This is a genomic window from Streptomyces sp. NPDC001822 (assembly GCF_042892135.1).
Classification (GTDB): Bacteria; Actinomycetota; Actinomycetes; order Streptomycetales; family Streptomycetaceae; genus Streptomyces.
In genome coordinates, this window is sequence record NZ_JBIATW010000002.1 from 637751 (window position 1) to 691099 (window position 53349).

Below are 53349 nucleotides of genomic sequence, written 5' to 3' on the forward strand. Positions count from 1 at the left end.
GCGATCGCGCAGGCCAGGACGGTGCCCCACAGCTGCTGCTGCGGGAGGTCGCTGTTGCCGATGACCGAACCGAGGTTCAGCTTCAGGTCCTTGGCGAAGTCCGGTATGGCGGACTTCAGTTCGTCGAGTGCCATGTCGGTATCAGCTCACTCGCCGGAGAGGAGGGCGACCGGGTCGAGGGTGTTCTCGCCCTTGGTCCAGTTGCAGGGGCAGAGCTCGTCCGTCTGCAGGGCGTCGAGGACCCGCAGGACCTCCTTGGGGTTACGGCCCACGGAACCGGCGGTCACCATCGTGAACTGGATCTCGTTGTTCTGGTCGACGATGAACACGGCGCGCTGGGCGAAGCCGTCCTCGCCCTCGATGCCGAGGTCGCGCATGAGCTCGTGCTTCGAGTCGGCCATCATCGGGAAGGGCAGGTCGGTCAGGTCCGGGTGGTCCTTGCGCCAGGCGTGGTGCACGAACTCGGAGTCACCGGAGAAGCCGAGGACCTGGGCGTCGCGGTCGGCGAACTCGTCGTTCAGCTTGCCGAAGGCGGCGATCTCGGTGGGGCACACGAAGGTGAAGTCCTTGGGCCACGCGAAGACCACCAACCAGCCCTTATCGTCGCGGTTGCGCTTGAGCCAGTCTCCGTCGATCCTCTCAAACTCCTTGCCGGGTTCGAGGGAAACGCAGGCGGTGAGGTCGAACTCGGGGAACTGGTCGCCGACAGTGAGCACTTTTGCATCTCCGTTGTACTGAGGGTGATCGAGCCCGGTCAGCGTAGTCAGGGACCTGTCGATGGGTAAAATCGACGTTTTCGGAGAAACTGATAGGTTCCGCCGATCAATGCCCGGTCGCGCGTGCCCTCGGGGCCTGTGGTTGGCGTCACTGTCCGACGGCTGAAATGTACGCCTCTGGTCGCATGGAACGCACGGGCGCATCCGGCTCAGGTAGGACGGTAGTCGGGTCGAAGTCCTCCCGGATAACGGGTCGATTACCTCTCAGGCACGTTCCCAAGATCGACGTACGGACCGTCAGAAAAACGCCCTTTGCGGCCGTTGCCGGCCCATGCATAATCGGTCTCTCAGGCTTAATCGGAGCCGTAGATTCCACTTTGGGGCGGGGAGGTGCCATGAGTGAATGGCGCAATAGACGACCGGTCGGCGATCATGAAGCCGTAGGGGACACGTCGATCGAGCGCCTGCTTGCTCTGCCACGTAAGGGCACGTCAGGCAGGAAGACCGCGATAGGGGCGTACACGAGCCTCCTTGCAGCCTGCATAAGTGCCAGCGCGTACGCCGTCGTACATGAGGAGCCAGCCGACCAGGCAGGGGCAGCCGTCACCCAGGCCGACTCGATGGCGTACACCGCCGAAAAACACTCGGGCTACATGCCGACCTACCTCGACGGAAGCGGCGGCATCGCAGGTGTTCCGCTCACCGACGAGCAGCGCGTCGCCCTCGTCCGCGAGGCACAGCGACGCGGACTGTCCGTAAGGGACTCATACGCGCTCGCCTACGGGGATCAGGCGAGGATCATGATCCGGCCGGACGGGCATGTCGCCGTCGACACGAAGGGCGTCGTCGTCCCCAACGGGCCCGTGTACGCACAGGTCCCGCCCGCCCAGAAGGTGCCGGCGAAAATCGGGACGGGCGAGTTGGAGTCGATCTTTGCTGCGGAAGGCCCCGTCCAGGGCCCCGCTGCTCCCCTGAAGCCCGGCGCCCAGGCCCCCGACAGCAAGCCGCACAAGGGTGCAGGGAAGGCCGCCCCTAAGGACCCCAAGGGCCCCAAGGCTCCGAAGGAATCGAAAGAACCGGACTACTACGAGAACAGCGGGGAGAACCCGTACGAGGATGGCGGCTCGATCAAGGACGCCTTGCCGCCCATCGTCGGTGACGTGGTCGACCTCCTCCCGGGCTTTCGCACATGGCTCGGCCAGGTGGCTGGCGACGAAGCCGCGGTGAACACCGAGATCGTCCGGAACGGCGAAATGGTGACGATCACTGTGTCCGCGACCATCTCTTCCGGCATCACTGTCACGACCGTGATCGAGGCCCCGGCCGACCCTCACCAGCAGTCGGAGGGAATCGTCGTCACGACCGTCGTCAGTGACGCCCAGACGGGCCAGGAGATAACCCGGTCGGACTCCACCGAGGTCCACGACACCGACTCGGCAACTGGAGTCGCCATCGGTCAGGCAGTCGACGCCGTGATCGATGCCGTCCAGCACGACGCCGACCCGACGAACGACGACGCCTCGCGCCCGGATCTGCCGGCCGACGTGCCCACCCCTCCGGGCTGGCTCACACCGGTAGGCCCCTTGGCGCCGCCGTTCTCGACGGTGCCGCCCCAGGATGCCCACGGGACCCCCGCGCAGGCTCCGGAGACCCCGGCGGAGACCGAGGCACCCCCGGCTCTGCCGGAGGAGACCACGGCCCCGTCAGAGCCGCTCACGTTGCCGGAGGAAGGGCCGGATGCTCCCTTGCTCCTGCCGGCGCCCACAGGCGCATAGGCGGCGTCCCTGCCCCCGAGTTCGCAGCTTCCGACACGGGGGAGCCGGATGCATCTCGGGGGCAGGGGGTCATGAGGGACGGACGCGCGTCGGCCGGGTCATCGGGTGTGACCCTGCCGTGATCCGTGCACACGCGGCGGAAGAGGTCGTGGCCGGTCTTCGCGGTGTGCTCCATAGCGGCCTTCGTCGTCCCCTCGTCAGTGTCAGAGACGTGCGTCCACTCGCAGGGGTAAGTAGCGCAGAACGCTTCCCAGGTCACGCCACCCTCGGGCACGTGACGGATGGTGTACTTAACGAACCGCATCACGGATCTCGTCATCGGCATACGCCCCTGTTCAAGTCGGACACCCGGGCCCGCAGGCGGGTCGTATCGTCCAGTTCTTCGATGTTGTCCGGAGCGACTTCCCACTCCTTGCCACCGCCGATGGGCCGTAGGTGGTAGCGGCCGGAGTGCGAGATCTCCATGACCTCGCCCAGGCGATCGGTCGCCGAGTCGTAGCCGATCTCCCCGACCGCTGGCCCGTCAGCCATGCCTCTACCTCCCGCGTTCGCTGGGCGATGCCTCGTCAATGACGCTAGAGACGTGCGGAGTTGCGCGGCCAGTAGATTGCACGGAATTGCAGATTCTCACCCGAGGGCGGCCATAGCTTCCATGATCAGCGCGCGGGCCTTGGTCCCGTAGACGGCCATCTTCGAGAAACCCTCGAAGGCTCGGAGGTAGAGCACAACCTCGCTCGGCCGGGTGACGATGATGTTCGCCGAGAGGGTTTCCACCTGCACCTGAGTGGTGTCGAACGCGAGGAAGCCTTCCAGGGTCCACACCCGGCGGGCTGCCGTGCGGGGGATGACGCCAAGGGACACGCTCGGCAGGGCCATGACGGTAAGCAGGTAGCCGAGCTGCCCGGCCATCGTCTCGGCGTCGCCGAACGGGTAGTAGAGCACGTCCTCTTCGACGAGCAAGGCGAACCGCTTCGAGCCGTCGTGCAGCACCTTCGATCGCTCGACGCGGGCAGTCGCGGCCGGGCCCGCGTCGTTGGGCGTCTCGAACAGGTCCGCGATGGTCCCGAGAAGCGCCTCGGCGTATCCGTGCGTCTGCAACAGGCCGGGGATCACGTTCGAGCAGTACACCCGCATGTGGCGAGTCCGCTGGTACAGCGGCATGTCCGAGGTCTGGTTCCGGACCATCCCCGAGCGCTGAAGGTGGCGCCACTCGCGGTACATCGAATCCGCGGTGCGTGATGCAGAGATCAGGTCGGGGGCCTGGTCCTCGAACCCGCAGGCCCGGCACCAGTCGCGGATATCTTGGTCGGACGGGCGTGTCTTGGCGTTCTCGATGCGGGAAGCCTTCGAGGGGTTCCATCCGCACCGGATAGCCAGGTCTCGACCGGTGAGCCCGGCGTCCTGGCGGACGTGTCGCAGCCGGTCCGCTAGGACCTTGCGTGCCTCTTGGACGCTGGACGATGGTGACGACATGACTCGGCTATCCGGTGCGTGTGCGGGTCAGACCTGGAACTCTCCGTGCGGTGTGGCCCTGCCCCAGACGGCGGCGAAGGCCGACGCGCACAGGGAGGCGACCGCCGGGTCCTCGCTCATTTCCGGGTCCACCGGCTCACCCATGCCGGAGAAGTGATTGAAGCGCACAACGCGCTCGTCGATCAGCCAGAAGTCAGCCGCCGGCAGAGGGATGCCGAGTGCCTCGCGCCGGGGCAGCCACCGGCAGTCTTCGCCCGCCAGGATGTTCAAGGGCGTTAGTGCGTGCTCGTACTGGATGTACTCCGTCACCGGCACTGAGACGATGCGGGCCCGGCGCACGGAGACTCCGCGCTTCGTGACGCTCTCGACGAGATCCATCCACCCAGCCATGACCTTGCGGCCGTCGTCGAGCGACCACTGTCCCGAGCGCCACCGCTGCATGTCGTCCTCTTCCTCGCCTACCGCGTACACGTCCCGCATCTCCAAGTGGAGAGCGGAACGCGTAGCGGAGGAGAGGAGGTCGTCGAAGCTAGGAACTGGAGCCTTCGGCGTCATCAAGAGCCTTCCTCAGTAGCGCGGCCATGCGGGGAGGGAGTCGGACCACTGCTTCGGAGTCAGGCAAGGGGGTATCCTGCCGGGTCCGGTCCGTCGTTGCCTGGTCAGCCTTCCACCCCTGAAGGATGATTTCCTTCGTCGTGTCGTCCACCCAGACAGCAGGGCAGTTGCCGCCTGCGGATTCGGGGTCGACACCGATGAACCGTAGAGCCATGGAGACCTCACCTGTCTAGCGGGTTGCATGAGCTTGCAATAATTTCGCCCCCTGCGAAGGCGCACGTCAAGCACGCCAGGCAGGACAAAGGCCCCCGCCTTGCGCGTCAACGCAGGACGAGGGCCGGTCAGTTGGTCTCAGGCGGCCGGGACCAAGGCCAGGAGGATCGGACCACGCGCCGTATCCCACGCCTGCCCAGCCTCAACCGCCGTCCGCCCCTGCTCCGCTATGCGGTCCGAGATGGGGCCGATGAACTCCTCGTAGAAGGTCTCTCGCTGCGGTGCTTTCATGCCGGCGGCGAGCATCGTCGCGTTGGTCCGCGTACGGAAGACCGCTGCGGCCTCCGTGAAGTCGTCCCCTGCCCACTGGTCGACATGCTGAGCTGCCAGTGCCCACGTCATCTTGAACATGGACTCACCTTAACGTTCAACCGTGCCGCGAAGTCCTCTGGGGCGAGGGGCATTTGAAGCCACATCTTTACATCGCGTATCTCATTTGTGATCACCGAATGGAGTCATGTACCTTCGGAGTGCAATACAGAGGCCCCTTAGGGGGGCCTTAAGTCGTCGATCCGTGCAGTCCGGGCGGTCGAAGACAGGTTCAGGCCCCATGGAGCAGTGGGGCCATGCCTAACCACAAACGAGCAGTATGAGTTGTGTAGCGACCGGACCGCGACAGAACTCGACCGACTCCTCTGGAGGCTGCGCCCAACTGGGCGCGGTGCAACAGAGGAGTTCACCACCATTGGTGGCTGGTCGAGTCGTCGCATGAGGCTCACTGGCCACCTTCCTGACAGGGAGGGCAACCGGAAGTGAGCGGTAACCGTAAGAGGGTCCTGGCGCTGATCGTTGGCGGCCTGACCTCGATCGTGGTGTGTCTCGGTTGGGGCGTCGTGCTCCGACTCCTCGGCGACCCCGTGATCGACTGCGTGAAGTTCGGTGCCATGGCAGGGGGAGGCACGTTCGGGGCGGCCGTCGCCGTGACTGCGCTGTTCCCCTTCAAGGACGACCCCGCTACGGGCGGACAGGCGCCCCCGCCGAGTTTCGGTACGGGGGCGCCTGCGGCTTGAGTCAGCGGACGGGGCAGGCCCCAGACGCGCAGTCCTCATCGGTCGAGTCCTCGATACGGAACAGCTTGTATCCGTCGAACTGCGCCCGAGTGATGCGCTCGTAGGGGGCCTGCGGCCTCGTCCCGTCGACCATGATCGTGGTGCCCTTCAGGAGGGGGAGCCACTTCTCGATCACGTCGGCCGTCTCGCCCACGTCCAGGCCCTCGGGCACGTTCGCGGTGAACGACACTGCGTTGTCGGCGTACTCGGCCTGGTACATCGCCTGGAAGGCGAGGAGCTGTTCAAGGCTCAGCTCGTCGGCAGACTCCACGAGGTCGGACGGATAGCCGAGGTTCTCCACCTCCTCGACGAGCTTGTCCAGCGTCGGGAAGGTGACGACGGCCGTGTTGCCCGAGGTGTCGTAGACGCACGGCTCGACCTCGAAGCCCTCGGCCTTGAACTCCTCGACCCTCGCGGCCTGCACCGGGTCAGCCAGGGAGAATCGCACCCGGCGGAGGAACGTCCTCGCGTAGATCGGGTGGATTCCCTCGGTCACGCCCGGGAGCTTGGCCACGGTGCCAGTCGGCGCAACGGTGGTCACCTTGACCGGCTCGGGGATACGCAGCTCGAAGGCGTACTTCCGGGCGGCCTGGCGGACCGTGCGCTTCATCTTCCGCAGGAGGAGGCGGAAGGTGACATGTGCCGGCGCTTCGCTGTAGCGGACGCCCTGCTTCGCGAGGAAGCCCTGAACGCCCAGGTGGCCGACGCCGATCCGGCGCTGACTGTCCAGCCGGGCGGCCTGCTTCTCGTCGTTCACGTCGCCGTACGTGGCCCGCACGAGGAAGCGGGTCATCAGCTCGTGCGCACGGCGGAGGCCCGTCTCGTCATACGCCTTGCTCCCCTCGATCACGAAAGCGTCGAGGTTGACGTGCCCGAGGTTGCAGTTCTCCCACGCCATGAGCGCGATCTCGCCGCACGGGTTCGTGGCCTCGACCGGGTTCGGCTCGCCGACGTTGCTCGCCGAGGAGTTCCAGTAGCCGGGCTCGCCGTTCTTCAGCATCCCCTCGACCACCCTGCGGTGCACCATGTGCGCCAGCTCGTTGCCGCCGGGCCCGAAGTCGTCGTGCCGCTCACCGGACAGGTACTCGGTGAAGTCGTCGTCGATCTCGACGGAGATGTTCGTCGTCCAGTGCTTCGAAGAGTCCTCCTTGCAGGACAGGAACTCGTCGATGCACGGGTCCGCCCAATGGCATATCGCCATCCGGGCCGACCTACGGTTACCGCCGGAGACCACGCACTCGGCGATGGCGTGATCGATCTCCATCGCCTCGACCGGGGTCAGGTGCTCGGGGCAGTCCGCGCACGGGAAGGAGGACTCGCAGCAGTCGCACCCCCGGTAGTCCTCGATCACTCCCGTGTCGCCGCAGGACTGGCAGCACGCCGCCCGGCTCAGCACGCGGCCGATCTCCTGCATCATCCGACCGAAGGGGGCCGGACCCGAGGCGACGCCCCCGAACGTCTTCAGTCGGGCGCCACGGCCGCGCACACGCGACACGTCGTACACGCGGTCGGCGTGCTTCACCTCGTCGTCGGTCATGAAGGTGTCGATCAGGTCGACCAGGGCGTCAGACCATCCCTCGCGGGAGTCCTCGACCTCGAAGGCCCCGTCCCAGTCGGAGTCGTAGTCGTCCGAGAGGACCCCCGCGGCTTTCATGTCCTCGTAGTCCGGGTGGGCCGGGTCGCACACGATGTGGACAGTCAGCGCCCGGCGGGGAGACCCGTACGGGGTCAGGAAGCGGGAGCTGTAATTCGCCCCGACCCCGCCCCCTTCCATGAGGCGGAGGAAGCTGAACTCGAAGTGCCGGCTGAGCTTCTCGCCCCAGCCCGACACGTGGCAGTTGAAGAGGTACTGCCGACCCTTGACCCCGGAAGCCCACAGGTGGCGCCCTGCGGGGATGACAGCGAAGCGGTCCATGAGAGAGACCAGCTCGTCATGCTCGGCCCGTACGTCCGCGCTCCAGCCCTCGGCGGGGCCGTAGACGAGGCCGAGGTTCCCGGCCGCGACGCGGCGTACGGTCTCCGGCCAGACCTCCCGGGAGCCGTCCGGCTTCGTGCGGCTGTAGGTGCGCTCATAGACGGTCTCGCCGGTCGGGCCGAAGGGGACGGGTGCTGCGGTGCTGATGGTGCTCTCCTTGAAAGTGGGGGTGTGGCTGGTAGGGGGAGGGGTGGTCACTCGATGCCGATACCGATGTCGCTCAGCTCGCCCAGGTCGACGCGGGCGAGGGCCGACACCATGACGACCACACGGTTGATCTGCCGCGTCAGGGCGTCCACCTGCGCGTGGTATTCGCCGTCAGTCCGGCCGGACACCGCGAGAAATATGTCGTTCTCCCGGTAGTCGTCGCCGAGGATGACGGACATCCCGACGAGCCGGTCTTCCAGCTCCGCGAGGTTCAGTTGCTCGTCGAGCTTCCGGTTCTCGTTCTCGTTGTACGGACGGGAGATGACCGTTCCGTCGCCCTGCCGCTCGTAGTAGGTGCGGGTCGCGTCATCCCAGTACTCGATGTCCTCCGGGCCCATGCCGGGCGGCGGCTCGACGGGCTCCATGCCCTCGTTCTCGTTCTCGTTCACGCTGCGGTCTCCAATTCGTCGTAACTGTCGATGTAGTCAGTGCCGTTGAGATGGGCGGCGAGCTTGCCGACGCCGCGCTCAAGGCGGTAGCGGACGGCCCGGTCGGTGACTGCCTCCCGGGCCGCGATCCGCTGGTCCTCCCAGTCGAGGGCGAAGCGCATGAACAGCGCCCGCTTCTCGACCAGGGAGAGAGGGGCTGTCGCCCAGCCCTGCCGGATGTCGGCCAGGTGGGCGAACAGAGTGCCGGCGGCCTTCTTGTCGACGGTGCCCTTCGGCATGTCGGCGTCAGGCGCCTGCGGGTTGCGGATGCCGTACGCGGCCTCTCCGTCCCACACGGCGGGAAGGAGGTGCTCGACGATCCGCCGGTCGTATCCGCTCACACACGCCCCTCACCGGCCGCCTCGCAGGCGGCTTCGTAGGAGGTGTGGCGGATGCGGTACTTCGCCTCCGTCTTCACCCGGTCGACCAGGTCGAGGACGAGGCGGTGATAGAGCACGCCGGGACCGAGCGAGGGGTCGCCCAGGCACTCGTTCACCATGTCCGGCTTCGTCGCCAGGATGATGAGCGCCTCTTGCCGGGCGTCCTCGTACTCCATCGTCAGCGTGTCCTCGTAGCCGTTCGCGATCCTCCGGGCCGCCCGGCCCGCCAGCGTCAGGAGGATCGGGAGGTCGAGGACCCGCCAGTCAGGGGCGGTCACCTGACCACCTCCTTGACCGGCACGGCGCCGTCCTTCGTGACCATGACCATCAGGCCCGGCGCCCCGCGCGTGCCCTTCAGGTGCCGCCACCACGTCGACTCGGACTCCATGGCCGGGATCTGGATGAACGTCCTCGGGCCGTCCGTGTCCACGAACTCGTGGTGCAGGTGTGCCGCGAGAAGCAGGTCAGCGCCGTGCATTGCCGAGGTCTTGTCGAACGCCTGCCCCCGCCACCACTCGAAGTGCTTGCCGGGCCGCCACTGGTGCCCATGGGCGTGGGCGACGACCGTTCCCGAGCACTCGACGACGACCGTCAGTTCGTCCGTGTCCGGGACGTACACCTCGACGTGGGCGAACTCCTCGCCCGCGAAAGCCAAAGCCTCGCCGACCGAGATCAGGGCGTCCGTGTCGTGGCTGTCGTCGTAGCGGGTGACACCCTTCCCGCCGGGCCTCACAGCCTCGCCGTGGTTGCCGGGGACGGCGACGACAGTCAGGCGAGCGGCCAACGGGGCGAACTTGATGATCGCGTAAGCCATCAGGCGCCGGGTCAAGCGGATCTGCTCGGTGAGGGTGAGCTGAGTCCGCCACGTGTTCGCCCCGCCCTGCGAGACGAAACCCTCGACGTGATCCCCGAGCCACGCAATGTGTACGTGCTCGATGCTGAACCGCGCCCGGTACGTTTCGAGGAGATCCGCGGCCTGGTCGATGCAGTGGATCGCCCGTGCGAGGGTCCCCTCGAACCCGTCGCCGTCGATCTTTCCGAACTGCATGTCGCCCAGGGCGACGATCAGCGTGTACTCGCCGTCGAGGTCTTCCGGGACGAAGCCGGGCGCCTCGTCGAAGACGCGGATCAGCTCGTCAATGCTCGGCCGCTCGACATCCGCCGGCACCTTACGGCGGCCGAAGGAGAAGCGGGCCGAGACACCCGGCTCACCGGTGGCCATCGTCCACTCGGACGATCGGAAGCCGGTCACCTCCCACTCGGCAGGGTCGAGCTGGTGAGCGCGGAGCACGTCGGCCGCGCTCGACTCCGGGTCGAGGCCCTCGGGCCCGCGTACGGTCACCTCGGCCGCGTCGCCGGATACCTCGATCTGCCGGGTGAAGTCCCTCTCGGGGTCGGCCTGGCGGACGGGCGGGGCGGTCGGCGTCGACAGCAGATCGTTCAGCAGTTCAGATCGGTTCAAACTTTACACACCATCCCGAAGAGAGCGTCGGTACGTACGGATCGTGGAAGCGGACACGGTGTGCCCGTGCCGCCGGAGGACGAGGGCCAGGCGCTCAGCCGAGGAGCCGCCGAGGAGACGGACGACGAGGGTCTCCCGCGCGTCCGGCTCCAGTTCCTCGTACAGGCGCTTCAGCGTGGGGCCAGGCTCACCCGGCAGGGCCTCGCTCACCTGGCCTCCCGGTCGATCTGCTCGACGGCAGCCACGGCAAGGGATGCCAGCCGTACGAGGCCACCGCGGATCTCCTCCGGCGTGCGTCCACCGAAGGCGGCGAACGCCGCCCGCACGGCCAGGCCGTCAGCGCCGAGGTTGCCCTCCTGCGCACGGGCCTCGTTGATCGCGTCCCAGTCGTCAGCGCGGGTGCGGTACCTCTCGGACGCGCGCGAGGGCAGGTGGCCACCGACCAGGGCCGAGGGGAGGTCTCCCACCTGCCGGGCCGCGCTCTGCACCTCCGCCACCACGGACGCCAGCGGGTCAGCCGCCCGCGCGGGCCTCTTAACCGCCGTCTTCTTCGCCGTCGTCTCCGTCACTGGCCTTCCTCCTGAATCAGTCCGAGGAGGGCCTGAGCGCCCCCCTGCATGTACGTGTCTGTTACGTCGCCGTCCCGCAGTCGCATCCCTCGCGCCTGCCGCAGAGCCCGGCTGAGCTTCGCCGTGAACTCGGCGCCGGCATCGTCCGGATCACCCCAGACGCGTATGCGGTTGAAGCCCGCCAGCATTCGCCTGTGCCTGCCCTGGAAGATGTTGGCGCCGGGAATGGCGACCGCGAAAAGCCCGAGCTTTTGCAGGATGATCCGGTCGAGTTCCCCCTCGGTCACATCGAGCGTGTCCCCGGCCTTGTGAACGGAATCGATTCCGAACATGCGGGGCGGGTCGTCTTTGATGGAGTTGTACTTCCCGTGGAAGTGCGCCCTGTGGTCGTGGTCTTCCAGGCAGCGGAAGCGCACTGTCAGGGGCGAGCCCTTCCGGTCGAGGTAGGGGATCGCGAGCATTCCCCGGAACCGCTCATGACCAGGGAAGGGCAGGTCACCGACGACGCCAAGCCGGTGTGTAACTGCTTCCTCCCGGCCGATTCCCCTGTCGAGGAGATACCTTGCGGCGCCCGGCGTAAGCGCTGCCTGATACGCGCTCACCGCCTCCTCCAGCGTCTCTCGTTGCGAAGGCGAGAGAGGCTGCAAAGGCTCGTGCTCCGACAAAATCGACCTCCTCCTTTTCCATGATCAGATTGAATGAATCGCCGCCCTTCCCGCAGGAGTGGCATTTCCAGAGACCCTTGTCGGTGTTGAAGGACATCGACGGGGTCTTGTCCTCGTGCAGCGGGCAAGGGGCCATGCCGGTTACCCGCTGCGAGTTGAAGTCGACCTCGTAGTGTTCGAGGACCGCTTCGAGCGTCGGCTTCTCGTGCTCCTGGTCGTCGTTGTCGACCCGTACGACCCTCACGCGACACGCCTTCCGAGGAAGCTGCCGTTCTCGTCGCTGTAGCCGAGGGACTCGAAGCCCTGATCGGCCGCGCCGTCCGGGTTGAACCGGCCCAGCTCGACGAGGAGCCGCTCAACCTCGGCGGCCTCCTCGAAGGTGATCGCGCTCACTCGTCGTCCAGCCCGAAGTACGCCTCGACCGTGGTCAGGACGAACGCTTTGCGCCACCCCTTGCCCCGCCGCTTGACGATCGCGATCGACTCCACGTCGAACGGGTCGAGGTCCCGGTGACGGGCGAAGTTCAGGCGCTCGACCTCGGCCTCGTCGAGGAACGGGCCCGGCTCGAACTTGGCGTTCTTCGCTTCGATCACCAGGTACGTGCCGTCGGCCGCCCGGATCACGAGATCGCCCTCGTCCTCCGCGCCGGTCAGGCGGAGCCGCTCGGCGTCCTCGCCGATCGAGCGCAGGCCCGCCAGGAGTTCCGTCTCCCACGCCGCACCCCGGCGCTTGTTCGCCTTGTTGCGTTCACTGATCGAGGTCAATCTTTACGCCGCCTTCGTAAGAGCATCGGTCGGAGACCAGGTAGGAGAGGGGGCAGGGAAGACCCGTTCGAGCTTCGAGAAGCGGGTGACTTCCGGGTGGCAGCGCATCGACGCATACCGCCTGGCAGTGGGGTCACAGGGCCCCATGCGCTGCTTGATCACCGCGACCCGGTACTCGTGACTGTTCGGGTCCAGCGCCACGGAGAGGGACAGTTCCGGCTTCTCCGAGAGGCCGCCCTTCACCTGGTCACGGGACGGCGGGGCCCACGGGTCGGACTTCGCTTCCCAGCTCTTGTCGCTCGCGTGATGCAGGATGATCACGGTTGCGCCGGTCGCACGGGCAAGCTCCGTCAGGCCGGACATGACGGCCATCTGTTCCGTGTAGTCCGACTCGGCCCCGTCGAAGTCCATCAGGTTGTCGAAGCAGAGGACTTGCGGATACGCGTCCCACAGCTCGATGTACGCCTGAAGCTCCTCGTCCACGTTCTTCCACGTGATCGGCGAGCCGAAGGAGAACGTGATCGGAAGGCCCGACAGGGAGTCGAGGTACCCCTCGCGATGGCGTCCGCCGGCAGCCATTCCGGCTTCGACCATCTCCGTCGTGTCGCCCGTCATCATCGACGCCAGGCGAGAGGAGGCAGTGAAGGCCGACATGTCCGCCGAGAAGTACAGGGTCGGCAAGGCCATCTGCGCCACCCAGTACAGGGCGAGGCCGGACTTCTGCGTGCCACTGCGACCGGCGATCATGATGACCTCGCCGTGACGGGGACGGCATCCCATCTGGTACAGCGCCTCGAACGCCTCGATACGCGGCAGCTCCTTGCCGCTCTCGGCGTGCAGCGCGAGCGACCGTGCGGGAGTGAGCACCTACGACCTTCCTTTCTCTGTGATTCCGTAGGCCCAGTGCTGTCGGCACAGGACGCGGTATGTGGACCCGATGTCGCCCACCTGGACTTGCGCCCCGGAGCGGGCCACCCGGCCCCCTTCGATGCGGGCGTTGATCAGGCCCGGCGCCCCGCACCAGCAGAAGACATCGGCCTGTAGGCGGTTCACCTCGTCGGCCAGCTCGACCAGGCGGCCGGAGCCGGGGAAGAGGTGGGACCGGAAGTCGGTCAGGAGGCCGAAGCAGTCGACCGCCACCCCTGCCCGGTCCACGACGGCCGCGAGCTGCTCGACCTGCCGGGGCGTGAGGAACTGCGCCTCGTCCACGACGGCGAACGACGAGCCCATGAGGACGCCGACCAGATCCGATGACTCGGTGATCTGTACGGCGTCCTCGGCCACGCCGAGCCGGGACGACATGCGGCCATCCCGGCTCGGCCCAGTGAGGAGGACTCCTTCGCGGCCCGCGCTGCGGTAGTTGTAGGCCATCTGGAGAGCCAGCGTTGATTTGCCGGCGCCCATCGGCCCCGCGAAGAACCGGAGCATCAGTCGAAGGACGGAGCCGCGGCGACAGCCGCCTCGACGGCCTCCTCACGGGCCTTCACGTACTCCATGATCCGGTTGCGGGTCGCGGCGTCACTGACCGGCCGCCACACCCACGCAGGGTGCTGACCGGGGCGCTTCGGGGGGACCTGCTCCAGACGGACGATGGTGCCGTTGCCGACGACCGCCTGAAGGTCACGGGCGAGGAGGGTCTGTTCGATACGCATCCCCTTGTTGATCTCAGGGGCGAGGTTGTCCAGGCTCTCGCGGTCCTTCCAGACCGTCACGTCGCACAGCGCCGAGTCCTTCGGGCCGTTCGGGGTGGGACGCTGCGGCTCGTACGAGTTGACCTCGACCAGGAAGGCGAGGGCGTCCTTCACGTCGCCCGGCTTGAACCAGCCGCCGCCAGCGGTGGGGATGTCAACGATCTGCACGGATGTATCTCCTAGGTATCTCGGTGATGGGGGACAGAGGCAGGGCGTACGGCCCTCCTCCGCAGTCAGGGGGAGCGAGGACGCCGGAGGCGTCAGGTGCCCTGCAACGCCCGGCCACGGGCCTTGTAGGCGGTCATGACGGCCGGATCGGCGAACATCGCCTGATTGGCCGCCCAGAGCTTTTGCAGGTCCGCAATGCTGGTCTGCTTCTCGATCTCGCCGAGAATCCAGCCGGACCCGGTTTCCTTCGCCTCGGGCTTCGTGGCCGAGGCGGTGGCCCACGGGTCGTCCGCCGGGGCGGACGCCGAGGTCGGCTCGCTGGAGATGACCCGGGCGTCGAGCACTGCGGCGATGTTGCCCTTGCCGTGAGCGAGGTTCGTCGCATTGACGACGAGGTCACTCAACGAAAGGCCGGTTACATCTTTACTCTCGAACCCGAAATAATCGCAGAGGACTTCGCGAACCTGCGCGACGGTCCCACGGAACACCGCCCAGGTGTCCTCGTAGCTCTTGCCGTACTTGATGGTGACGCTGATCGATCCGTCCGGTTGGGACGTGATCGCCTCTGCCCGATCCGCTCGCACTACGCTCCCTCGCTCCTTGCTCTCTGGGTGCAAACTTAACACTAGGGCCGCAGTTAAGCAGCCATGTTCTCTGTGACGCCGCTCACCCATGGGCGCATCGCGCCCTTCACGCTGCGCATGGCCCGGATGTCCTTCGCCAGGCGGGCCGCAGCCCACCCGATCTCAAGGTCGACCCAATGAAGGGTGCACTCGCCGGAGCCCGCAGGCAGGTTGATGATGATCCCCCACTTCCGGGAGACATCCCCCGGCAGAGAGGTGTACGCCTGCGCCGCCTCTTCCGCCGGCACCTGCCGCTTCTTCCATGCGGCGAACGCTTTCTTGTCCGCCCTGTCGACGGGGAAGCGGGTGTAGTCGTAGAAGCGGCCGTGCGCGTAGACGGCGAGCTGAGCCGCCATCTTCAGGGCCCCGTACTGGACGCTGCCCGTCTTCAGGTCCCCAATGAAGCGGCCCTTGATGGGGCGCCCGTCAGGGTCCGGGCCCTCGTATTCGAGGAGCCGGTCGAAGGTCCCGCCCGTGCCCAGCTCGGGCACGACGACGAAGCGCTCCACCGCCTTGACCTCGAAGACGACCGTCGCGCCCATGTAGGCGGACATGTCCCGCAGGTCGAGAGTCGCAGTGCCTGCGGGCAAGGGCTCGCCGCGATCGACGTACTCCGACAGGGCGTGAAGGTGTGTCCCCTTCTCACGCTTCCGGTTGGCGCCGGAAAGGTTGACGGCCTGCTCGACCAGGCGGTTCAGCTCGCGCTTGTCGTCCGGGTCCTCCGGGTCGAGCTGCTGAACGGCCTGGAGGATCGAGGGCCGCATCGACGCCCCCACCAGGGTCATGCGCTTGCCCCAGTCGGTCAGGGCGCTCTTGTCCTCGATGCAGTCGATGAACGTCGTTGTCCTGGTCAGCGCTACCGGCTTGCCGCCCTGCGGCGGAATGATGAGCGGCCGGTCCCAGCCATCACGGGGAACCGTGGGCGGCTCAGGGGCTATCTCGACGATGTTCACGCGGCCTCCGAAGGGCAGTGGTGTACGAGGCTCGTAGGGTCGAACGGGTTCAGCAGAACGTCAGCCGGTCTCAGCCACATGCGGACCCGGCCGTCATCGAGCCACTCGGGCTCGTGCTCCTCCGCCGGTATGAGTTCCAGCCCTTGAAGCAGTGCCTCGTCGATCGCGGCCCGCACTTCGGACGCGGATGCATTCGGCTCCGAGACCAGCGCGCAGTGCCACGGAGGAGCCCCTTCGAGGCTCACTCTGGACGACAGTCTTCTCGGGTTCGAACGACGCACGTTCTTGCCCCCCCTTCCCCTGTAAACATTGGACTACGACCGTTTTACGTGGTCGTGAGTGGCGGTGTCAACCTTGGACCTGAACGGGGGTTCTGTGACCTGGGACACCGGGCTCAATCGACCTGCTTCAGCAGTCAAGAACAGTTAAACCCCAGGTCAGAGCCCAGAAATGGTCCCCAAGGATGAGAAAACCCCCGCCAGGTACGACGGGGGTCGGAGACGAACGGGCGTTCGAGTATTAGTCCTGGGCGCGGTTGCCTGTCGGAGTCCTCGGCGCGCGGATCAGGTCGCGATCGGTGGCCTCGCGCGGAACGTAGAAGAAGCCGTCCTCGGTGTCGGGGTCGTAGTGCACGACGACACCCTTCTCCGCGAGCATGTTCTTCCAGGAGGCCAGGCGGCTGGCGTCGCGCTCGGTCAGCTCGCGCCCGGCGCGAAGGCGCCCCTCAGCCCTGAGCATGAAGGCCGGATACATATGCCGGTGCTCCTCCTTGATCATCCACGGGATCAGGTCGTGATCACGGAGATTCCGCCGGTCAAGGCCCTTCCGGCGACGGAACGCGGACCACATGGGGATGCTTGTCTCGATGCCGTACTTGCGGAGGTACTCGGCCTGCATCCACTCGTAGGTCATCCCCTCCTCGAACCATCCGAGCACCTCGGACTCGTCCTGGATCTTCCTCGCTGGCATGTGTCCCCCTGCGGTCTCGGCGCCTCATCACTCAGGACTACGCCTGTGTCTACCTGTCGGTACATAAAGTTGACACCTGGAGGGCCAAAGTGTCAAGCTGAGTCCCGACGGCGAAGCCGTCGAAGTCCCTATACACAGGGACCCCCGAGAGGCTGGAACCTCGCGGGGGTCTTAGCCCGGCCACGAGACTGGAATCTCAGGCCGGGATGGCACAGGAGATGTGACCCTCCCATGCAGATCCATCGTAACCCTCGGCATGACCGCGACTTCGTGATCATCGCCAACCGCGCAATCCAGGACCCGCGCATCAGCCACACGGCACGCGGCATCCTCGCCCTCGTCCTCTCCCTGCCCAGCGGGGTCAAGGAGAACGTACGGACGCTGTCCGACAACTACCCGCAGGGTCGATCCGCGGTGGCCAAGGCCGTCAAGGAGCTGCGCGACCTCGGGTACTGGGTGACGAAGACGACCCGCGACGAAGAGACCAGCCACATCATCTCCACCGTGGACGTGTACGAGACGCCGGCAATCGCGTCTTCTCCGGTTCCCACCCGTCCGGTCACCGCTCCTGCGGCCACTCGGAACACGGGCACGTCCCCTTACGGGGATAAGGACTCTTCTAAGCACGGGGAAAAGAACCCCCCCTTCCCCCCGGCTGAGCCCGTCCAGGACGAGGCCGCGCCGTTCGGGGCTGAGGAGGGGGAGGGCTCCAGCGACAAAGACGACCAGGACGACAAGCAGGCCGCCGAGGCTGCCCGCATCCTGCGCCGCTTCGCCGCGATCGACACCCGCCTGAAGCTGTCCGACCGGCACGTGACCCGGCTCGTCCCTGCCGTGGCCCAGTGGCTCGACCGTGGCGCCACCATCGCCGAGATCACCGATGCCGTCACCGCTGGCCTGCCCGCGAAGGTCTACAGCGCCTCGAAGCTGATCGCTGACCGCCTCGACCGCAAGCTCCCCGAGCGCAAGCGCCAGTGGGCCCAGTACGCCGACTGCGCAGACGCCTGCGGCAACCTCCTCCCGGCTGGCCAGGACACCGGCATCTGCGCCGAGTGCGCCCTCGGGACCGCGACCGTGTTCGAGATCGACTGCACCACGGGCGAGGTCACCGACCACGCGCCCACTCCCGAGCCGGTCATCTCCTCCGCTGGCCTTGCCACCTTCCGCGCCGCCCGCGCGGCCATGGCCAAGTAACCCCCCCTCACTTCCCCGCGCACCTGTTACCCGAAAGGCACCACCATGTCTTCGTCTGCCCGCCTGCCCTGGTACGCCCACCTCGTCGGCGCACTCGTCCTCGCCGTGGCCCTCGCCATGGGTGCCCCTGGTGAGTACCAGCTCGCCCGCCTCGCCGGATGGAGCGAGACCGTGGCGGCCGGAATGCCGGTCTGCATGAGCGTCTACGCCGTGTGCGCCGTCTGGTTCACCCAGGCCCGCAAGAGGGGCGAGAAGGGCCGGGGAAGCGCCATTGCGGGTGCGATAGGTGCCCTGGCCATGACCCTGACGGGACAGGTGGTCGCTCACTGGATCGCCGCCGGATACATGACCACCTCGAAGGAGCTGGTCGCCGCCGTCTCTGCCGTCCCGGCCGTAGTCGCCGGTCACGTTGCCCACATGGTCATCCGGTCCGCGAAGCGCATCCCCGTCGAGGTGCCGGCGAAACTGGCCCCGGAGGTCGACGAGCACCAGGCCCACAACGGCGAGCCCGTTCAGCCCACCCTCGACGGCACCGAGCCGCCGGTCGACGAGGTGGCCAAGGCCCGCGCGAAGCGCCGCCCCGGTCGTCCGACCCCCAGCCTCGACGAGATCAAGCACGCCGCTCAGAGCCTCCTCTCGAAGGGTGAGGAGATCACCGGCCCGAACCTCGCGAAGGTGATGGGCCGCGACCGGCGGACCGGCGCGCGCTACCTCGCCCGCCTTCAGGACGCCTGACAACTGCGAACCGCGCCGCGCCCATGAGGGACAATCTCAACAGGGGGACACTCCCTCATGGGCGAGAGGAGGCGCGGAGAGATGGACGTAACGATCACCGTGCGCGTATGTGACATCTGCAAGGACAAGGACAAGCCCGCGACCCGCTACACCCTCACAGGGGAGAGCGGCGAGGCTGCGACCCGCGATCTCTGCGCCGAGGACGCGGCGCCCGTAGAGAAGGTGTTCGGCCCGCTGAAGCCCGCCGAGAAGAAGGCGGCGCCCCGGTACCTGAATGCCGAGGAGGAGACCCCCAAGGCCCCCCGGAAGGCTCCGGCCAAGAAGGCGGCGAAGAAGGCGACGACTCCCCGCAGGACAAGCCGGACGAAGGTCATGACCATGGAGGAGATCGAGGCCCAGAAGAGGGCCAAGGCCGCCGGGTCCTGAGAGGCAAGAAGGCGCCCCCCTGCCAGCCCGTGAGGGCCAGTAGGGGGGCGCTGCGCTTACTCCTCGCCGTCCGGCGCCGAGCCCTCGACGAGGCCCAGAGCAGTCACTATCTGAACGATCAGCGCGACCTCGGGGCGGTCGGCGTAAGTGACTGCAAGGACGCTGACGAGGACGCCAAGGGCGGCCAGGAGGGCACCCACGCGCGAGCGGTAGCGGACGGGGAGGGTCGAGACGATCAGGGCCAGAGGCCCCGTGATCCGGGTCTTCATCGGCGGCCTGCCTGCTTTTGAAGGGCGGTGAAGCCCTTCGGTCCAATCCGCGGGTCGTGCAGACCAGCGCGGTACTTCGGGTTGCGGTCGTGGAATCGGGCTACGGCCCGCTGTGTCTCCGTGCCGTAGAAGTCGCTCGGGGCTCCAGGGATCGGCCCGTACCCCGCCTTCACGAGGAGCTGCTGAAGCTCCTTGACCTGCTTGTGGTGCGCGCCCGGCTTCACGCCTGCGGCCAGGGGAACGATGCGCGAAGGCGTTTCTGGGTTCGTGTCCTTCGGGACGGGCATGCCGTCCTTGACCCACGCGTACAGATGATCGCCGGGACAGGCCGTCGCGAAGCCGTCCTTATGCCCCCGCTTGGCCAGGGGCCGCCCCGCCCTCCTGCACGCCTCGTCGTACAGGGCACGCGCAGCCGTGAGGGCCTTGTCGCTCGGCTTTTGGTTGCCACCGATAGCGATCTGCACGCCAATGCCGGTCACGTTGTGATTGGGGCAGTGGGCGCCCTGAAGAGTCCAGCCTCGGCCCTCAAAGATCGTGCCGTCCTGGTCGATGACGAAGTTGTAGCCGACCCCGGCCCATCCCTGCCCAAGGTGCGACTGCTCGATCGCTCGCGGGACCTTGGCTCCGGTGTAGTCGATTGGGTTACCACCGTCGTAGTGGACGAAAAACTCGGTCCGCTTGGCCATTGGGACATTGGCCGGGGCGCCGTTCCAGGGTTTCGCACCCCAGGTCTTACGGGAGACGATCGAGACGGACATAGGAGATACCTCCGAGAGAGAACGGAAAGGCCCCGCCTCACATCGAGACGGGGCTGCATTGAGGAAGGGGCCCGCCGCCAGTTGCTGACAGCGGGACCCTGACAGCGGGACCTAGCTACGTTGTTACATGGCGTCGATCGCGGCCCGCGCTCTTGTCACGAAACCGTCGCACGCCTCCTCGGCCTTGGAGCCAAGGGCATTGAGGGCAGGCTTGTCCTGCGCATCACGCATCTCGACGGTCATGGAGAGAACCTCTGCCGCGACAAGTCCCAGATCACCGTCATCCACAAGACGCAGGCGCGCTACAGCGGCGCGAGTTTCGACGTAGAGCCGAAAGGACTCGGCCCGTGTGCGAGTTACGGCCTCGTCGCCGCTGGACCGAAGGACCGCGAACCATCGGTCGTACTGGGCGCGCCGGTAGTCCTCGGCAAGGGAGGAGAAAGTAGAGCTGGCATCGATCAGCTCTCGCCGACGAAGAGCGCGCTCCGCCTGAGCCTCCGCCCTGCTGGCGAGTCCAACTTGATGCCGCTGGGCAACGACGGTCCCGAGTAAGGTCCCCATAACTGCCACGACGGCCGCGATGATTCCAGTCATCCCACTAGGAGACCGCACAACTCACCGTGGCGATAGCTTGCCTTGCGACCCAGGTCCCTCATGCCGGGCCGCTAAATCTTGTTCATGTGGCTGTCCAGGCGCTCGGACACGGCCAGGCGCTCGGCGCGCTCGTGGGACAGATCGGCGCGGAGTCCCCGAATGTCCCGGCTGTGTTCGACCTGGCCTTCGAGGACGCGATCGAGTCCCGCGATCACGCGGTCCAAGTCGTCCCGGAGGTTCGTCGAATGGGTGTTGGAGACCTGGTCGCGGGCCTCCTCGGTGTGCTCGCGCACCTGCGCGAGTGCTGTCCCCTGTCGCCTCACCATTTCGACGAGGACACCGACCAGGGCGACACCGAGAGTTCCGCCGGCCGTGACGATGGCGACCTGAACGGACGGGTCAAAACTCATCGGCTCAGCTCCCGGAGCTGCGTCTCCAGACGCTCGATCCGGTCGGCCTGGTCCTGGACGACGGACAGAAGGGCGACGCCCAGGAGGTCATAGCGGAGGGCGTCGATGCGTCCCGTCTCGTCGTACGTGACGATCTCGGGGAGCGTCTCCGCGACCTCTTCGGCGATCAGACCGAACTCGTCCCGGAGGTAGTCACTACCCGCCTCCTTGGGACGACGGTCGTAGACGCGGGGACGAAGTGACAGAATTGCCTCGGGGTCAATATTGATGTCCCGGATGTTCTGCTTGAAGCGACGGGACGAGGTATTCCGCGCGAAGGTGCCGTCTCCCTGCACCCACACCGCGTAGTACGTTCCGGAGCCGGAGACGGAATCCTGATGGACGCGCTTCGTCCCGTTGGACCACGAGATCGTGTCCCCCGACTCAAGATAGGACGAGTGGGAGTGGGACGACGGGGGGAAAGTGGTCGGCTTCGAGGTGATGCTCGCCCACGTGTGAGCGTGAGTCGCCGGGGCGAAAGTCGCCGGGACACCAGTGAGATCCGACCACGCATGGCCGTGGGCGCTCGGGACAAAAGTCGTGGGCTTGCCCGTGACCTGAGTCCAGTCGTGCGTGTGCGGACCCGGGGGCAGAGACGAAGGGCGATCGGTGATGTCCGCCCAGTTGTGCTCATGCGCCGAGGGCGCGAAAGTGCTCGGCTTGCCCGACAGATTCGCCCAGTCCACCGAGGAGATCAGAGGGGCCCAAGCTGTCCCCGTCCAGAACTCCCAGGTGGCCGAGCTGTTATTGAAGCCGAGCTGTCCCTTGCGGGGCGACGTGGGACGAGTCGAATTGGCCCACGACCCCACCCGGTTGCCCACGATGGGACGAGTCGAGACGATGTCCCCGGACGTGATCGAGGTGACGCTCGCGTTCACCGTGATCTGCGAGAGGCCCAGCTCGTAAATGCCCGTGTCCGTCTGAGTCAGGGCCGGGGGAGTGGTCGAGCCCGCGGTGCCGGCCTTTACCGCCAGGACGATGGAGTTCAGCGACGGGTCGAGTCGCAGGATCAGGCGGTCGACGCGAACAGCGCTTCCCGCGCTGGGTATCGTCACCGGCTCGACCGCCGTCGAGTTGACGAAGTGCCCGCGCAGGAAGGCCGAGCCCGGCTGCACGTTCACGGTCATGCCGGTCCCGGCGGAGACCAGGAAGCCGGATGCCTCGTAGGAGGCGACGACGCCCGAGTCCTGCCACTCGCGGGACATCTGGCTGTACTGAGTCTCCGTGACGGACTGGGCGTCGAACGGGTACGAAGTGATGGTCAAAGGGGAGTCTCCTTCAGACGGTCGCGCCCACGTCCTCGACGGCAAGATGAGAGCCGCCAGAGGGCAGGTACCGAACCTGTCCGTATGTAGCCGCAGGGCGGAGGGTCTTCAGGCCGATACCGATCGTGATCGGTCCGGCCGGGGGGTTGTTGAGATAGAAGTCAGCGGTGACGCCGATTCCCGAGGTCGAGTCGTCATCGAACGTCGTTGTGTACATGACGCCGAGAAGCGCCGACGAGGTGGAGACAGCCGAACCGGCAGCCCAGCGGCAAGAGGTGTAGCCGCCCTGCTTTGCGTACCGGATGTTCGTGTTCGAGTTGTCGCCCGTGCCGTCCGTGTCCACGGTTGCCATGCGGAAGTTGACCTTGTAGCAACGCCCGGCGGAGGCCGTGAACGTCTGGCTGTAGAGGATCGCCTCGGTGTCGCCGACGTGCGCGGACGCGACGAGAGCGGGCTGAATCGCCAAGATGCCCCGAGGTGAGTTGTCCTCGTAGGCCAGGCGGCGCCAGGCACCCCAGCCGCTTGTAGGGCTGCCGTGCCTCACCCACTCCTCGTGCGGCTGGGTGGGGCCCCCGGTGCTTGACCATCGTTGGGTGACGTAGCCGGTTGATGTGGCGGTCGACCAGACGTAGCCGCCCATTTGCAGGGAGGCGAACGGCCAGCCTCCAGCGGTCGCGGCTGCCGTGTCGAGGTAGAGCCGCGAGTCCTCGTACGGGTACGCGGTCGGCGGTGTGGCGTTCGTGTAGTTCGCCGTGCCGAGGATGGCCTTGTAGTCGATCTGCCGCCACGGGGCCCACCCGCTCGCGCGGTTGCCGCCTCGAATCCAGTCCTCGCGGTTGGTCGTCGAGCCGTGCGTTCGACTCCACGTCTGGAAAGCCTCGCCGCTCGCGTGGCGCCGAGTGGTGACGAAGCCGAACTTCCCCGCGAAGTCCCACCCGCCGGCAGTGGCGTCCCCCGACGAGAGATAGAGGACGGACTCGCCCTCGGGGTACGCGTCAGGGATGCTCGCTTGCGTGAGGCCGGTCGAGGTCAGCACGCGAGGGCCAGGGGGTACAGCCTCCGCCGTCCGCTCCAGCGACGAGACCCGCGAGTCCAGAGCCCGCGCGGCCTTCGCGTCGGCCGCAGCCGGATCGAGAGGCGTCGGGTCGCCCAGGGTGGCACCGAGCCGGTAGCCGTCCGAGTCGACCTTCAAGACCATGCCCGTGACGATGGCCGCCATCTCGGTGTTGCCGACGATGACGGACACCCTGTCGCCGAGGAACCAGTCACGGCCGAAGTCGAGCGCGCTGTCTTCAAGGGGGACGGCCTGCGCCGCCTGCACTGTGGCCCCGCCGTCCGCGAGAGCCTCCGTGCCCTTCTGCGTCAGCTCCGCCGTGTCGGTCGTAGACCGCTCGTCGACGAAGTTCTCGATCCGCCGGCCCCAGTCCGCCTCGGCCTGAGTCGACGCGGTGTTGTTCACGCCGACGAAGGGGCGGTTCGCCCCGTCGCCGTCACCGCCGACGATCACCTGTGTCTTCTGCGGCGTCGAGACGTTCACCCGCTGACCAGCGAGCGTGTTGTTCGAGACGCCCAGGCGGGCGTCCTTCGTTCGGTCCGCGACCGCGTACGTCTCGAAGACCAGGTTCGCCCCGCGCTGGATCACACGGAAGCCCAGGCCCGCCGGATCGGCCAGGGCCTTGCACAGCTCGCCGAGCTGCTCGAACCGGGCCGACTTCGAGACGCTCGCGCCCCGAGCGCCGTCCGCGCCCATGATGAGCCCGGCCCGGCGCCGGTTGGCCGGGGCACCCGGCCCGACGTTGGCATTCACGTACGCGTGCATGAGCGTCTCGGCCGGGCCCGTGCGGTCGTCCGTGGCCTTGCTCTGCTTCGTCACGTCGCCCTGTGCCGGGTCCGGCCAGGCGAGCATGTCCGACAGGATGATCGTGTCGTCCACGCCCTCGACCGTCAGCGTCCCCAGGGGGTCAGTCGCAGTCGTCGAGCTGTCCGCGCTCGTCACCGGCCCCGAGAACAGCACACCCACAGGGCCGGTCACGATGATGCCCGCGCCCGGCGTCGACAGGACCGGCGCGAGCGGATGCTCGGCGTTCAGGCTGAGCTTCCACGTCCCCACGTTGTTGTGGGTGTCTGCGGCCTCCATGGTCAGGAGGTCCGAAGGGATCGCTCCGACGCGGGTCAGCGTCTTGTCTCGCACCTCGACGAGAAGGTCTTCCTGACGCACTAGATCACCACCCACTTACGGGGACGCCACGCACACGTGACCCTCGAAGCCGCGGTGGTGTTGAGAAGAGAAGCCGTGACGGTCGAGGCGCCCGGCCGGACCGACCAGAAGCGCGGGGCAGTCGAGAGGGAGCTGTATCGGTTCGCTCCAGCGCCGTCCTTTACGGTGCCGGCGCCCATGTCGACGATCAGCTTCTCGCCGACGCCGAGCGTCCCGTTCCACTGGATCGTCTCGCCGGTCGGGCTGATCGCCTTGAAGGTGTCGCCCGGTCCGGTCACCTCCCACACGGGGTAGGCCGGTACATCGCCGTCGTTGCTCAACTGAATGGAGCCGATCGCCTGCGACGACGAGAGAGGCATAGCGACCATGGAGCCCAGGAAGGCGCCCGCCGTCACACCGCCGATGGTCACCGTCTGCGCGGACTCCGACAGGAAGTAGGGCGACGGAGCCCGCAGCGTGATGACGGTCTGGGCGTCCCGCTCGCCCGAGCCCGGGTCGATGGCCCCTCCGCCCGTCCAGTGAGCGGAGGTAGACCAGCGAACCGAATCCGAGTCGATGTAGGTCAGGGTGCAGTCGTCGGCCAGGACTCGCGCGAGGCGAGTCACCAGCTCGGCGAGATGCGTCCTGTCCCGCCCCACGATGTCGAGGGGTATGTCGATGTCGCGGGGGAGGACGCGCCGCCCACGGTAGGCGGCGCCGTCCCCGGCCCCTTCGAGCCACTGCACGGAGAGCTGGGGGAGGCCCAGGCCGGTTACCCCGGCGAGGGCCTGGAACCCCACCCCATCCGCTTCGATCCCGGACAGGTCGAGCCTGTCCGAACCGCTGCTCAGTTCGAGCCTCACCAGCCGACCATCCTTGCCCGCGAGGCAGCCGCGAACAGCTCCTCCTCGGACGAGAGGGAGCTGCCGGAACCCGCGTGATAGTTGAGAACCTTCGTGACCGACTGGCCGCCAGCCGTCGAGAGGCCGCCGGAGACAGCGGCCGTGACCTCGCGAGCCGCCCCCGTGGTGGCGCTGGTCGCGAGTGCGTTCGTTGCCCGCTCGACGCGACCGCGCTCGTCATCGACGCCGAGGCCGAAGCCCTTGCCGACGAAGTTGCCGAGCTTGCGGAACAGGCGCGACGGACTGTGAATGCCCAATGCCTTCTTGATGGCCTTGACCATCGAGTCGGCGATCTTGAGCATCTGCTTCTCGATCGCGTCCTGTTGCTTTTCGAGCCCCTTGACCAGGCCCTCGGCCGCCTTGACTCCCGCGTCGAACAGATAGTGCGAAGCGGTGTCTCCGGCCTTGGTGGCGTACTTCTCCAACTCCTTTTGCAAATCGTTGATTTGGTTGACGCCATCCTTGCCAGCGTTGGCAATGGACTCAGCCGCATTCAGTCCGGCTTCAGGGCCAGCCGAAGCGATCTGGCCGAACGACTCCTTGTTGAGCCCGAGTTCCTTCAGACGGGCCAGGACAGCCGCGAACTTCTTCGCCTTCTCGACCGCATCCGTGAGACCCTTCTGAATCCCCTCGAATGAGCTGTCCTCGATCTTCGTCACGTCACCCGTGTCGATGACCTTCGAAGCGATCTGGTCGCGGTAATTCGCCGCGTCCTCACGGATCTTGTCGAGCTTGTCCCGAGCCGCTTCGAGCTTCTTGCCGACGCCCTCCCACTGGGCGGCGAGGGTCAGGAGCGCGGTCCGGTCCTTCGCGATCCGGTCCTTCAGGGACTTCGAGGCGCCCTTCGGGATCTTCGCTGTGAGGTCCTGAAGGGACTGCTTGACCTTGTCGTACTGCGACTCCAGGCCCTTGATCAGGCCCTTGATGATGAGCTGACCGGCGTCATACAGAAGCCGGGCATCCTTCGGGGCCGGACCCTTCCAGTCCGTGAGCTTGCTGGTCAGGTCGCCAAGGGTGCTCTTGACGGAGCCGAACATCGACTTCAGGCCGTCGATCAGACCCGTGATGATCGCTCGGCCGGCACTCACGAGAATGGACTTCGCATCCCCGAATGCCGACTTGACCTTGCCGGGCAGATCCCGGACCGTCGCGGCCGTCTCGCCAACCTTCTCGGCGAAGACGCGCTTCACGGCCGCCCACGCTTCCGAAGCCGCGGTGCGGATCGAGGTCCAGGTGTCCGCGAAGAACGTCCGAATAGCCGCCAGGGCGGCGCTCGGGGTTTCCCGCAGTGACGTCATGAACGCGGAGAAGTTCGCCTTGACCGAGGCCCAAAGAGTTGTGCCAAACGTCCTGACCCCGGTCCACCCGGCCTCCCATCCGGCACGAAGGAGCTTGAAGCCCTTGCCGAATGCGCCGACGATTCCGACGTTGATCAGAACTTGGAAGGCTGCCTTGACGGCGTCCCATGCGGCCTGACCAATGCGGAGGATGTCGCCCCAGAGCTGCGACCAGTTCCCGTGGAAGAGGTCGGAGAAGAACTCCCAGACCTCCATCACGTAATCGAAGGTGGCCTCGAAATACTTCCCTACGCCGTCCAGGGCCTCGACCAGTGAGCCGAGGAGGATTCCCGCGAGCCACTCGATAGCAGGTACCAGGACCGGCATGATGAAGTCGACGACCCGCTTCAGGATTTCCAGAAGCGGAGTCAAGGCCGTTGCCGCGTGAGCGAAGGCTTCGGCCAGCTTCGGCAGGAATTCGGCGGCGAGCCGCTGAAGCGGAGGAAGCAGGGGCAGGATCGCGGCCGAGAGGATCTCGACCAGGATGTTGATCACTGGCACCAGCGCGGCGGCCATCACGCCGAGCGCCGCCGAGACGAGAGCGATGATCGGAGAGAGTCCGGTCACGAGCTGCTGAATCAGCGGGGTCAGCGCCGCGACGAGCGCCAGGACGAGCGGGGCCAGGGCTGCGATGACGCCACCCAGGAGAGAGCCCAGGAGGACGACGAGCGGCTGAATCGCAGGAACGAGCTGGGTGACGACCTGCGACAGGGGGATCAGCGCGGCCGAGATCAGCGGGCCCAGCGCGGCGAGCAGTGTGCCCACCAGGGACGCGAGCGAACCGAGGGCCGCACCCAGCGGAGCCATGGCAGGAGCCAGGGCAACGACAGCCGCCTGAACGCCGTCGAACAGGGACTTGATGCCGTTAGTCACCGCAGGCTGCGCGAGGGCGTCAGCGATGGCCCCAAGGGCCGTGCCGAGGATCGCGCCGACCTGCGGAAGTACGGCGACCAGGAGGCTGCCGAGGGCCTTGAAGAACCGCTCGACCGCCGGGCCGGACACCGTGGCGATCTCCTGCATCGCCTGATGGGCGGCGTAGAAGACCTGCGTCAAGCCGGACTGGAATCCGTCACTGTCGACGATCGTGTGAATGCGCTGAAGGGCGTCAGCGAGCGTGCCCAGCGACGTTCCGCCGGCAGCCGTGGCAGCCCGAGCAACACCCGCGAGGATGCCGCCCGTGTTGGCCAGGACCGAGCCCAGATCCTTGAGAGCCTGAATGCCCTCGTCGATCATGTCCTTCAGGCCGTCGTCGCCCTTGCGCTTCAGGAAGCCGTCGAAGCGCTCGGCGATGGTGACGAACCAGTCGGCCAAGGCCGGCAGATAGCTCGTGCCGACCTTGCCGAGGGTGGCGATGATCGACGCGAAGGTGTCCGTACCCTCCGTCGCGATGCCGATCGAGTCGGACAGGTCCGTGAACATCTGGTTCAGCGCCGGACCGAGGGACGTGCCCAGGTTCGTAGCGAAGGAGCCGAAGAATCCGCCGAGCTGAGTCGCGGTCTTTGTGACGCCTTCGGTGAAGCGGGGGAGGAGGTCGTCGACCACGGCCCGGATGGGGTCCGCAGCCTTCGCCCAGAAGTTGTCGCTGATCGTGTCCTGAAGGCCAGACAGGGCCGTCTTGACCTCGGGAACGACCTTGTTGAAGTCCTTGAACGCGGCGATGGTGACGCCCAGGCCGACCGCCATACCGCCGAACAGGCCGGGCAGAAGGAGGGCTGTAGGCGCGATCGACGCGAGGGACGCGGACAAGGCGGCGAGGTTGCTTGTCGCGGCGATGCCGGACGCGCCCAGACCCGCTACAGCGGTCGCCAGGGTGCCGATGATCGGCGCGGCCTTGTCGAGGTTCTTGATCGAGTTCCAGAGGTTGTCGAACAGCTCGCCCAGGACGCGGGCACCCGACAGGGCCTTCAGCGTCGCCACTGCGGCGGCAGCCGCCGAGAGCTTCACGCGCGGGATCAGGTCGACGATGCGGTCCCGGGTCAGGATCGCCATGTGCGCGATGACGGCCGCGATGCCCGTACGGGAGACCTCGGGCTCGACTTCGCTCTTGAGGTTGTCGATCTTGTCCTGAAGATCGTCGATGTCCCGCTCGACCTTGCGCCGGGCCAAGTCGTCGAGTTCGGGGGCGATCTGTGCCCGAAGGTTCTGCATCTGCTCGAAAGCCGCTTCGAGCTGCCGCTTCACCTGCGCGACCCGCTTCTCGTCCAGCTCCGGACGGATCGGGATGTCGGCGAGCTGTGCCTGAATCTCCCGGGCGGCCTGCTGGGCTGCCTCGCGTGACCCTCTGATCAGGTCCCGCTTCGCCTCTTCCAGGGAGGCCCGGTCGAGCTTGACCTCTAGCTCAGTCTCGGAGAGCTTCTCCAGCTCCCGTTCGATCTGAGCGAGGGCGGCCTGAACGGAACTCTTGCTCTCCTTGTCGACCTGGATCTTGATGTGGCCGATCTCGTCGAGCCGCTCGTCGAACAGGTCGAGGGCCGCATTCAGGCTCGGCTCGTTGAGATCGACCTCGATGTCGGTCTCGCCGATCGCGACGAGGGCCGCCTTCACCTTGCCGATAGCCGCGAGTACAGAGCCCTGGTTGTCCAGGTTCACCGCGAGGTGCAGATCCGACAGGGCCTCGTCCGCCTCGCGGCGAGTCCTGCGCGCCTCGTCTACGACCTGGCGGCCCGTGGCGCTGAAGGTGATGCGGTGCTTGTTGGCCTTGTTCTGGTACTCGCGTACCGCCTTGGCCACCTCGCCCGATGCGCCGGCAAGGTCGAGCCGCGTGTAGAAGCGGACCTTGCGAGTGTCGGTCTTCTTGTTGTCGTTGTTGATCGCCCGGACGCCTTCGAGGACATCCTTCCGGGCCCCGGCTATGTCGGCCTTCGTGCGAAGAGTGACCGTGAGGTCATGCTCGATCTTTTCGAGCTTCTTCTTCAGGTCCTCCTTGAAGCCGGAGGTATCCGGCATGACCTTGACTGCGATCCGTCCGACAATGGAAGCGTCGTCCGCCACCGATTTACCTCCGCTGGAAGTGCTTGTAAATATCAGCGACCGTGCGGCGTTCCGGGGCGGCCTTCTTCTTCGCGGCCTTTTTCCTCTGCGGCCTCGGGAAGGCAGGAATCTTCGGCGCCTTCTTGCCCCACTGGCCGGTGGCCCGAGTGTTCTGATTGAGCGCGTCAAAGAGGTCGGCCGACAGGTGTCGGTCCTGACCCCAGCCGAAGAACTCACGCCCGCCTGACGCGAGAGCGATCGTGAGTGATGTGTCGGGAAGCCTCTGTACGAGCAGAAGGACGAGAGCCGGGGAGGGGCCTCGCCCTGCAATCACCTCGGCCAGATCAATGCCGAAGTGGTAAAGCAGGTCCGGGTAAAGCCCCTCCCCGTACTCGTCGATCAGTCCTGCGAGGCCGAGGCTTCCCCCGACTGCGTGCTCTCGCCGTAGTGGCCGAAGATTTCGGCGAGGATCGCGAGGTCGCCGTCTACTTCCTTGAGCAGCTTGTCCGCGATCTTCTCCGACTCGGCGACAGTGTGAATCGCCTTGGCCAGCACCGCGGCCTGGTCGGAGTCCTCCTTGCCGAGCTGGTCCTGAAGGGCGAGCAGCTCGTCACGGCGCGCCTTCGAGAGGCGCAGGGGGTTCAGGAGTCGGACGGTCTCGCCGCCGAACTCGATGTCGGTCGAGCCGTACTTGCGCTCTGCGGCGGCGCGGATGTCGTCAAGGGAGAAAGAAGCCATGGGGTTGCGGACCTCCAGGATTGAAAGCGAAAGGGGGGAGCGGACCGAGAGGGGGTCACCCGGCGCGGGCGGGTCCGCAATGCGCCCGCGCCGGGGAGTTGTCAGGTCGCCTGACCGGCCGCCCAGGCGGAACCGGTCCAGAACGCCTTCGAGGCGTCGCCGAGGACGACGTGCTGACCCGTGGTCCAAGCGGTCGCCGGGGAGGCGATCACGCCGACCATGGCGCCGAGGTTCTCCGGGGTCGCCGAGCCCGAGGGGGTGAAGGTGCCGGGAGTGCCGGCCGTTGCGCCGGTCGCGGCCGTGCCGCCGAGCGGGGTGATCGCGTACGTCCAGGCATTCGAGCTGTAGGCGATCGGCTTCACGCCGAGAGGCAGACCAGCGAGCGTCTCGGTGTCCGAGATCGACATGTCCTCGGCTCGGTAGATTTCGGCCTTCGGGGCGTAGAAGGCGAAGTGGTTGTCACCGTCCACGAAGATGGCCAGGAAGGCCGCCTGAGTCGGCTCGGGCTCAGTCGGGACACCGACCGAACCGTCAGGAAGGATCGGCGCGTTGGCGCCGAAGTAGAGCTTCAGCGCCGCAGTGTCGAACTGCTGGAGGGTGAAAGCCATCGTCTCGGTTCGCGCGCTGTACTTCGTGCGAAGAGACTTGTTCTGGAGAGTGCCGATCGTGGTCGCCTCGCCGCCCTCGGAAGTGATTCCGAAGATGTCCTCCAGCGAGGTGTGACCGACGCTCGCCCACGGGGAAGTGGGGGAGAGGAGGTCCGCCGGGATCGGGGTGCCGACGGGAGCCGTCAGGTAATTGCCGGACCCGACAACAAGAGTCGCGTCGTCGTTGACTGCCAAGGTGGCTGCATCCTTACTCGCGCACGCAAAAGGCCCGGAACTCGAAAGCTCCGGGCCTTACGTGATTGGGGTTTGTCAGGGGGTGTACGGGCGAGTCCGCGGCTTGCGGATCTGCACGTCGTAAATCGACTCGTAGCGCCACACGCCGGTAGGGAGGTCGGCGTACTGGACGGGGCCGGTAGCGGTCGCCCAGTCCGTTGCCCGACGAGGGGCCGAATTCAGGTCCACGCGGATGATGTGACCGAGGCGCGGATAGACCCTCTGCTTCAGCCATGCATTCCGCAGGACGACGCGGACGGCCTCGCCGAGAATGGCGGCGTCCTCGTCCCCGTTGGGGTCGGGCGCGAACGTATTGATGACGACTCGGGCGGCATCGGTGAACCGCGTGTCGCCCTGCCACTGGCCCCAGGTCGGGTCGCGGCGGACGAGGACGAGCGGGAATTGCTGGTGCAGGTCGACGAGCGACTTGACCGGCACGTCAGGGAGGCCCTCGCGCAGAACGGCGAGGAGGAGATCCTCGACCGGAGAGAGTTCGGCGAGGGCCCTTACGGATTCAGGGAGTCCGGCCATCAGTCGAGGTGCACCTTCCCCTTCCGCTTCTTGGGGAGGTTCGCCGCGCGGGCCAGGATGAACAGGCCGTCACTGCCGGGGATCACGTCGAGGTAGGGCTGACCGTCCTTGTCCTTGCGGACGACGACCTGTTCGGCCCGGCCGTACTCGATCGACAGGGCGGCCTTCTTGCCGCGCTCGTCGTCGAGGATCACGTACTTGTCGACATCGCCGTTCTCCACGTCGATCGTCGCGTGGCCCTCCTGGCGGTGTGCGAGGAGGAGGGCCTCGGCCCTTGCAGCGATCTCGAACTGAACCTCTTCGAGCGCCGCCTGTACGCCAGGCAGGACGGCGACGCGCTTTTCGAGCTGCCGCTTGCCCTTGTAGTTGTAGATGGTTGCCATTAGGGCCGCTCCCGGATGTCGATCGACCAGTGCCGCGTACGGCGGTCGCCGTGGTGATATGCCGGCGGAGTCACCACGTCCCAGAAGCGGCCTTGCCACTGGACGCGAGACCAGAGGGTCACGCCCTCGACATGGGCGTCCACGATCATCCGTGTCACGTTGATCTGCTGCTGACCGGGGACCTCGGCCTTACCGGACCGCTGCGGTATGAAGGCCGCTCGCACGTCGACCGGGTGGTCATCGTCGAGGATGACCACCGTGTTGCCTCGGTTGTCGAGGATCTCCTTCGTGCTCCACACGCGCGCGGGCTGACCGCGCCTGCGCTGGACGCTCACCAGGGGCTCACCCCATCGGAGAACAGGGGGAAGGTGTCGCCGCCGTAGTCGACCGGGACGTATCCGCCGGCATCAGGTCCCCGAGGCTTCGTGCCCCAGGCCATGACAGGCGCGCTGACGATGCCGCGCTTCCTACCGGCAAGCTCCTCCAGGAGGCGGATCTCCTCGCGGGTGAAGTACACCGTCCCGGCGTCACGGCCGATGTCCGACCACTGGAGCGTTTCGTCTCCGGCCCGGCTCTGCACGTAGCCGCTCGGGTTCCGCATGTACCTTGCCGCGGATTTGAGTACGAGCGTCCGCACCAGTCGGGGCGCTGTCTCCTCGGGCCAGTCGCGGCCGTACGTGGCCGCCATGTCCGAGGCGTCTTCCAGCGCCCCCGCCGCGATCCGCAGTTCGTCAGCGTCGAGGTCCCAGTCGATCCGGCCCTTCAGCTCGTCGAGGGTGGCGTAAGCCAAGTTGCTTCTCCCTTACTCCATTCGTGTCAACTTCGCTTAAGCCAAGCCAAGTTGGTGTCCATTAGGGTGGCGGTCCAACGGGTCATGTTTGGAGGTGATCCGTTCGGTGCGGCAGGAGGATAGGACCGATGACCACAACGTCCGGAAGCACGAACGGCGGTACTCCGCCAGTGCCTCCAGTAGGGCCGCCGAGCAGGAAGTCCAACTGGCGGCGGGCGCGCGACTGGTTCAGAGGCTTGAGCGAGATGGGGAAGGTAGGTGTCGTCGTCGCGCTGATTACTGTTGGGGGAGGGCTTCTTACCGCCATCGTCGGCGCGTTGGTCACGGCCGCAGTAACGGGCGACGATGAATCGGGCGGCGACGCGAAGGGTGCTCCTTCGGTGTCGCAATCACTAGATCCAACTCGCGAGGGCGACTCGGGTGCTGCGACCGAGCCGACCGAATCGGCATCGCCGCCAGCATCGCCAGCGCCCTCAAAGGCGACGTACAGCGTGGTCTATCAGGACCAGAAAATGTCCCTTGGGTTGCCTGACTTCCCCAGGACAGGGTCGCTGGACTTTGACGAGCCAGCTTCCAGAACTTGGACTAAAGACGCGTGGGCCCAGAAGGTGGACGAGAGCGAGGCGGCAGAGCAGCCGCTTGAGCAGGACCTGTCCTACCAGAACGACCTGTGGGGATACCTGGCTGTTCGGGATGGGCGCAACGCGGCACAGATCGAAGAGGCCCCGAAGTCGGCCGAGGACTGTGTGCGTAGCGCCAATCTCGGGGGGTTCACGGAGGCGCAGATGTCGGAATGGCCCCTCAAGCTGCACCAGAGGTTCTGCATCTTGACCGACAAGGGGAACGTTGTCAGCGCTGAGATCACTCGCCTAGTCGGGGGGGAACGGAACTCGTATACCGATCCTCCGACCCAGATCGAGTTCACGGCAACGATGTGGCAGCTTGGTTGAATGTGGGTTGCGGCCACACAGGGCCCGCCCGCTTCCGGCAGTGGGCGGGCCCCATGGGTCAGACGTTGGCCGGGTCGGTCTCCGGCTTGTAGCCGACCGGGGTCCACACCTTCGCGTCGGAAACGCCAGTGATGACGGCTAGCTCGGACGCGGCGGCCGGGTAGTCGCTCTTACCGTCGAGGTCGAGCTTGATACCGCGCACGAAGTGCTCCTGCGTCGAGATCACCTCTACCTGGTTCGTGTTGTCCCAACCGACGAGCACGTCCTTCACGGTCTGGAAGCCCGCATAGGTGTTCACGACCGAGCGGTCCTGCATGTACGTCGGGTCGTAGTCGCGGACCCAGCGGGCCGCGATGCCCTCGAAGCTCTGAGTCGCACCGAAGGGGACCGACTGCGGGACAGACGGAGCCGCAGACAGGAAGATGAACGCCGAGCCCGAGAACGCGTAAGCCGCGGCAGCGGGGATAGTCTGGTCGACCACGATCCGGAAGCCCATGCGGTCTGCGATGGTCGCGGTGCGGAGCGCCGACTCCGCCTCGCTGTCGCCAACGTTCTGTGCGAGGTTCAGCTTGTCGTCAGACAGGAGGGCCGACTCGAAGTCCGTCCCCACCAGGAGGTATCGGTTCTCCTTCGGCGCATGGAACGCGTTCAGCACTCGGCGAGCCTCGATCAGAGCACCGCGAAGGTTCTGCCCGGCGTTGCCGATGGTGACGTTGTACGTCTGGCTGGTAAGAGTGTTGACTGCCCGGCGAGCGAGGCCGCGGGCGACAGCCTTGACCTGCGGGCGCAGGAGCTTCGACCACTGGTCGATGTCGAAGTCGTACTGCTCGTCGGTCAGCTTGACCGCCGAGTAGACGTTGCCGCCGAAGGTGACGGGGATCTTCCGCTCGTTGTAGACATCGAACTGGATCGGATTCGATCGGTCGTTCCTCCACGCGTAGTCGTGGAAGGGGAGCACTCCCTCGACCGGGACGGAGATCGTGTCGTTCTCCGCACCCTTGAACTGGTCTACGCCCTGCTTCTGGAACAGGTTGGGGATGATGAGTTCCTGCTCCAGCATGCCCACCGCTGTCGCGGCGAGCTTCTGCGGCTTGACTACCTGATGCTGAATAGTGGGAATGGTGTGACCTCCGAATTGCGCTTGATGTAGAAGAAACCCCTGTCGGACCTGCATGGTTGTGCCGATCCGGGTAGGGGGCGTACGGTTCTCCCACCCGCCAAGGTGGCCACGAAGTGGCTGTTTTGGTGTGGGTCGGGATCAGTACGAGCGAACTGATCCCTGTCAACGCTCCGAAGCAGCCAGAGGCGATTACTCAGCTTCATTGGAGTGGTAAATGACGGGCAGTGGGCAGGATTCCGCTAAGCAGTACGTGATCATGGCGATGCTGATTGCGGCAGTGATCGGGCTGACTGTTATGAATGGCGCCCAGGCCGCGGGCAAAGGGTTGTGGGACAGCGCCCGCTATGGCGGCGGAACATTCATGGGAGCAGCGCTTCTGACGGGGTGGGTCTTCGAGAAGCTTGGCCTCCTGCGCAGGGACGACTAGAAGCGCCGGGAACGGCGGGCGAGCTTGCGCGGGTCCATCTCGCCGTCGTCCTCGTCGGACGGGTCGAGGCCGCCACCGAGGGACTCAGGGGTCTTCGGGGCGAGGAGTGCCTGAAGGGCCTTCGCGTGGGTCTCCAGCTCCTCGGGCGTCGAGCCCTTCAGGGACTCGGCGAGGAGTTCGGGAAGCTCGTACTTGCTCGCGACCTTGGTCACCAGGAGGGAGCGTTCGAGGGCCGCGTTCTGCGACTTCACGTCAGCGAGGGCCGCCTCGAACTCCTCGGGAGTCTTGGCCGAACCGAGCTTCGTCTCGGCGTCCCGCAGCCGGGTGCGATACCCGGCAGCCTCGCCGCGCACCTTCGTCAGCTCCTTGCGGGCCCACTCGGGAAGCTCGTCCTCCTGGCCGCCGGACTCTGCGCCGGCACCATCCTGGTCGTCCGGGTTCTCGCCGGGCGGGTTCTCCTCGGTGGGGATCTCTTCGGGCACGTCACGCCTCCTGGGCGGTGTCGATGGACTGCCGCGCCTCCTGGGCTGCGGCTCGTTGCTTCTGGCGGATGAAGCGCCGCCAGGCGCTCACGGCGGCCTTGCCGCTCTTGCCCTTGGTGACCTCGGGCCACAGGGCCATGTATTGACGCGAAAGCGCGAACAGCTCGCCAGACTGGTACTGGTCCCGATTCCAGATCGGAGCCGCGTAGCAGTGGCAGTTGTCGTGATAGCGGTCGCCGTCGTTGAAGGTCGCTGACTCGCGGCTCTTGTAGACGGCACCCCGGCTGATCAGCAGTGCACACCAGCCGCACGGGGTGCCCGTACGCGAGAGGCGCACGTACCCCAGGGCCCGGCCGTCGCGGGACATGTGAGCCCAGTTCGAGGACCGGGCACCGTTCATCGCGATGCGGGAAGCGGCTGCCGCCTGCCGGGCGCCCGCATCGCGGTGTGCCTCGTCAGGGTCGGCGTCCTCGACAGAGAGCTTCTGGTCGAGGTTGCGGGGCCCGAGGGCCTCCAGCACGATCCGAAGTTCCTCCTCGGCCTCGCGCTCGATCCGCTCCTCTTCCTCCCGTAGCCCCTTCAGCTCCTCGACGAGGATGCGCTCCCAGTCGTCGTCGTCCTCGTCGTCCTGGTCCTCGTCGTCACCGCGACCCGCTGACTCCCCGGGCGCCTGGCCCTGGTCGTCGTCGTTGGGATCGTCATCGGTGCCGGCGGAACTAGAGGTCTGCCCGCCCCCACGAGGAGGGGGGTCGGACGGAGGCTCGACGGGTGGTTCGTAGTTGCCCGCGAGGGCTGCGAACTCGCGCCGAAGGTCGGCGAGCGTCACGTGACTGGGCTCTGGGTGATACGGGTCAGCGACCGTCGAACCGGTCTGGAGTGCTCGGGCGAGCCGGTAGTAAGCCCGCGCGAGATCCCGCGACTGGCGACGCCGGGACATCACGAGCGTGATGGCCTTGCGCAGCCACGCCCCCGCCGTCACGGCCCGCTGACTGGCGGGAACGTCCGCCCACAGACGGAGGGCATCAGCTGTCGTGTGTGCGCCGATCTGAGTCAGCGCAGTGTGGAAGGCGACCGAGACTTCATCGGTCTCGGCCGCCCTTGTCTTGCTCGTCATGCAGCCGCCGGCACATCCGCGGTGACCCTCTCAGGGGTCGCCCGGTTCAGCGCGCTCGCGAGCTGCCCGACGCTGTCTTCCTCGTCCGCGAGGTCGTCCCACTCGTCCAGCTCGGTTTGCGTGACGTTCGGGACCCGCTTCCACAGGCCCTTCGCCGGAATGCCGAGCTGCTCGCGCAGCTTGCCCAGCGCGTCAGCGGCCTGCGCGAGGCTCCGCTGTTCCATGTCGCGCCAGAGCACCTCGCCCGAGAAGTCGTCCTCGGTGCCGGTGCCTTCCAGCTCGGCCGCCAGGCGGAAGACCCGCTCCCACGCTTCACCGAACAGCGACCTGAACTCCTGGATCAGCCGGGAGAGCGAAGTCTCGGCGGCCTGAAGGGCCTCGGCCGAGAGGTTCGCGATCTGCCCGAGTAGGTGGTGAGGGGGTACCTGCGCGATGGCGCTAAGGTGCCGGATGCTCATGTCGATGGAGTCGATGAAGCCCCCGAGCGGGGTTTCGTCCAGCGAGCCGAAGCGAACGTCCGGGTCCTCGGCGAACAGGAATCGCTTCGCGTTGTGGTTGATCGGCAGGGGGATCGGATTGCCCTGCTCGTCGTAGACGACCTCGCCCGTTTCCGGGTCGCGCTGAACCGGCGGGGCCATGCCCGTAGCGGTCCGCACCTTCACCGAGGCGTACGTCTGGGCGACGAGCAGATCGAAGATCGTCTGATTGATGCGGTTCTGGAGCGGGATCATCGGCTCGACCACTCCGAGCGTCCGGCCTTCGAGGTCCACCGATGCGGCGAAGCGGGTCACCGGACACTCGGACGCGCCGTGACGCTTACCCGTGCCGATCCGTACACCGTCGCTGTCTTCCAGCGCCTTGAAGGTGACCGGGTACTCGTACGTTCCATCCCACAAGCGGGCCCGGCCCCGGGCATCGCCCTTCGGCCAGACCGTCACCGTGAGCGCGGCATACGGGGTGTCGTCGTTCGCCGGGTCCTCGTACAAGGCTGCTGTCCGCAGCGCGGACAGGCCCTTCGTCATCACGGCACCACGGACGCGCTCGGTCAGCGTGAACGAATGCCCGTACGTCAGGGCGCCCTTGTAGATGGCGGACTGACGGGCGTCGAGCCGGGACCGCTGCCAGTGCTTCCACTGCGGGGAAGCCTGGTCTGTCGCAGCGCCCGAGCCGCTGTCATCACCCGCGCGGTAGCCGTCCACGTAGAGGGCCTGCGCTGGGGTGTTGATCAGGAGCGGCATCCAGTTCGAGACGGCCCTCTTGGCGAGGAGCCGGTACTCGTCGTCGGCCTGCGCCGGCATATACGGGTCGTCGTGTCGGCCGTGCCGATAGTCGTCGATCCGGGACAGCCGGGCCTTATCCCGGCCAAGGATGGCGAGGAGTTCCACCGCCAGTGATGCGGGCGTGGGGTCTGCCATGGTTCACCACCCTTGGTTTCATCTTTACACTGCTACATGAAGTAGCCCCGGCCAGTCCGCTTGCGGACCTTCTTGCCACGGGCTCGGAGATCGACGAGGGCTTCGTGCGCCAACATGAGCGCCGCGTACGCGTCGACCTTCTTGGGCGACTCGCGCGACTCCTTGCCGAACGAGATGCCGTAGTTGTTCACCCGGCGACGCGCATTGAGCGAGTGCCGGCGGAGCTTGAGATCGCCGTCGTGGGCGAGCTTGCCGTCAAAGACGGATCGCATCAGCCGCTCGTGCGCCATGGTCGACGCCTTCAGCGACGTACGCATGTCCCAGCCGATCGCGTCCTTGCCGGGCGCCTTCACGGCCAGGCCCTCGGCGTACGTGTCCGACCACTCGGAGATGTACGACTCCCATAGGGCCACGTCGGCGTAGAAGGCTTGGACCGTGAACGACCCGAAGGCGCTGTGTACGGCCGAGTCGACCTCGGCGCGAGGCACTTCCCAGTGCTTCCCGGCCGGGCCGTCTGGCTTCTCCCAGAGGCCCAGGACGAACGCGCACATGTCCTTGACGCGCAGTGCGACCAGGGCCGTTGCGTCGTCCGTCTTGCCGCCGTCGAAGCCCATCACGATCTCGTCGCCAGGCTGAAGCGTCTTGGACTCGTCCCGCAGGGTGTCCCACTCGGCCGGTCCGTAGATCGCATCCTCTTCGGCGACGATCTGATTCAGGTACATGCGCCTCGACCGGGCGGCCGAGATCGTCAGGTTCAGAACGGACTTGATGATCGACTCGACCTTGAGCCAGACCGCGTCACCCCGGATCTTCGGGATGACGATGCGGAGGGCCTCGGCCGTCAGCGGGGTCTTCGCGTGCGCCTCGATCGAGTCGTACAGCGCGCCGACATCGGCCGCCAGGCCCGCCCGGACCTTCTCGTACGCCTCGCGCATCCGCTCGGCCACGGAGTCTTCGCCGGGCATGAAAGCGTTGGTGATGGCCAGATAGCGGGAGTCCATCTTCGTGGCGTTACCGTCGATGGTCTCGTACATCTTGTGGCCGCCGTTGCCCAAGATCCAGTGGTGCGTTTCGTTGAGCAGCGTGAACGTGGTCCGCTTGCCCTCGATCGCACGGTAGGAGCTGGTCACCGCCTGAAGGCGCTTGCGCCCTCGGTCGGCTCGGATCAGCTCGGCACCCATCTTGATGCCGTACGTCTGAATCAGCTTGTCCGAGATCAGGATCGGCAGGTAGCCCATGGTGTTCGTCGTCTGCTCCTGGCTGACGGCCGTCACCTGCACCCACGCTTGCGGGTGAGACTTCGCTACCGGCTCCCCGTTCTCATCCCAGTGGGAGAAGCGCGAGGGGCCCACGAACTCGACGAGGCTGATCACGGCGAGGAGCGGATCTTTGCCCCACCCCTTGAGCCGCTGGAGGACGCCGGTCCGATACACGAACTCGCCGTGCTCGTCGATCGCAAACCACCAGAGCACGAAGCGCAGTTGCTCACGCGTGAACTTCCAGGGGACCCGTTCTTCGTCGGTCGACCCTTCGCCGTTCAGGTACTCGGCGCACCAGCCGGCAACCTGCCAGCCGAGCGTGCGATTGGGCAACAGCCACTGACCGAAGGCGTCCTTCTGCCAGGTCGGCCCGTGGAACTCGGGCGCGAGGTCCTCGATCTCTTCGAGGGTGAGGGCGGAGGGAGTCTTCATCGCTCACCCCCGCAACACGACCGTGCTAGCGTCTGCTTTCGTTACGGGCCGCCGCGCAGGCCCGCGAGCCGGTTCTGTGTTCGCTGTGGAAAGGTGCTCCGCACCGCGCGTCTAAGTCCTCGTAGAACGTGGAGTTCAGACGTGTCCGCAAGCCATGCCCGTAAGAGCGCTATCCGCCGCCGAATGGAAACGACGGGGGAGAGCTATCGACAAGCAGCCTTGTCGGTTGCACTCGAAGAACCCAGACAGAACCGAGAATGGGTCTGCCCTTCAGGCGAGCCGCTCGGCCACGACTGGAGCACTTGCACCTGTCCGCGCCCGGGGCCCGAAACTGACGATGACGGTGACGACTGGGGGTGCAGAATCACCCAGTGCCTCGTGTGCCGCAATGTCGGCGATGTCGAGGACTTTCGCGAGGGCTTCCCGCACTGCTCGGCGACGCCGGACGAATGCCCCTACTCGGCGAGCCCGAGATCCTTCTTGTAGTCCGCGATGGCGAGGACCGCCGCGGATTGCTCCTTCGGGGCGGGCTCGTGCAGCTCGATGCGCACCCGACGCCGGTCGCCTTCAGCGACGAGCAGCCGCTCGAACGCGCTGTAGATGGTCTGGAGCATCTGACCCGACCGCTTCCCTGACTTCTTGTAGAAGCTCAGGTCTTCGCACAGCGAGAAGGCCAGAGCCCAGTCACTCGCCTGGTAGAAGTCGGCCTGCCCGGACTCCTTCAGGGAGTCCCACAGGCGCTTTGCGATCGGATGCCAGGTGCGGTCGCCGTTCGGCACCTTCGTGGGCCGGGCGACGCCGCGAGTCACAGACTGCTCGTCGCCACCCTTGCGCTCGCGCGGGCGGGCGAGGTCTGCCTCGCGGTTTGGTACAGGACCGGGCATGACTCACCTCCTAGCCGATCAGGCCGGGGTGAGTCTCCGTCCTGCGGAATCGTGCGTAGTTGCGTCGCCGCTTCGCGGCCTGTGCGAGGCCGCCCTCGCGGGATGACTTGGCCTGGTGATGAAACCCGCAGAGCGCTCGAAGGTTGGTCTCTCGATGGTCATCGCCAGGCAAGATGTGGTCCACGTCCGTGGCCGGTTCCTCGCAGCGCTCGCCGTACTGATCGTGGTGAGTGCAGCGATGTCCGTCACGTCGCAGAATGCGGAGCCGGATGCGCGGCCAGTCGGCCGGCAACCTCTCGCGCCGGTCTGAGCCAGCCCAGTTCGGCATCACACCCCCAGGTCGAGAAGCGCCTTGAAGGCAGTCGCGGCCTGCTGGGGAACGACGCCGTTCCCGAGGATCTGAAGCTGTTGCCCACGGGTCAGGCCGGGCACGTCCGTGACCCAGCCGAGGGGGAGGCCCATGAGCCACTCGACCCACCCGACCGTCACGCGGGGACCGCCCTTGCGGCCCGTCTCCGTGGGGGGAGGTGCAGCGCGGCCGACGACCCTCTCCCACTCCCGGATAGCCGGGAGGTACTCACCCCACCAGTGAGCGGGGGAGCTGGGGCCGTCGACCGCAGGTTCAGGCTCGCGACCCTCCCGGATCGCATCCGAGTAGGGAAGGAGGTAGCAAGCCTCGTCGTCGAGTGTGGGGCCGTGGCCGCCTGCCCGACGCTCAGCCGGGGGACGAGCGCCGCCGTTACTGCCCAAGTTCGCGGTCGGCGTTTTCAGGGGTCGCGATACAGAACCACCGGTCACGGAGGTGAGGGGCTTGAGCTGCGGTAGCTCGTATGCAGATCCACCGCGCGCTGTACCCGATCGCGGCCAGGTCGGCGAGGACGACTTCGAGGCCCCGCGTCCGGAGGTTCGACACGTTTTCCAGGAAGACGATTCCCGGTCGTACGACGCGAATCGCGTCAAGGACGTTGACCCAGACTCCAGAACGAGCGCCTCGAATTCCAACTCGGGACCCCGCAATGCTGATGTCCTGGCAGGGGAAACCTGCCGTGATCACGTCGACCAGGCCGACGAGCTGAGACCAGTCGATCTCGCGGATGTCGCCGAGGTTCGGAGCGTCCGGGTGCCTCTGGGCGAGGACTGCGCTCGGGCCCGGCGCGGTCTCCGCGACGTATGCCACGTGTCCGCCCACCAGGGGAGCGACAGCCATTCCCAGGCCGCCGTACCCTGCGCAGAGTTCGAGGATCTTCAAGAGACCCCCCGCACGCGAAGTACGTAAGCGACGTACTTCGGCTTCTCTCAGGTGGCCCCGCCAGGGGCCAAGCCTGCAACTTGCGAACGCGCGACTTACGTATGTCGGCTTCCTGCTGGCGAGCCCCGACAGGGGCTCAAGCCTTGCGACTTACGTACTTACACTTATAAGTCGCAAGTTGATCTTGGTTTCGGAAAGACGAGAGCCTGTGATCTACGTCACCTTCCGGCGGCGCCCGAGAGGGCGACGGCGGTAAGAGGCAGCGGCGAAGGAGTAGAGCCGCCCGAAGGGCGGACAGCGGGAAGCCGTGAAGACGTACTTCAGGCAGCGGCGAGAGCCGCCCGGAGGGCGGTGCAGAGGGCTTCCGGGAGGACGTACAGACGTACTTCACCCTGGCGAGCGCGGCCGAGCGAGCGGCGCTGGCGGCTGGTCGAGGGGTCACCGCGGCTTGCGTTCCTGTGCAGTGCCGGCGACCTCGCTGCAGAACGGTCGTACTGCCGCTGACCTGCGCGTTTGGCGCCCGCGAGCGGGGCGGCGCGGGAGCGCTCGTCGACCCTGGAACCGTGGCAGAATCCGAGCTGCTAAGACGCTGCGGCCGGGAAGCGAACGCCGGCGGGGTCATACCCCCACCCTCCCGGCCATCCGGGCGCGCTATATGAAGTCGGTTAGACGCGCACGATAAAGACGCATCGCGCAATGCGGACATTCAATGACGCATAACGCATTCGATAGATCACAGTCGTATGCGTATTCACGTCGCACATGAATGCCTATGGCGTATGTGTCGCATTGCCTCACACACGCACGCACACACGGATAGGCAGGGCTTACGGGGGCAAGGTCGACGCCCGTGCTCGCGCGCTACGCATGGCGCGTACGCGCGTTGTGTGCGCTACGCATGGCGCGCGCCTGCTTCCCTGCCTATGGCGGTAGGACTGGCCTGCCTGCCTACTGAGACAGCGGGAAACCGCAGGTCAGAGGGCATGTGTGCCCGTCGATTGGACGTGCACCCCCAACGTGTGTAAAGATGTGACCACAACGACGGACAGCACGGGCAACGACGACCCGCAGGCACGGACCTAAACCCGCAGGTCGCGGCGCAAGTTGCGGCACAGCGGGGGAACGTGTTAAGTTGTGACCACACCGAGAGGCACACGGCCGAACGGGGCGCACGGGACAACGGTCCTGGCGTCGGGACATAGAGAGTTCCGGCGCCGACCAGCCCAAATGCGAATCCCGCAAAGCGAGCGTGATAAGGTGTAACCAACCCCGAGCCAACCGGCCCGGGATTCAAAATCGGCTAGTGTATAGTTAGTACCCAGCCGGTACCGAAAGGGTAGGTCCCCATGAAGTACGAATTCACCGACCGCGACCGGAAGTACGGGAAGCGCGTAGGGGTCAAGAAGGGCGGCTCCTTCCGCTGCTTCGACTGCTTCGACTTCAGCTTCTACGACCGGGATGCCCATGCCGGCGATCTGGAGGAGAAGTGCGCCTACTGCCAGGGCCCGATCTTCATCTCTCCTGGTCAGATCTTGGTCATGGAGGCGGCGCCGAAGGTGAACCTCGCTAAGCGCCCTCGCAAGGTCAACTTGGCCAAATCCCACGTCCAGAGCTTCCCCCTGCTGTCCATGGCGTTCCACCTGCGCAACCGCCTCGACTTGGTGTCCTTCGCCTACGACAAGGCCCGCCAGCGGATCGCGGAGCTGGAAGCACAGCTCTCCGAGCGCGAGGACTCCCGCGTCTAGTCAGGCCCGAGTGTAAAGATTGCACCCGCCGTCCCTCTCCACACAGGGAGAGGGGAGGGACGGCCCCCTTCACCTGAATACGAGGCCCCATGTCGACCATCGTTGCCCCCTCCGCTGCCGCGTGGAACCTGATGCTGATCATCGGGACTGACGGAGATACGGACTACGTACAGCAGTACCTCGACGACGAGCCAGACGACCTGTCGGTGTTCATCCCCGATGGCTGGTACCTGATCGAGGACGAGTCCGAAGAGATCATCCGAGGCGCGCATGACTGCGAGTGCTGCGGAATGCACATCATGAACGCTCACGAGTGCGAGTCCTGCCGTAACGAGGACTGCGACCCCGCGAACTCCTGGCACTGCTTCACCGGGTACTGCGATGGCTCCGACTGCGCCTTCGAGGGTGAGTGCGAGCCGAACCACGAAGTCCGGGTGTGGCGTGAAGACGGCTCCCTGATGGGCTTCTGGGAGGTCGAGGTTCAGGGGACCGGCCGAGTCCTGGTCACCCAGCGCGAGGGATACGAGCGAGACGCCGAATCCCGCTTCGACTCTCTCTGGTCGGCCTGGCAGTACGCCCAGGGCTGCGCCGAGATGCACGCACAGACGCTCCGCGACGAATGCGAGTGCGGCGGAGACGACGAGTGCGGAGTGCTCCACCCGCACGGGATCTCTGTCCAAGAGGTCACCTCGAACTCGGATCTCTCCCGAGCCTGATCTACCCCCATCGGATGCAAAGGCGAAACGCCCCTCGGGGCGTCGGCGGCAGGCGGTTCCTGCCCTCTGAAGATGCCAGCCCGCATCACTCCGATTGTGAGGACACATGAGCACCACCCTTGACGCGGCGATCCAGCGTGCCGCCGGCACCATCCACGCCCACCGCGACGCCGTCTGTCTGGCCCTGATCACGGAGACCGTCGACCGGCAGCGCACTTCGCTCAAGCGCAAGGCCAAGGGCCTGTACCGCGAGGCGGCCGAGGCCCGCGCATTCGCCGAGCGTCTCCACGACCTCGACACGCGGCTGACGTTCCACCTGGGCAACGTCGCCGACATCGTCAGGGCGGCATGGGACGACATCTTGACGGCCGTGGTGTGCCGCGAGGCTACCGAGCTGGTCAACGGCCAGAAGGCCCGCCGCAAGTTCGCCGAGTCGGGCGATGGTCCGGCCCGCCGGGTAGCGACTCTCCAGTTCGAGGCCGCCGAGGAAACCGCGCGAGAGCTGTCGCAGGTGAAGGAAGCGCTCACGGCCATACGTGACGCGAGCCGCTCGGCCGATCTCGTCGCCGCCTGACCTTCCCCCGTACGTACTGGCCTCCCCTGCACACAGGGAGAGCAGGGGAGGCCCCCTCTCGAACCCGAGGAATCATGCGCGACTGCGACTTCTGCAACCTGCCCGGAACTGCCCGATGGAAGTACGTGCTCAGTGATGACCGGCCGGTCGTCGGCCTGGCGAATGACAAGGGCGAGGCGGTCCTCTTCGACGACGACGGCATATGGCACGCGTGCATCGCTTGTGCCCTCCTGATCGACCGCGAGGACATGGCGGGCCTGCTGGACCGCGTGACCCGCGCCCTTGGTGCAGTCCTCCCACTCAAGGACACCGATCACCGCGAAACGTGGCAGGCGCTCATGGTGGGCCAGTACGCCGCCGTGATGGAGGCGAGCACGGTTAAGAGCCGCACCTGATCCACCCCAGCGCAAAGGCGAAACCTCCGAAAGGAGGTCAGCGGGAGGCGGTTCCTCCCCTCTGACGATGCCGACCAGCGCAGGTCAGTAACTCCCCTGAAAGGCCAATCATGACTACCCCCATGCCTGAAGACGGCAAGCTTGCGAAGATCCGGGCCATCCTGGCGAAGGCCGAGGACCCGGCCGCCACCCCCGAAGAGGCGGAGACCTACTTCGCGAAGGCCGCCGCTCTCATGGCGAAGTACGGGATTGAGAAGGCGATGCTCGCCGACTCCGACCCAACCCAGGACCGTCCGGGCGATCGGGTGATCACCGTCAAGGGCGCCTACTCCGCCGACCGGCTTTACCTCCTCGGCTACGTGTCTACCAGCCTCAACTGCGTCAGCATCAGGAAGCGGCCGGTCAAGGGGGTGACCGAGGTGCACATGTTTGGCTACGAGTCCGACCTCGACCGTGTGGAGTTGCTCTACACCTCCCTGCTTCTTCAGATGTTCAACGGGATGCGTCAGGGCCGCCCCGCGTCGGGGGAGTCCACAGTCACCTACCGCAAGGCGTGGATGGCCGGATTCATCATCCGCATAGACCAGCGCCTGCGAGAGATAGAGGCGCACGCTAAGCGCGAATCGCCCGTAGCCGACACGGGCCGGTCTGTCGAGCTAGTCCTCGCCGATCGAAGGGCCGTCGTCAAGGCGCGATTCGCAGCGGCCTATCCCAGGGCCACCGACCCGAAGGGCTCCACGCGCCGTCGAGGGAGCGGGCTCAACGACGGGCACCAGGCCGCCAACCGCGCGGACCTTGGACAGACCCGCGTCAGTGGACGCCGCGCAATATCTGCCTGATCAGTCCCCCATCGGCCGCCCCTGTCCACACAGGGAGAGGGCAGGGGCGGCCACCCCTTCAAGCCCGAAAGAGGCAGACATGATCCCGTCCATTCAGACCCCCGAATCGATCCGCTTCGAGGAGATTCAGGAAGCCGCCCGCGTAGTCCTCTCGATCACGCGAATCGTCGAGGAGTGGAGCGAGCAATGCGAGCTGTGCACCCCCAGGACTGATGAGTGGAACGTGCTCAGACACCTCGCGAACGCGGCCGAGAGGCTCGCGCTCAGCCTGCCGGTCGAGCTGCTCCCGCCCGAAGAGGTCCGCCCCGTCGGTGACTACGAGCTGAGCCTCGCGGCCGAGCTGCTCGACATCTTGGCCGCCATCGAGCGCGACCAGGCGTAACCCCCACCACACGCAAGCGGCCCCTCCTCACAGGGAGCGAAGAGGGGCCACCCAGAAAGGCTACCAATGATCACGATCATCTGCGGTGAGTGCACCCGCGCACCCTTCGGTATCGCGCCGGACGGACTCTTCCAGTGCGACCACTGCCGCCACTCGCTCGACCTCCGCGACATCGACCTCGACGGGTCCGACGTGTGGTGTGTCGATTCGGCCGGCACCCTCGGCTACGTCGTCGACCCGGCCGCGTCCCTCACGGCCATGAGCGAGGCCCTCGAAGAGTGGCTGTACGCCACCGAGCCCGCTGTCTTGCACTACGCCTCTCTCAGCCTCCGTGACGCCCTGACCGACCTGCGAGCCGCCATGTGCGCCGGTCTCCCCTTCCCCTCCCACGCCTGAAAGGTCACCCCATGATCGCCCTGCCCCCCGGCCCGAAGCACCTCTCCGAGTACATCGACCTGACCCCGGAGAAGGAGCGAATCGAGAAGGACATGCAGCACGCCGTGACCTTGGAGTTCGGCGCCTACCTCGGCTACCTCGGCGCCTACGGCGAGACGCTCGCCCGCATGTCGGCGGAGTACAGCGCCCCGGAGATCGCCCGGAAGATCCTCACCGCCTACGCAGACGAAGCCCTCGACCGCGCAAACGACAACTGACACCCCAACTCCCCTGAAAGGCAGGACACATGAGTACGGCCCCGTTCCTCGCGCCCTTCATGAAGCCCAACCCCCGCAACCTGGAGAACCTCGACAAAGCATGGGCTCGAATGACCGAGCTTGGCTACTCGTCCCGTGAGACCCCGGTCCCCGAGCCGGACGACTGCACCCGCACCCGATGCGCCGGAGCCCACCACGGCTACCCCGGAAGCGAGCACCGCTGGGCTCTCGTGGACGAGCTGTGCGAGGCCGAGTTCGTTGCCTACTACTCCCACATGCGGGACCGGAAGGGCGCCAATCCGGCACCCCCGCGCCGCCACAAGGGATGCCCGTACTCCGGCTCGGCGAACGCCGCGAAGCGTGCCGCCCGGTACGCCGAGATAGGCCGCCCCGTCCCCACATGGGACGCCGAGGCCCTCGCCTTCACCGCCTGACCGTTCATCGCACCACGGGCCGCCCCTGCACACAGGGAGAGCCGGGGCGGCCCCCTCACTAAGGAGCACACACCATGACCGATGTACTCGCCACCAGCGAAGACGGCCGTTACCGCGTCCGCATGGTCCGCGACGAGAACGCGCAGAACCCCCGCGAAAGCGCGGACACCCTTGTGCACGTCGTCACCATCGACACCCACCTCGGCCAGTACGGGGCGGTCGACGAGGACGGCGGCCCCCTCGCCGAGCAGTGGCGGCGCCTGGCTTGGAACAAGTGGAGAGGTATCGAGACCTTCACCCGGTACGTGGCCCTGATGCACGGCGGCATCGTCCTGGAGTCGGCCCCGGAGAAGGGCCCCCGCTCCCTCTGGTACATGACCGGCGAGGAAGCCATCGCCTTGGACGGCGGTCTCATGACCGAGGCATACGTCGAGGCGGAGATGCAGGAGTACGAGGCATGGCTCGCCGGGGACGTGTGGGGCTTCGTCGTTGAAACCACTCGTCCGTGGTACCTCGCCTCGGGCGAGTGGGCGCCGGTCGATGCGCCCCGCGGCTTCTACGGCGGCACGTACGCCCGAGCGCAGGCCCGCGAATGCCTCGCCTTCTACGCCGCGCAGTCCGCCGGCACTTCCTGAAAGGACCACCATGACGCACACCGAGGCCGTCACTCTCTCCGATGGCGCGACCGTCCGAGTCCGCATCGAGCGAGGCCCCATGGGCGACGCGATGCTCCACGAGCAGAACTCGAACAACTGGCGGGGCGGAGGCCGGATCTACTGGCGCGGCCGTCGACTGCACCTGATGTTCGGCGATGACTCCATGCCGATGCAGAACCCCCGCTTCGAGTTCGCGGACGACGTGGACGAGGCCGCCGAGATGGCCCTTGCGTTCTTCGTCGAGTGCGCCGAGTCCTGCGTCACCCACGCCAAGGGCGAGGGCATCCCCGTCCAGTCCTGCTACACCACCTGATCCGAAGGGTACGAACATGAGCCGCGAGCAACTCGCCACCGAGCCTTGCCACTTCTGCCACATCCGACAGCGGGTCGCCGTCTACGAACTGGCCCACTCGGACGCCGTGCACATCGACACGGGCATGGGTATTGCCGCTTTCGACCACGACGGCATATGGGACGCCTGCGCCGAGTGCTCGGAGCACATCGACGCCCGCGACTTCACCAGCCTTGCCACGCGAGTCAAGGCTGCCCTTGACGGCGTCGGAGCCCGCTTCCGCCCCGGGTGGAGCCTCGAAGCCCTGGTCCGCAAGTACGAGCTGATCTTCGCCTACCGCTCGACGAAGCGCGACGCCTGACCCACACCAGCACGCAGGCCGCCCCTACCCACACAGGGAGAGGGAGGGGCGGCCACCCCAACACGGAGATGAGAGACCACCATGACCACCACCCTCGTTCTGTCCTTCGGCGCTGTTACCGTCGAGCGCCTGAGTGAATCCTCGAAGCCCTGGGTCACCACCTACGAGCTGACCGGCCCCCGCGTGAGCGGAACCGTTGAGATCGCGCCGATGTACGACGAGGCGCGCCGCGTGACCGACTCCACCGAGGAAACCGCGTTCGAGCTGCTCCCGTCCGCCTTCGAGGTCGCCTACGGTCAGAACACATTTAGCCGCGGGGGAGTCTCCGGGACGCTCGAAGTCCTCGGCTCCCGCCTGGCGAACTCCGCGATCATCCACGCCGATCAGCTCGACTGGCGCTTCGGGGTCCGCCGCATTCAGACGGGCGTCGGCGACTACCCGGCCCCGGAGGGCACGAAGGCCCGGACTCGGGAGATCGTCAAGGCCCTGATCGAGATGCACCGCCGCGACCGCGCCCTTGTTCACGAGAAGGCCGCTACGTTCGCCCGCGCCCGTCGACTGGACCGGCTGAACGCGATCGAGCGCGAGTACCGCGAGGTCGATGCGCTGCTCCGCGCGGTCGCGACCCGGTACGCCAACCTTCAGCACCGCAAGGCGCTGATGGCGCACGAGTGGTCCTTCGAGACCGCCATCGACGAGGCCGAACCCGTCCCCTTCTACGTCAACAACTGACCCGCCCTGAAAGGACATCGAACGATGACTGCCCCCCTGATCGGAATCGCCGGCATGGCCAGGTCCGGCAAGGACACCGCCGCCGGAGCCCTCCTCGATCTGGAATGGACCCGCCGGGCCTTTGCTGACGAGGTGAAGGCGATGCTCTACGCGGCCAACCCGACCCTGGTCGACGAGTCCTATCGAGCGGGACTGACGACCCTGCGGTTCGAGGTCGACTCGTACGGATGGGAGGAGGTGAAGCAGATGTTCCCGGAGGTTCGCCGGATGCTTCAGGATCTCGGCATGAAGGGGCGGGAGTCGCTCGGCGAGGACGTGTGGGTGAATGCCCTCTTCGAGGACGCCGAGACGTGGGGGCCGACCGTCATCACGGACGTGCGCTTCCCCAACGAGGCCCACGCCATCCGAGACCGTGGCGGCCTGGTCGTCGCCATCCACAGACCGGATCTGACTGCTATCCCCGAGGCCGACCACATCAGCGAGAACGCGCTCGATGGGTACCTGTTCGACGACGTGATCCGCAACGACGGAACCACCGCGGTGCTGCGCGATCGTGTGATGCAGCTCATCCCGCTGGTAGTGTAAATTTCGTACCGCATGGTTAAGATTGGCCCATGCGACTGACACCCCGGAAAGAAGAGGTCGAGGCGGTGAAGGCGCTCTTGGAGGACGACACCTTCGAGAGCGCCGACCAGATGGCCAAGGCGGTCTACAAGACCGCCGCTGAACTCCTGCAAATGCGCGACCTGTTCGCCCTCGTTCACACCTGGCAGGACGGTCATCGCGGCCTCAATTTCGGGCCCTTCGGAAGCGAAGCCGAGATCAAGACCTTCGCCTCGAAGATGGCCTTCGGAGGGACGGGCAAGATCGTCAAGCTCCACAGCCCTGGCGTGATGCTCGCCAACGTGGACGGCAAGAAGGGCTGGAAGGGCTACTGCTTCCACCCCGAATGCGGACACGCCCCCTTCGCTCACTCCGCAGCGGGCGCCGGTCGAGGCGCCTGCCAGATACCCACCTGCCCGTGCGACAAGTTCCGGGCCACCTGACACCGAACGGAAGCCGACATGACCGAGTCCGAGTTCCTCACCGTTCCCAGCATCACCGACGCCGAGATCGAAGAACTGATGCAGCTCCGCGCGAGCGGATGGGTGACGGATGCCTTCCTCGTGCGACTCGCGTACCACTTCCTGAAGGCCGAAGCGGAGGGCGTGATCAACCCCGCCCGCCACCTCGCCGAGTACATCGGCGTGCAGCGGCAGACCGTCCTTACGTACATGCGCATGGCCCGCCGCACCGGCATCATTACCCGCCCCTGAAGCAAGGAGAACCCCCATGAAGACCGTCGCATACCTCACCTGTGAGTGCTCCGCTAAGCAGCGGGCCTACCTCGACCGCCGCTCCGCCGAGAAGGCCCTCGGGCGCGCTCAGGCCAAGCGGGACCGCTCGCCCGTCGGCCGGGACGGGGGACACCCGATCGCCCGCGAGAACCGCGTCTACCAGTGCGAGTACGACCTCTGGCACCTCACGAAGCAGTCCCGCCGGTCCTACGAAGAGATCGCGTCGCGTCTCGCGGCGTAAGTGTAAACCTGTAACCATAAGGAACTCCTGATGACTGACCTGACCTTCCGCGACGACATGACCGTCCGCCTCGTGAAGCACTCCGCCTCGGACGCTGACGTGGTCCTGGCGGCCCGAGTCTCCACGCAGGGCCCCGAGTCCCAGTCCGAGGTGTGGGGCCTCGGCCCCGCCGAACACGGCCTGATCCGCTACCTGATGCGCGAGCGGCACGGCAGCCCCTTCGAGCACGCCACGATGACGTTCTACGTCGAGGCGCCGATCTTCGTCATCCGCGAATGGCAGCGTCACCGCATGGCCTCGTACAACGAGGAGTCGGCCCGGTACCGCGAGCTGGAGCCCGTCTTCTATCTGCCGGCCGAAGGACGGAATCTCGTACAAGTCGGCAAGCCCGGCCGCTACACCTTCGAGTCCGGGTCCGCCCTACAGCGCGAGACCGTCCGGAACGCCACCCGGGAAGCCTGCGACTTCGCCTGGCAGTCCTACCGAACCATGCTCGCCGCAGGAGTCGCCCGCGAGGTCGCCCGCGCCGCCCTGCCGGTCAACGTCTACTCGTCCATGTACGTCACGATGAACGCGCGGTCGCTGATGAACTTCCTCGGCCTCCGCACGGGCGTGGACAGCGCCCGCTTCCGCTCCCACCCGCAACGTGAGATCGAGATGTGCGCGGAGCTGGTCGAGGGGATCTTCCAGACCCTCATGCCGGTCACGTACGAGGCGTTCAACGCGGGCGGGCGGGTGGCCCCGTGACCGAGGAGGAATGGCTCAAGCGCGAACTCGCCAAGGTGCCCCCTCGCAACGAGGCGTATCGGCAGCTCGTCATGAAGACATGGGGTTTGAAGCCCATACACAGAGAAACCCCCGCTCCCGCGTAGGGAGGGGGGGTTTCCCCGTTTGCGCGTCAGGCTGCCGGGTTCTTCTGCCAGACGATCTCGATCAGGTTCCGGTCGAACCGCTTACCTCTGCCGGCGGGATGCACAATCACGGATCGAACCGCGACCTTCAGTCGCGTGCGCTTCTCCGTCATCGTCAGGTTCTCCCAGTCCGCGAGCGCGTCAGGGTCGAGGAGAGCCATCTTGCGCTTCTGAAGGGCGAGCTGTCCGCGCTCCGAGGCGAGCTTCTCGCGCTCGGCCTCCAGCTCCTCGATCACGTCCAGGGCCGCGCCGGTCGAGATCCTCTTCGCCTTCCGCCGCTCGTTCGTGTCGGCGATCTCCGCCTCGATCTCCTCCAGGCGGGCGTCATGGACCGTCTCGTCGATCTCGGCGGATGCCTTCTCCGTCTCCGGGACGGCGGCCCCCGTCTCCATGAGGAACGCCTTCTCGACCAGATCGTCTATCGGCGGCCCCACGCGCGTAACGCCGCCGCATCCTCCCTGGTTCACCAGGCAGGCGTACCGAAAGCCCCACTGCTCGTACGAGGGCGTTCCCTTGGTGTAGGGGTTGGAGTACATCGGCGAGGAGCACTTCCCGCACCGCACGATCCCCGACAGCAGGTACTTCGCCGTGGTGTCGTGCTTCTTGCTCTTGAGCCCCGACCGGTTCGCTTCCTT

Annotated in this window: 71 protein-coding genes (2 of these 71 only partly in view); 25 read left to right on the forward strand and 46 right to left on the reverse strand. The window is 66.5% G+C overall.

The window, feature by feature from the left end:
• On the reverse strand, positions 1-134 hold the beginning of the coding sequence (locus ACFYY2_RS07305; RefSeq protein ID WP_388738150.1) for an alkyl hydroperoxide reductase. 400 nt of this gene lie to the left of the window's left edge; the window shows 134 of its 534 coding nt (coding positions 1-134); the start codon lies at positions 132-134; the stop codon falls past the left edge of the window.
• Between the two features lie 12 nt (positions 135-146).
• Positions 147-716, reverse strand: coding sequence for a peroxiredoxin (locus ACFYY2_RS07310; RefSeq protein ID WP_388738152.1), 570 nt, complete (start codon positions 714-716; stop codon positions 147-149).
• 395 nt (positions 717-1111) lie between these two features.
• Between ACFYY2_RS07310 and ACFYY2_RS07315 the strand changes: the two genes are divergently transcribed.
• The gene (locus ACFYY2_RS07315; protein WP_388738155.1) at positions 1112-2491 is read left to right on the forward strand and encodes a hypothetical protein; all 1380 of its coding nucleotides are present in this window, start codon (positions 1112-1114) and stop codon (positions 2489-2491) included.
• Between the two features lie 315 nt (positions 2492-2806).
• Here ACFYY2_RS07315 and ACFYY2_RS07320 read toward each other — a convergent pair whose 3' ends face one another.
• The 4 genes from ACFYY2_RS07320 to ACFYY2_RS07335 form a co-directional block, all read right to left on the reverse strand.
• Positions 2807-3022, reverse strand: a complete 216-nt coding sequence (locus ACFYY2_RS07320) for a hypothetical protein (protein ID WP_388738158.1) — start codon at positions 3020-3022, stop codon at positions 2807-2809.
• Between the two features lie 96 nt (positions 3023-3118).
• Positions 3119-3964 (reverse strand): helix-turn-helix domain-containing protein, encoded by an 846-nt coding sequence (locus ACFYY2_RS07325; RefSeq protein WP_388738160.1) that lies wholly within the window; start codon positions 3962-3964, stop codon positions 3119-3121.
• Positions 3965-3991: 27 nt separating this feature from the next.
• Positions 3992-4519 (reverse strand): DUF6879 family protein, encoded by a 528-nt coding sequence (locus ACFYY2_RS07330; protein ID WP_388738163.1) that lies wholly within the window; start codon positions 4517-4519, stop codon positions 3992-3994.
• A 351-nt stretch (positions 4520-4870) separates the two neighbouring features.
• The gene (locus ACFYY2_RS07335) at positions 4871-5143 is read right to left on the reverse strand and encodes a hypothetical protein (RefSeq protein WP_388738166.1); all 273 of its coding nucleotides are present in this window, start codon (positions 5141-5143) and stop codon (positions 4871-4873) included.
• A 401-nt stretch (positions 5144-5544) separates the two neighbouring features.
• Here ACFYY2_RS07335 and ACFYY2_RS07340 point away from each other — a divergent pair, with 401 nt between their 5' ends.
• Entirely contained in the window at positions 5545-5802 is a 258-nt protein-coding gene (locus ACFYY2_RS07340; protein ID WP_388738169.1) for a hypothetical protein, read from the forward strand.
• 1 nt (position 5803) lies between these two features.
• On the opposite strand, the gene nrdJ is transcribed toward ACFYY2_RS07340, so the two are convergent.
• The 17 genes from nrdJ to ACFYY2_RS07425 all read right to left on the reverse strand — a co-directional run bounded on the left by nrdJ (position 5804) and on the right by ACFYY2_RS07425 (position 16695).
• Positions 5804-8014, reverse strand: a complete 2211-nt coding sequence (gene nrdJ, locus ACFYY2_RS07345) for a ribonucleoside-triphosphate reductase, adenosylcobalamin-dependent (protein ID WP_388738172.1) — start codon at positions 8012-8014, stop codon at positions 5804-5806.
• Positions 8011-8412: a hypothetical protein gene (locus ACFYY2_RS07350; RefSeq protein ID WP_388738175.1), complete on the reverse strand. Its 402-nt coding sequence runs from the start codon at positions 8410-8412 to the stop codon at positions 8011-8013. Before ACFYY2_RS07350 ends, nrdJ begins: the two co-directional genes overlap by 4 nt.
• Positions 8409-8792: a hypothetical protein gene (locus tag ACFYY2_RS07355; RefSeq protein WP_388738178.1), complete on the reverse strand. Its 384-nt coding sequence runs from the start codon at positions 8790-8792 to the stop codon at positions 8409-8411. Before ACFYY2_RS07355 ends, ACFYY2_RS07350 begins: the two co-directional genes overlap by 4 nt.
• Positions 8789-9109, reverse strand: a complete 321-nt coding sequence (locus tag ACFYY2_RS07360) for a hypothetical protein (RefSeq protein WP_388738181.1) — start codon at positions 9107-9109, stop codon at positions 8789-8791. Before ACFYY2_RS07360 ends, ACFYY2_RS07355 begins: the two co-directional genes overlap by 4 nt.
• On the reverse strand, positions 9106-10293 hold the full coding sequence (locus ACFYY2_RS07365) for a hypothetical protein (protein WP_388738183.1): 1188 nt from the start codon (positions 10291-10293) through the stop codon (positions 9106-9108). The genes ACFYY2_RS07360 and ACFYY2_RS07365 overlap by 4 nt, the downstream gene beginning before the upstream one ends.
• A 3-nt stretch (positions 10294-10296) precedes the next feature.
• Positions 10297-10503 (reverse strand): hypothetical protein, encoded by a 207-nt coding sequence (locus ACFYY2_RS07370; protein WP_388738186.1) that lies wholly within the window; start codon positions 10501-10503, stop codon positions 10297-10299.
• Complete coding sequence (locus ACFYY2_RS07375) at positions 10500-10862, reverse strand: hypothetical protein (RefSeq protein ID WP_388738189.1); 363 nt, start codon at positions 10860-10862, stop codon at positions 10500-10502. The genes ACFYY2_RS07370 and ACFYY2_RS07375 overlap by 4 nt, the downstream gene beginning before the upstream one ends.
• The gene (locus ACFYY2_RS07380) at positions 10859-11323 is read right to left on the reverse strand and encodes a toprim domain-containing protein (RefSeq protein ID WP_388738192.1); all 465 of its coding nucleotides are present in this window, start codon (positions 11321-11323) and stop codon (positions 10859-10861) included. The genes ACFYY2_RS07375 and ACFYY2_RS07380 overlap by 4 nt, the downstream gene beginning before the upstream one ends.
• Positions 11324-11357: 34 nt before the next feature.
• Positions 11358-11771 carry a CHC2 zinc finger domain-containing protein gene (locus ACFYY2_RS07385; RefSeq protein WP_388738195.1) on the reverse strand — a complete coding sequence of 138 codons (414 nt, stop codon included), beginning with the start codon at positions 11769-11771 and terminating at the stop codon, positions 11358-11360.
• Positions 11768-11920, reverse strand: a complete 153-nt coding sequence (locus ACFYY2_RS07390; RefSeq protein WP_388738197.1) for a hypothetical protein — start codon at positions 11918-11920, stop codon at positions 11768-11770. Before ACFYY2_RS07390 ends, ACFYY2_RS07385 begins: the two co-directional genes overlap by 4 nt.
• Positions 11917-12291: a hypothetical protein gene (locus ACFYY2_RS07395; RefSeq protein WP_388738199.1), complete on the reverse strand. Its 375-nt coding sequence runs from the start codon at positions 12289-12291 to the stop codon at positions 11917-11919. The genes ACFYY2_RS07390 and ACFYY2_RS07395 overlap by 4 nt, the downstream gene beginning before the upstream one ends.
• Before the next feature lie 3 nt (positions 12292-12294).
• Positions 12295-13158, reverse strand: a complete 864-nt coding sequence (locus tag ACFYY2_RS07400) for an AAA family ATPase (protein ID WP_388738202.1) — start codon at positions 13156-13158, stop codon at positions 12295-12297.
• A complete protein-coding gene (locus tag ACFYY2_RS07405; protein ID WP_388738205.1) occupies positions 13159-13719 on the reverse strand; it encodes a thymidine kinase in 561 nt (186 codons plus the stop codon). It lies immediately after the preceding gene.
• Positions 13719-14150 (reverse strand): hypothetical protein, encoded by a 432-nt coding sequence (locus ACFYY2_RS07410; RefSeq protein WP_388738208.1) that lies wholly within the window; start codon positions 14148-14150, stop codon positions 13719-13721. Before ACFYY2_RS07410 ends, ACFYY2_RS07405 begins: the two co-directional genes overlap by 1 nt.
• Positions 14151-14242: 92 nt before the next feature.
• On the reverse strand, positions 14243-14734 hold the full coding sequence (locus ACFYY2_RS07415; protein WP_388738211.1) for a hypothetical protein: 492 nt from the start codon (positions 14732-14734) through the stop codon (positions 14243-14245).
• 53 nt (positions 14735-14787) lie between these two features.
• Positions 14788-15726 (reverse strand): hypothetical protein, encoded by a 939-nt coding sequence (locus tag ACFYY2_RS07420; RefSeq protein ID WP_388738215.1) that lies wholly within the window; start codon positions 15724-15726, stop codon positions 14788-14790.
• A gap of 519 nt (positions 15727-16245) precedes the next feature.
• Positions 16246-16695, reverse strand: coding sequence for a hypothetical protein (locus ACFYY2_RS07425; RefSeq protein ID WP_388738218.1), 450 nt, complete (start codon positions 16693-16695; stop codon positions 16246-16248).
• Positions 16696-16926: 231 nt separating this feature from the next.
• Between ACFYY2_RS07425 and ACFYY2_RS07430 the strand changes: the two genes are divergently transcribed.
• From ACFYY2_RS07430 to ACFYY2_RS07440, 3 genes are all read left to right on the forward strand, one after another.
• Positions 16927-17889, forward strand: a complete 963-nt coding sequence (locus ACFYY2_RS07430; protein WP_388738221.1) for a hypothetical protein — start codon at positions 16927-16929, stop codon at positions 17887-17889.
• A gap of 45 nt (positions 17890-17934) precedes the next feature.
• The gene (locus ACFYY2_RS07435; RefSeq protein WP_388738224.1) at positions 17935-18624 is read left to right on the forward strand and encodes a hypothetical protein; all 690 of its coding nucleotides are present in this window, start codon (positions 17935-17937) and stop codon (positions 18622-18624) included.
• Positions 18625-18705: 81 nt separating this feature from the next.
• A complete protein-coding gene (locus tag ACFYY2_RS07440; RefSeq protein ID WP_388738226.1) occupies positions 18706-19050 on the forward strand; it encodes a hypothetical protein in 345 nt (114 codons plus the stop codon).
• Between the two features lie 56 nt (positions 19051-19106).
• On the opposite strand, the gene ACFYY2_RS07445 is transcribed toward ACFYY2_RS07440, so the two are convergent.
• The 14 genes from ACFYY2_RS07445 to ACFYY2_RS07510 all read right to left on the reverse strand — a co-directional run bounded on the left by ACFYY2_RS07445 (position 19107) and on the right by ACFYY2_RS07510 (position 33114).
• The gene (locus ACFYY2_RS07445; RefSeq protein WP_388738229.1) at positions 19107-19319 is read right to left on the reverse strand and encodes a hypothetical protein; all 213 of its coding nucleotides are present in this window, start codon (positions 19317-19319) and stop codon (positions 19107-19109) included.
• The gene (locus ACFYY2_RS07450) at positions 19316-20077 is read right to left on the reverse strand and encodes an N-acetylmuramoyl-L-alanine amidase (protein WP_388738231.1); all 762 of its coding nucleotides are present in this window, start codon (positions 20075-20077) and stop codon (positions 19316-19318) included. Before ACFYY2_RS07450 ends, ACFYY2_RS07445 begins: the two co-directional genes overlap by 4 nt.
• A gap of 123 nt (positions 20078-20200) precedes the next feature.
• Entirely contained in the window at positions 20201-20671 is a 471-nt protein-coding gene (locus ACFYY2_RS07455) for a hypothetical protein (protein ID WP_388738233.1), read from the reverse strand.
• Between the two features lie 71 nt (positions 20672-20742).
• Positions 20743-21081, reverse strand: a complete 339-nt coding sequence (locus tag ACFYY2_RS07460; RefSeq protein WP_388738235.1) for a DUF2746 domain-containing protein — start codon at positions 21079-21081, stop codon at positions 20743-20745.
• A complete protein-coding gene (locus tag ACFYY2_RS07465) occupies positions 21078-22385 on the reverse strand; it encodes a tail fiber domain-containing protein (RefSeq protein WP_388738237.1) in 1308 nt (435 codons plus the stop codon). The genes ACFYY2_RS07460 and ACFYY2_RS07465 overlap by 4 nt, the downstream gene beginning before the upstream one ends.
• Before the next feature lie 13 nt (positions 22386-22398).
• Entirely contained in the window at positions 22399-24603 is a 2205-nt protein-coding gene (locus tag ACFYY2_RS07470; protein ID WP_388738240.1) for a siphovirus ReqiPepy6 Gp37-like family protein, read from the reverse strand.
• Positions 24603-25445 (reverse strand): phage distal tail protein, encoded by an 843-nt coding sequence (locus tag ACFYY2_RS07475; RefSeq protein ID WP_388738242.1) that lies wholly within the window; start codon positions 25443-25445, stop codon positions 24603-24605. Before ACFYY2_RS07475 ends, ACFYY2_RS07470 begins: the two co-directional genes overlap by 1 nt.
• Positions 25442-29812: a hypothetical protein gene (locus ACFYY2_RS07480; RefSeq protein WP_388738244.1), complete on the reverse strand. Its 4371-nt coding sequence runs from the start codon at positions 29810-29812 to the stop codon at positions 25442-25444. Before ACFYY2_RS07480 ends, ACFYY2_RS07475 begins: the two co-directional genes overlap by 4 nt.
• A gap of 378 nt (positions 29813-30190) precedes the next feature.
• The gene (locus tag ACFYY2_RS07485) at positions 30191-30529 is read right to left on the reverse strand and encodes a phage tail assembly protein (protein WP_388738247.1); all 339 of its coding nucleotides are present in this window, start codon (positions 30527-30529) and stop codon (positions 30191-30193) included.
• Between the two features lie 101 nt (positions 30530-30630).
• The gene (locus ACFYY2_RS07490; protein ID WP_388738249.1) at positions 30631-31371 is read right to left on the reverse strand and encodes a hypothetical protein; all 741 of its coding nucleotides are present in this window, start codon (positions 31369-31371) and stop codon (positions 30631-30633) included.
• 75 nt (positions 31372-31446) lie between these two features.
• Positions 31447-31941 (reverse strand): hypothetical protein, encoded by a 495-nt coding sequence (locus ACFYY2_RS07495; protein WP_388738252.1) that lies wholly within the window; start codon positions 31939-31941, stop codon positions 31447-31449.
• Entirely contained in the window at positions 31941-32324 is a 384-nt protein-coding gene (locus ACFYY2_RS07500) for a DUF5403 family protein (protein WP_388738254.1), read from the reverse strand. Before ACFYY2_RS07500 ends, ACFYY2_RS07495 begins: the two co-directional genes overlap by 1 nt.
• A complete protein-coding gene (locus tag ACFYY2_RS07505; protein WP_388738257.1) occupies positions 32324-32659 on the reverse strand; it encodes a phage head-tail adapter protein in 336 nt (111 codons plus the stop codon). Before ACFYY2_RS07505 ends, ACFYY2_RS07500 begins: the two co-directional genes overlap by 1 nt.
• Positions 32656-33114, reverse strand: coding sequence for a hypothetical protein (locus ACFYY2_RS07510; protein WP_388738259.1), 459 nt, complete (start codon positions 33112-33114; stop codon positions 32656-32658). Before ACFYY2_RS07510 ends, ACFYY2_RS07505 begins: the two co-directional genes overlap by 4 nt.
• A 128-nt stretch (positions 33115-33242) precedes the next feature.
• Between ACFYY2_RS07510 and ACFYY2_RS07515 the strand changes: the two genes are divergently transcribed.
• Complete coding sequence (locus tag ACFYY2_RS07515; protein ID WP_388738261.1) at positions 33243-34064, forward strand: hypothetical protein; 822 nt, start codon at positions 33243-33245, stop codon at positions 34062-34064.
• Between the two features lie 58 nt (positions 34065-34122).
• On the opposite strand, the gene ACFYY2_RS07520 is transcribed toward ACFYY2_RS07515, so the two are convergent.
• A complete protein-coding gene (locus ACFYY2_RS07520) occupies positions 34123-35124 on the reverse strand; it encodes a hypothetical protein (protein WP_388738263.1) in 1002 nt (333 codons plus the stop codon).
• Between the two features lie 274 nt (positions 35125-35398).
• Here ACFYY2_RS07520 and ACFYY2_RS07525 point away from each other — a divergent pair, with 274 nt between their 5' ends.
• Positions 35399-35611 (forward strand): hypothetical protein, encoded by a 213-nt coding sequence (locus ACFYY2_RS07525; RefSeq protein ID WP_388738265.1) that lies wholly within the window; start codon positions 35399-35401, stop codon positions 35609-35611.
• Here the strand turns inward: ACFYY2_RS07525 and ACFYY2_RS07530 are convergent.
• From ACFYY2_RS07530 to ACFYY2_RS07560, 7 genes are all read right to left on the reverse strand, one after another.
• Positions 35608-36093 (reverse strand): hypothetical protein, encoded by a 486-nt coding sequence (locus tag ACFYY2_RS07530; RefSeq protein WP_388738268.1) that lies wholly within the window; start codon positions 36091-36093, stop codon positions 35608-35610. The genes ACFYY2_RS07525 and ACFYY2_RS07530 overlap by 4 nt on opposite strands.
• Before the next feature lies 1 nt (position 36094).
• On the reverse strand, positions 36095-37207 hold the full coding sequence (locus tag ACFYY2_RS07535; RefSeq protein WP_388738271.1) for a hypothetical protein: 1113 nt from the start codon (positions 37205-37207) through the stop codon (positions 36095-36097).
• Positions 37204-38622 (reverse strand): phage portal protein, encoded by a 1419-nt coding sequence (locus ACFYY2_RS07540; protein ID WP_388738274.1) that lies wholly within the window; start codon positions 38620-38622, stop codon positions 37204-37206. The genes ACFYY2_RS07535 and ACFYY2_RS07540 overlap by 4 nt, the downstream gene beginning before the upstream one ends.
• 32 nt (positions 38623-38654) lie before the next feature.
• Entirely contained in the window at positions 38655-40313 is a 1659-nt protein-coding gene (locus tag ACFYY2_RS07545) for a terminase (protein WP_388738277.1), read from the reverse strand.
• A 455-nt stretch (positions 40314-40768) separates the two neighbouring features.
• Positions 40769-41197, reverse strand: coding sequence for a hypothetical protein (locus ACFYY2_RS07550; protein WP_388738280.1), 429 nt, complete (start codon positions 41195-41197; stop codon positions 40769-40771).
• A gap of 327 nt (positions 41198-41524) precedes the next feature.
• Positions 41525-41686 carry a hypothetical protein gene (locus tag ACFYY2_RS07555; protein WP_388738282.1) on the reverse strand — a complete coding sequence of 54 codons (162 nt, stop codon included), beginning with the start codon at positions 41684-41686 and terminating at the stop codon, positions 41525-41527.
• 250 nt (positions 41687-41936) lie between these two features.
• Positions 41937-42446 (reverse strand): DNA cytosine methyltransferase, encoded by a 510-nt coding sequence (locus ACFYY2_RS07560; protein ID WP_388738285.1) that lies wholly within the window; start codon positions 42444-42446, stop codon positions 41937-41939.
• A 1346-nt stretch (positions 42447-43792) separates the two neighbouring features.
• Here ACFYY2_RS07560 and ACFYY2_RS07565 point away from each other — a divergent pair.
• From ACFYY2_RS07565 to thyX, 18 genes are all read left to right on the forward strand, one after another.
• The gene (locus tag ACFYY2_RS07565; protein WP_388738287.1) at positions 43793-44191 is read left to right on the forward strand and encodes a hypothetical protein; all 399 of its coding nucleotides are present in this window, start codon (positions 43793-43795) and stop codon (positions 44189-44191) included.
• Positions 44192-44280: 89 nt separating this feature from the next.
• Positions 44281-44907, forward strand: a complete 627-nt coding sequence (locus ACFYY2_RS07570) for a hypothetical protein (RefSeq protein WP_388738289.1) — start codon at positions 44281-44283, stop codon at positions 44905-44907.
• 106 nt (positions 44908-45013) lie between these two features.
• Complete coding sequence (locus ACFYY2_RS07575; RefSeq protein ID WP_388738292.1) at positions 45014-45481, forward strand: hypothetical protein; 468 nt, start codon at positions 45014-45016, stop codon at positions 45479-45481.
• A gap of 74 nt (positions 45482-45555) precedes the next feature.
• Entirely contained in the window at positions 45556-45876 is a 321-nt protein-coding gene (locus tag ACFYY2_RS07580; RefSeq protein WP_388738295.1) for a hypothetical protein, read from the forward strand.
• 110 nt (positions 45877-45986) lie between these two features.
• Positions 45987-46715 carry a DUF2786 domain-containing protein gene (locus ACFYY2_RS07585; protein WP_388738297.1) on the forward strand — a complete coding sequence of 243 codons (729 nt, stop codon included), beginning with the start codon at positions 45987-45989 and terminating at the stop codon, positions 46713-46715.
• A 79-nt stretch (positions 46716-46794) separates the two neighbouring features.
• On the forward strand, positions 46795-47097 hold the full coding sequence (locus ACFYY2_RS07590) for a hypothetical protein (RefSeq protein ID WP_388738299.1): 303 nt from the start codon (positions 46795-46797) through the stop codon (positions 47095-47097).
• A gap of 66 nt (positions 47098-47163) precedes the next feature.
• Complete coding sequence (locus ACFYY2_RS07595) at positions 47164-47493, forward strand: hypothetical protein (protein WP_388738302.1); 330 nt, start codon at positions 47164-47166, stop codon at positions 47491-47493.
• Between the two features lie 11 nt (positions 47494-47504).
• On the forward strand, positions 47505-47750 hold the full coding sequence (locus ACFYY2_RS07600) for a hypothetical protein (RefSeq protein ID WP_388738304.1): 246 nt from the start codon (positions 47505-47507) through the stop codon (positions 47748-47750).
• 29 nt (positions 47751-47779) lie between these two features.
• Entirely contained in the window at positions 47780-48184 is a 405-nt protein-coding gene (locus ACFYY2_RS07605; protein ID WP_388738307.1) for a hypothetical protein, read from the forward strand.
• Between the two features lie 74 nt (positions 48185-48258).
• A complete protein-coding gene (locus tag ACFYY2_RS07610; protein WP_388738310.1) occupies positions 48259-48819 on the forward strand; it encodes a hypothetical protein in 561 nt (186 codons plus the stop codon).
• 10 nt (positions 48820-48829) lie between these two features.
• Complete coding sequence (locus ACFYY2_RS07615; protein ID WP_388738313.1) at positions 48830-49153, forward strand: hypothetical protein; 324 nt, start codon at positions 48830-48832, stop codon at positions 49151-49153.
• Between the two features lie 16 nt (positions 49154-49169).
• A complete protein-coding gene (locus tag ACFYY2_RS07620; RefSeq protein ID WP_388738316.1) occupies positions 49170-49493 on the forward strand; it encodes a hypothetical protein in 324 nt (107 codons plus the stop codon).
• Between the two features lie 81 nt (positions 49494-49574).
• A complete protein-coding gene (locus tag ACFYY2_RS07625) occupies positions 49575-50225 on the forward strand; it encodes a hypothetical protein (protein WP_388738319.1) in 651 nt (216 codons plus the stop codon).
• A 24-nt stretch (positions 50226-50249) separates the two neighbouring features.
• Positions 50250-50810: a hypothetical protein gene (locus ACFYY2_RS07630; RefSeq protein WP_388738321.1), complete on the forward strand. Its 561-nt coding sequence runs from the start codon at positions 50250-50252 to the stop codon at positions 50808-50810.
• 29 nt (positions 50811-50839) lie between these two features.
• Positions 50840-51271 (forward strand): hypothetical protein, encoded by a 432-nt coding sequence (locus ACFYY2_RS07635; protein ID WP_388738324.1) that lies wholly within the window; start codon positions 50840-50842, stop codon positions 51269-51271.
• A gap of 18 nt (positions 51272-51289) precedes the next feature.
• The gene (locus ACFYY2_RS07640) at positions 51290-51541 is read left to right on the forward strand and encodes a hypothetical protein (RefSeq protein ID WP_388738327.1); all 252 of its coding nucleotides are present in this window, start codon (positions 51290-51292) and stop codon (positions 51539-51541) included.
• Between the two features lie 16 nt (positions 51542-51557).
• A complete protein-coding gene (locus tag ACFYY2_RS07645; RefSeq protein ID WP_388738329.1) occupies positions 51558-51803 on the forward strand; it encodes a hypothetical protein in 246 nt (81 codons plus the stop codon).
• A gap of 30 nt (positions 51804-51833) precedes the next feature.
• A complete protein-coding gene (gene thyX / locus ACFYY2_RS07650) occupies positions 51834-52550 on the forward strand; it encodes an FAD-dependent thymidylate synthase (RefSeq protein ID WP_388738332.1) in 717 nt (238 codons plus the stop codon).
• A 151-nt stretch (positions 52551-52701) separates the two neighbouring features.
• Here the strand turns inward: thyX and ACFYY2_RS07655 are convergent, their stop codons facing one another.
• A protein-coding gene (locus tag ACFYY2_RS07655) for a recombinase family protein (protein WP_388738335.1) crosses the window boundary here: on the reverse strand, positions 52702-53349 show its final stretch. Its footprint extends 939 nt past the window's final position; the window shows 648 of its 1587 coding nt (coding positions 940-1587); its start codon lies beyond the right edge, outside the window; it ends in the stop codon at positions 52702-52704.

What these genes read in the sequence shown, in the direction of transcription:
- ACFYY2_RS07565 (WP_388738287.1), top strand. Translation starts at nt 43,793, where the DNA reads ATGAAGTACGAATTCACCGACCGCGACCGGAAGTACGGGAAGCGCGTA.
- ACFYY2_RS07540 (WP_388738274.1), bottom strand. Translation starts at nt 38,622, where the DNA reads ATGGCAGACCCCACGCCCGCATCACTGGCGGTGGAACTCCTCGCCATC.
- ACFYY2_RS07325 (WP_388738160.1), bottom strand. Translation starts at nt 3,964, where the DNA reads ATGTCGTCACCATCGTCCAGCGTCCAAGAGGCACGCAAGGTCCTAGCG.
- ACFYY2_RS07600 (WP_388738304.1), top strand. Translation starts at nt 47,505, where the DNA reads ATGATCGCCCTGCCCCCCGGCCCGAAGCACCTCTCCGAGTACATCGAC.
- ACFYY2_RS07570 (WP_388738289.1), top strand. Translation starts at nt 44,281, where the DNA reads ATGTCGACCATCGTTGCCCCCTCCGCTGCCGCGTGGAACCTGATGCTG.
- ACFYY2_RS07615 (WP_388738313.1), top strand. Translation starts at nt 48,830, where the DNA reads ATGACGCACACCGAGGCCGTCACTCTCTCCGATGGCGCGACCGTCCGA.
- ACFYY2_RS07580 (WP_388738295.1), top strand. Translation starts at nt 45,556, where the DNA reads ATGCGCGACTGCGACTTCTGCAACCTGCCCGGAACTGCCCGATGGAAG.
- ACFYY2_RS07630 (WP_388738321.1), top strand. Translation starts at nt 50,250, where the DNA reads ATGACTGCCCCCCTGATCGGAATCGCCGGCATGGCCAGGTCCGGCAAG.
- ACFYY2_RS07610 (WP_388738310.1), top strand. Translation starts at nt 48,259, where the DNA reads ATGACCGATGTACTCGCCACCAGCGAAGACGGCCGTTACCGCGTCCGC.
- ACFYY2_RS07575 (WP_388738292.1), top strand. Translation starts at nt 45,014, where the DNA reads ATGAGCACCACCCTTGACGCGGCGATCCAGCGTGCCGCCGGCACCATC.
- ACFYY2_RS07315 (WP_388738155.1), top strand. Translation starts at nt 1,112, where the DNA reads ATGAGTGAATGGCGCAATAGACGACCGGTCGGCGATCATGAAGCCGTA.
- ACFYY2_RS07455 (WP_388738233.1), bottom strand. Translation starts at nt 20,671, where the DNA reads ATGACTGGAATCATCGCGGCCGTCGTGGCAGTTATGGGGACCTTACTC.
- ACFYY2_RS07335 (WP_388738166.1), bottom strand. Translation starts at nt 5,143, where the DNA reads ATGTTCAAGATGACGTGGGCACTGGCAGCTCAGCATGTCGACCAGTGG.
- ACFYY2_RS07545 (WP_388738277.1), bottom strand. Translation starts at nt 40,313, where the DNA reads ATGAAGACTCCCTCCGCCCTCACCCTCGAAGAGATCGAGGACCTCGCG.
- ACFYY2_RS07515 (WP_388738261.1), top strand. Translation starts at nt 33,243, where the DNA reads ATGACCACAACGTCCGGAAGCACGAACGGCGGTACTCCGCCAGTGCCT.
- ACFYY2_RS07405 (WP_388738205.1), bottom strand. Translation starts at nt 13,719, where the DNA reads ATGCTCCGGTTCTTCGCGGGGCCGATGGGCGCCGGCAAATCAACGCTG.
- ACFYY2_RS07535 (WP_388738271.1), bottom strand. Translation starts at nt 37,207, where the DNA reads ATGACGAGCAAGACAAGGGCGGCCGAGACCGATGAAGTCTCGGTCGCC.
- ACFYY2_RS07645 (WP_388738329.1), top strand. Translation starts at nt 51,558, where the DNA reads ATGAAGACCGTCGCATACCTCACCTGTGAGTGCTCCGCTAAGCAGCGG.
- ACFYY2_RS07450 (WP_388738231.1), bottom strand. Translation starts at nt 20,077, where the DNA reads ATGTCCGTCTCGATCGTCTCCCGTAAGACCTGGGGTGCGAAACCCTGG.
- ACFYY2_RS07550 (WP_388738280.1), bottom strand. Translation starts at nt 41,197, where the DNA reads ATGCCCGGTCCTGTACCAAACCGCGAGGCAGACCTCGCCCGCCCGCGC.
- ACFYY2_RS07445 (WP_388738229.1), bottom strand. Translation starts at nt 19,319, where the DNA reads ATGAAGACCCGGATCACGGGGCCTCTGGCCCTGATCGTCTCGACCCTC.
- ACFYY2_RS07485 (WP_388738247.1), bottom strand. Translation starts at nt 30,529, where the DNA reads ATGGCTTCTTTCTCCCTTGACGACATCCGCGCCGCCGCAGAGCGCAAG.
- ACFYY2_RS07520 (WP_388738263.1), bottom strand. Translation starts at nt 35,124, where the DNA reads ATGCTGGAGCAGGAACTCATCATCCCCAACCTGTTCCAGAAGCAGGGC.
- ACFYY2_RS07605 (WP_388738307.1), top strand. Translation starts at nt 47,780, where the DNA reads ATGAGTACGGCCCCGTTCCTCGCGCCCTTCATGAAGCCCAACCCCCGC.
- ACFYY2_RS07500 (WP_388738254.1), bottom strand. Translation starts at nt 32,324, where the DNA reads ATGGCAACCATCTACAACTACAAGGGCAAGCGGCAGCTCGAAAAGCGC.
- thyX (WP_388738332.1), top strand. Translation starts at nt 51,834, where the DNA reads ATGACTGACCTGACCTTCCGCGACGACATGACCGTCCGCCTCGTGAAG.
- ACFYY2_RS07495 (WP_388738252.1), bottom strand. Translation starts at nt 31,941, where the DNA reads ATGGCCGGACTCCCTGAATCCGTAAGGGCCCTCGCCGAACTCTCTCCG.
- ACFYY2_RS07435 (WP_388738224.1), top strand. Translation starts at nt 17,935, where the DNA reads ATGTCTTCGTCTGCCCGCCTGCCCTGGTACGCCCACCTCGTCGGCGCA.
- ACFYY2_RS07640 (WP_388738327.1), top strand. Translation starts at nt 51,290, where the DNA reads ATGACCGAGTCCGAGTTCCTCACCGTTCCCAGCATCACCGACGCCGAG.
- ACFYY2_RS07430 (WP_388738221.1), top strand. Translation starts at nt 16,927, where the DNA reads ATGCAGATCCATCGTAACCCTCGGCATGACCGCGACTTCGTGATCATC.
- ACFYY2_RS07320 (WP_388738158.1), bottom strand. Translation starts at nt 3,022, where the DNA reads ATGGCTGACGGGCCAGCGGTCGGGGAGATCGGCTACGACTCGGCGACC.
- ACFYY2_RS07585 (WP_388738297.1), top strand. Translation starts at nt 45,987, where the DNA reads ATGACTACCCCCATGCCTGAAGACGGCAAGCTTGCGAAGATCCGGGCC.
- ACFYY2_RS07635 (WP_388738324.1), top strand. Translation starts at nt 50,840, where the DNA reads ATGCGACTGACACCCCGGAAAGAAGAGGTCGAGGCGGTGAAGGCGCTC.
- ACFYY2_RS07525 (WP_388738265.1), top strand. Translation starts at nt 35,399, where the DNA reads ATGACGGGCAGTGGGCAGGATTCCGCTAAGCAGTACGTGATCATGGCG.
- ACFYY2_RS07440 (WP_388738226.1), top strand. Translation starts at nt 18,706, where the DNA reads ATGGACGTAACGATCACCGTGCGCGTATGTGACATCTGCAAGGACAAG.
- ACFYY2_RS07625 (WP_388738319.1), top strand. Translation starts at nt 49,575, where the DNA reads ATGACCACCACCCTCGTTCTGTCCTTCGGCGCTGTTACCGTCGAGCGC.
- ACFYY2_RS07425 (WP_388738218.1), bottom strand. Translation starts at nt 16,695, where the DNA reads ATGCCAGCGAGGAAGATCCAGGACGAGTCCGAGGTGCTCGGATGGTTC.
- ACFYY2_RS07380 (WP_388738192.1), bottom strand. Translation starts at nt 11,323, where the DNA reads ATGCTCGCGATCCCCTACCTCGACCGGAAGGGCTCGCCCCTGACAGTG.
- ACFYY2_RS07330 (WP_388738163.1), bottom strand. Translation starts at nt 4,519, where the DNA reads ATGACGCCGAAGGCTCCAGTTCCTAGCTTCGACGACCTCCTCTCCTCC.
- ACFYY2_RS07590 (WP_388738299.1), top strand. Translation starts at nt 46,795, where the DNA reads ATGATCCCGTCCATTCAGACCCCCGAATCGATCCGCTTCGAGGAGATT.
- ACFYY2_RS07595 (WP_388738302.1), top strand. Translation starts at nt 47,164, where the DNA reads ATGATCACGATCATCTGCGGTGAGTGCACCCGCGCACCCTTCGGTATC.
- ACFYY2_RS07460 (WP_388738235.1), bottom strand. Translation starts at nt 21,081, where the DNA reads ATGAGTTTTGACCCGTCCGTTCAGGTCGCCATCGTCACGGCCGGCGGA.
- ACFYY2_RS07620 (WP_388738316.1), top strand. Translation starts at nt 49,170, where the DNA reads ATGAGCCGCGAGCAACTCGCCACCGAGCCTTGCCACTTCTGCCACATC.